General features: G+C 46.3%; 46 protein-coding genes, 3 tRNA genes and 2 pseudogenes (2 of these 51 running past the window's edge). 34 read left to right on the top strand and 17 right to left on the bottom strand.

Features of this window, described 5'->3' with window-relative positions:
* Positions 1 to 6, bottom strand: partial view of a GGDEF domain-containing protein gene (locus L5L77_RS04075; RefSeq protein WP_263184527.1) — the 5' portion only. Its footprint begins 1,752 nt before the window's first position; the window shows 6 of its 1,758 coding nt (coding positions 1-6); the start codon lies at positions 4 to 6; its stop codon lies off the left edge, out of view.
* Between the two features lie 165 nt (positions 7 to 171).
* Positions 172 to 480, bottom strand: a complete 309-nt coding sequence (locus L5L77_RS04080) for a prephenate dehydrogenase (protein ID WP_263184525.1) — start codon at positions 478 to 480, stop codon at positions 172 to 174.
* A gap of 48 nt (positions 481 to 528) precedes the next feature.
* Between L5L77_RS04080 and L5L77_RS04085 the strand changes: the two genes are divergently transcribed.
* Positions 529 to 1,431, top strand: coding sequence for a TraB/GumN family protein (locus L5L77_RS04085; protein WP_263184523.1), 903 nt, complete (start codon positions 529 to 531; stop codon positions 1,429 to 1,431).
* A gap of 33 nt (positions 1,432 to 1,464) precedes the next feature.
* Here L5L77_RS04085 and L5L77_RS04090 read toward each other — a convergent pair whose 3' ends face one another.
* Positions 1,465 to 2,238 (bottom strand): methyltransferase domain-containing protein, encoded by a 774-nt coding sequence (locus L5L77_RS04090; protein WP_105250303.1) that lies wholly within the window; start codon positions 2,236 to 2,238, stop codon positions 1,465 to 1,467.
* Positions 2,239 to 2,965: 727 nt separating this feature from the next.
* Between L5L77_RS04090 and L5L77_RS04095 the strand changes: the two genes are divergently transcribed.
* Positions 2,966 to 3,796, top strand: coding sequence for a MaoC/PaaZ C-terminal domain-containing protein (locus L5L77_RS04095; RefSeq protein ID WP_106651707.1), 831 nt, complete (start codon positions 2,966 to 2,968; stop codon positions 3,794 to 3,796).
* 346 nt (positions 3,797 to 4,142) lie between these two features.
* On the top strand, positions 4,143 to 5,855 hold the full coding sequence (locus tag L5L77_RS04100) for a formate--tetrahydrofolate ligase (RefSeq protein WP_263163658.1): 1,713 nt from the start codon (positions 4,143 to 4,145) through the stop codon (positions 5,853 to 5,855).
* 85 nt (positions 5,856 to 5,940) lie between these two features.
* Here the strand turns inward: L5L77_RS04100 and L5L77_RS04105 are convergent.
* Positions 5,941 to 7,599: pseudogene (locus L5L77_RS04105) on the bottom strand (mechanosensitive ion channel family protein).
* A gap of 233 nt (positions 7,600 to 7,832) precedes the next feature.
* On the opposite strand from L5L77_RS04105, the gene L5L77_RS04110 reads away from it, so the two are divergent.
* Entirely contained in the window at positions 7,833 to 8,162 is a 330-nt protein-coding gene (locus L5L77_RS04110; RefSeq protein WP_105250300.1) for a hypothetical protein, read from the top strand.
* A 146-nt stretch (positions 8,163 to 8,308) separates the two neighbouring features.
* On the opposite strand, the gene L5L77_RS04115 is transcribed toward L5L77_RS04110, so the two are convergent.
* On the bottom strand, positions 8,309 to 8,434 hold the full coding sequence (locus tag L5L77_RS04115) for a hypothetical protein (RefSeq protein ID WP_105250299.1): 126 nt from the start codon (positions 8,432 to 8,434) through the stop codon (positions 8,309 to 8,311).
* Positions 8,435 to 8,722: 288 nt separating this feature from the next.
* On the opposite strand from L5L77_RS04115, the gene L5L77_RS04120 reads away from it, so the two are divergent.
* The 6 genes from L5L77_RS04120 to rraB all read left to right on the top strand — a co-directional run bounded on the left by L5L77_RS04120 (position 8,723) and on the right by rraB (position 13,596).
* Positions 8,723 to 9,013: an ABC-type zinc uptake system zinc chaperone gene (locus L5L77_RS04120; RefSeq protein ID WP_263163656.1), complete on the top strand. Its 291-nt coding sequence runs from the start codon at positions 8,723 to 8,725 to the stop codon at positions 9,011 to 9,013.
* A gap of 81 nt (positions 9,014 to 9,094) precedes the next feature.
* Positions 9,095 to 10,279, top strand: a complete 1,185-nt coding sequence (locus L5L77_RS04125) for a hypothetical protein (protein WP_263163654.1) — start codon at positions 9,095 to 9,097, stop codon at positions 10,277 to 10,279.
* Positions 10,263 to 11,171, top strand: a complete 909-nt coding sequence (locus L5L77_RS04130; protein WP_173913152.1) for a metal ABC transporter solute-binding protein, Zn/Mn family — start codon at positions 10,263 to 10,265, stop codon at positions 11,169 to 11,171. Before L5L77_RS04125 ends, L5L77_RS04130 begins: the two co-directional genes overlap by 17 nt.
* 4 nt (positions 11,172 to 11,175) lie before the next feature.
* On the top strand, positions 11,176 to 11,976 hold the full coding sequence (locus L5L77_RS04135; RefSeq protein ID WP_263222126.1) for a metal ABC transporter permease: 801 nt from the start codon (positions 11,176 to 11,178) through the stop codon (positions 11,974 to 11,976).
* 162 nt (positions 11,977 to 12,138) lie between these two features.
* Positions 12,139 to 12,882: a 1-acylglycerol-3-phosphate O-acyltransferase gene (locus tag L5L77_RS04140; RefSeq protein WP_105250295.1), complete on the top strand. Its 744-nt coding sequence runs from the start codon at positions 12,139 to 12,141 to the stop codon at positions 12,880 to 12,882.
* 306 nt (positions 12,883 to 13,188) lie between these two features.
* Positions 13,189 to 13,596, top strand: a complete 408-nt coding sequence (gene rraB, locus L5L77_RS04145; protein WP_113939164.1) for a ribonuclease E inhibitor RraB — start codon at positions 13,189 to 13,191, stop codon at positions 13,594 to 13,596.
* Between the two features lie 82 nt (positions 13,597 to 13,678).
* Here rraB and L5L77_RS04150 read toward each other — a convergent pair whose 3' ends face one another.
* The gene (locus tag L5L77_RS04150) at positions 13,679 to 14,653 is read right to left on the bottom strand and encodes a sensor domain-containing diguanylate cyclase (RefSeq protein WP_113939163.1); all 975 of its coding nucleotides are present in this window, start codon (positions 14,651 to 14,653) and stop codon (positions 13,679 to 13,681) included.
* Positions 14,654 to 14,671: 18 nt separating this feature from the next.
* The gene (locus L5L77_RS04155; RefSeq protein ID WP_028759518.1) at positions 14,672 to 15,667 is read right to left on the bottom strand and encodes a response regulator; all 996 of its coding nucleotides are present in this window, start codon (positions 15,665 to 15,667) and stop codon (positions 14,672 to 14,674) included.
* 562 nt (positions 15,668 to 16,229) lie between these two features.
* Between L5L77_RS04155 and L5L77_RS04160 the strand changes: the two genes are divergently transcribed.
* Entirely contained in the window at positions 16,230 to 17,036 is an 807-nt protein-coding gene (locus tag L5L77_RS04160) for a crotonase/enoyl-CoA hydratase family protein (protein ID WP_131523955.1), read from the top strand.
* Between the two features lie 35 nt (positions 17,037 to 17,071).
* Here the strand turns inward: L5L77_RS04160 and L5L77_RS04165 are convergent, their stop codons facing one another.
* Both L5L77_RS04165 and rapA read right to left on the bottom strand, forming a co-directional pair.
* Entirely contained in the window at positions 17,072 to 17,974 is a 903-nt protein-coding gene (locus L5L77_RS04165) for an alpha/beta hydrolase family protein (protein ID WP_263182562.1), read from the bottom strand.
* A 223-nt stretch (positions 17,975 to 18,197) separates the two neighbouring features.
* Positions 18,198 to 21,104 carry an RNA polymerase-associated protein RapA gene (gene rapA, locus L5L77_RS04170; RefSeq protein ID WP_263182560.1) on the bottom strand — a complete coding sequence of 969 codons (2,907 nt, stop codon included), beginning with the start codon at positions 21,102 to 21,104 and terminating at the stop codon, positions 18,198 to 18,200.
* 406 nt (positions 21,105 to 21,510) lie between these two features.
* On the opposite strand from rapA, the gene L5L77_RS04175 reads away from it, so the two are divergent.
* The 3 genes from L5L77_RS04175 (at position 21,511) to L5L77_RS04185 (ending at position 29,384) form a co-directional block, all read left to right on the top strand.
* On the top strand, positions 21,511 to 22,905 hold the full coding sequence (locus tag L5L77_RS04175; RefSeq protein WP_105250289.1) for a PhoH family protein: 1,395 nt from the start codon (positions 21,511 to 21,513) through the stop codon (positions 22,903 to 22,905).
* Between the two features lie 215 nt (positions 22,906 to 23,120).
* The gene (locus tag L5L77_RS04180; protein ID WP_263222128.1) at positions 23,121 to 26,837 is read left to right on the top strand and encodes a response regulator; all 3,717 of its coding nucleotides are present in this window, start codon (positions 23,121 to 23,123) and stop codon (positions 26,835 to 26,837) included.
* Positions 26,838 to 26,975: 138 nt separating this feature from the next.
* Positions 26,976 to 29,384 (top strand): zinc-dependent metalloprotease, encoded by a 2,409-nt coding sequence (locus L5L77_RS04185; protein ID WP_263222130.1) that lies wholly within the window; start codon positions 26,976 to 26,978, stop codon positions 29,382 to 29,384.
* 20 nt (positions 29,385 to 29,404) lie between these two features.
* Here L5L77_RS04185 and L5L77_RS04190 read toward each other — a convergent pair whose 3' ends face one another.
* Entirely contained in the window at positions 29,405 to 31,213 is a 1,809-nt protein-coding gene (locus tag L5L77_RS04190) for a protein kinase domain-containing protein (protein WP_263222132.1), read from the bottom strand.
* Between the two features lie 249 nt (positions 31,214 to 31,462).
* On the opposite strand from L5L77_RS04190, the gene L5L77_RS04195 reads away from it, so the two are divergent.
* Complete coding sequence (locus tag L5L77_RS04195) at positions 31,463 to 31,804, top strand: hypothetical protein (RefSeq protein WP_105250285.1); 342 nt, start codon at positions 31,463 to 31,465, stop codon at positions 31,802 to 31,804.
* A gap of 102 nt (positions 31,805 to 31,906) precedes the next feature.
* Positions 31,907 to 32,563 carry a thiopurine S-methyltransferase gene (locus tag L5L77_RS04200; RefSeq protein WP_131523962.1) on the top strand — a complete coding sequence of 219 codons (657 nt, stop codon included), beginning with the start codon at positions 31,907 to 31,909 and terminating at the stop codon, positions 32,561 to 32,563.
* Positions 32,564 to 32,817: 254 nt separating this feature from the next.
* Here L5L77_RS04200 and L5L77_RS04205 read toward each other — a convergent pair whose 3' ends face one another.
* Positions 32,818 to 33,009, bottom strand: a complete 192-nt coding sequence (locus L5L77_RS04205; protein WP_076498521.1) for a bacterioferritin-associated ferredoxin — start codon at positions 33,007 to 33,009, stop codon at positions 32,818 to 32,820.
* 262 nt (positions 33,010 to 33,271) lie between these two features.
* Here L5L77_RS04205 and L5L77_RS22710 point away from each other — a divergent pair.
* A pseudogene (locus L5L77_RS22710) lies at positions 33,272 to 34,845 on the top strand (PAS domain-containing methyl-accepting chemotaxis protein).
* Positions 34,846 to 34,930: 85 nt separating this feature from the next.
* Here L5L77_RS22710 and L5L77_RS04220 read toward each other — a convergent pair.
* A complete protein-coding gene (locus tag L5L77_RS04220) occupies positions 34,931 to 35,866 on the bottom strand; it encodes a D-2-hydroxyacid dehydrogenase (protein WP_263222137.1) in 936 nt (311 codons plus the stop codon).
* 92 nt (positions 35,867 to 35,958) lie between these two features.
* Between L5L77_RS04220 and L5L77_RS04225 the strand changes: the two genes are divergently transcribed.
* Entirely contained in the window at positions 35,959 to 36,294 is a 336-nt protein-coding gene (locus L5L77_RS04225; RefSeq protein WP_113939153.1) for a DUF3392 domain-containing protein, read from the top strand.
* A 20-nt stretch (positions 36,295 to 36,314) separates the two neighbouring features.
* Here the strand turns inward: L5L77_RS04225 and L5L77_RS04230 are convergent, their stop codons facing one another.
* The 5 genes from L5L77_RS04230 to rsgA all read right to left on the bottom strand — a co-directional run bounded on the left by L5L77_RS04230 (position 36,315) and on the right by rsgA (position 43,217).
* Entirely contained in the window at positions 36,315 to 37,037 is a 723-nt protein-coding gene (locus L5L77_RS04230) for a glycerophosphodiester phosphodiesterase (protein ID WP_263222139.1), read from the bottom strand.
* Positions 37,038 to 37,051: 14 nt separating this feature from the next.
* On the bottom strand, positions 37,052 to 40,255 hold the full coding sequence (locus L5L77_RS04235; RefSeq protein WP_263222169.1) for a mechanosensitive ion channel domain-containing protein: 3,204 nt from the start codon (positions 40,253 to 40,255) through the stop codon (positions 37,052 to 37,054).
* 68 nt (positions 40,256 to 40,323) lie between these two features.
* Positions 40,324 to 41,205 (bottom strand): DMT family transporter, encoded by an 882-nt coding sequence (locus L5L77_RS04240; RefSeq protein WP_263163636.1) that lies wholly within the window; start codon positions 41,203 to 41,205, stop codon positions 40,324 to 40,326.
* A 6-nt stretch (positions 41,206 to 41,211) separates the two neighbouring features.
* Complete coding sequence (asd, locus tag L5L77_RS04245; RefSeq protein ID WP_263163634.1) at positions 41,212 to 42,090, bottom strand: archaetidylserine decarboxylase; 879 nt, start codon at positions 42,088 to 42,090, stop codon at positions 41,212 to 41,214.
* Positions 42,091 to 42,152: 62 nt separating this feature from the next.
* Positions 42,153 to 43,217 carry a small ribosomal subunit biogenesis GTPase RsgA gene (gene rsgA, locus L5L77_RS04250; protein ID WP_263184511.1) on the bottom strand — a complete coding sequence of 355 codons (1,065 nt, stop codon included), beginning with the start codon at positions 43,215 to 43,217 and terminating at the stop codon, positions 42,153 to 42,155.
* A gap of 112 nt (positions 43,218 to 43,329) precedes the next feature.
* On the opposite strand from rsgA, the gene orn reads away from it, so the two are divergent.
* From orn to L5L77_RS04330, 16 genes are all read left to right on the top strand, one after another.
* A complete protein-coding gene (gene orn, locus L5L77_RS04255; RefSeq protein ID WP_131523968.1) occupies positions 43,330 to 43,875 on the top strand; it encodes an oligoribonuclease in 546 nt (181 codons plus the stop codon).
* A gap of 269 nt (positions 43,876 to 44,144) precedes the next feature.
* Positions 44,145 to 44,220, top strand: a tRNA-Gly gene (locus L5L77_RS04260).
* Positions 44,221 to 44,262: 42 nt separating this feature from the next.
* A tRNA-Gly gene (locus tag L5L77_RS04265) sits at positions 44,263 to 44,338 on the top strand.
* A gap of 42 nt (positions 44,339 to 44,380) precedes the next feature.
* A tRNA-Gly gene (locus tag L5L77_RS04270) sits at positions 44,381 to 44,456 on the top strand.
* A gap of 653 nt (positions 44,457 to 45,109) precedes the next feature.
* Positions 45,110 to 45,565 carry a hypothetical protein gene (locus tag L5L77_RS04275; RefSeq protein ID WP_028761762.1) on the top strand — a complete coding sequence of 152 codons (456 nt, stop codon included), beginning with the start codon at positions 45,110 to 45,112 and terminating at the stop codon, positions 45,563 to 45,565.
* Between the two features lie 268 nt (positions 45,566 to 45,833).
* The gene (locus tag L5L77_RS04280) at positions 45,834 to 47,318 is read left to right on the top strand and encodes an NAD(P)H-hydrate dehydratase (RefSeq protein ID WP_263222141.1); all 1,485 of its coding nucleotides are present in this window, start codon (positions 45,834 to 45,836) and stop codon (positions 47,316 to 47,318) included.
* Between the two features lie 102 nt (positions 47,319 to 47,420).
* Positions 47,421 to 47,879 carry a tRNA (adenosine(37)-N6)-threonylcarbamoyltransferase complex ATPase subunit type 1 TsaE gene (tsaE, locus tag L5L77_RS04285; protein ID WP_263222143.1) on the top strand — a complete coding sequence of 153 codons (459 nt, stop codon included), beginning with the start codon at positions 47,421 to 47,423 and terminating at the stop codon, positions 47,877 to 47,879.
* A gap of 8 nt (positions 47,880 to 47,887) precedes the next feature.
* The gene (locus L5L77_RS04290; protein ID WP_263222145.1) at positions 47,888 to 49,345 is read left to right on the top strand and encodes an N-acetylmuramoyl-L-alanine amidase; all 1,458 of its coding nucleotides are present in this window, start codon (positions 47,888 to 47,890) and stop codon (positions 49,343 to 49,345) included.
* A gap of 13 nt (positions 49,346 to 49,358) precedes the next feature.
* The gene (gene mutL / locus L5L77_RS04295) at positions 49,359 to 51,272 is read left to right on the top strand and encodes a DNA mismatch repair endonuclease MutL (RefSeq protein WP_411569228.1); all 1,914 of its coding nucleotides are present in this window, start codon (positions 49,359 to 49,361) and stop codon (positions 51,270 to 51,272) included.
* On the top strand, positions 51,265 to 52,191 hold the full coding sequence (gene miaA / locus L5L77_RS04300) for a tRNA (adenosine(37)-N6)-dimethylallyltransferase MiaA (protein ID WP_263222149.1): 927 nt from the start codon (positions 51,265 to 51,267) through the stop codon (positions 52,189 to 52,191). The genes mutL and miaA overlap by 8 nt, the downstream gene beginning before the upstream one ends.
* Positions 52,192 to 52,283: 92 nt before the next feature.
* Positions 52,284 to 52,556, top strand: coding sequence for an RNA chaperone Hfq (hfq, locus tag L5L77_RS04305; protein WP_006084207.1), 273 nt, complete (start codon positions 52,284 to 52,286; stop codon positions 52,554 to 52,556).
* A gap of 23 nt (positions 52,557 to 52,579) precedes the next feature.
* Positions 52,580 to 53,887 carry a ribosome rescue GTPase HflX gene (hflX, locus tag L5L77_RS04310; RefSeq protein WP_028761769.1) on the top strand — a complete coding sequence of 436 codons (1,308 nt, stop codon included), beginning with the start codon at positions 52,580 to 52,582 and terminating at the stop codon, positions 53,885 to 53,887.
* Positions 53,888 to 53,923: 36 nt separating this feature from the next.
* Entirely contained in the window at positions 53,924 to 55,063 is a 1,140-nt protein-coding gene (gene hflK / locus L5L77_RS04315) for an FtsH protease activity modulator HflK (protein ID WP_028761770.1), read from the top strand.
* Positions 55,064 to 55,066: 3 nt separating this feature from the next.
* Complete coding sequence (gene hflC / locus L5L77_RS04320) at positions 55,067 to 55,960, top strand: protease modulator HflC (RefSeq protein WP_113939145.1); 894 nt, start codon at positions 55,067 to 55,069, stop codon at positions 55,958 to 55,960.
* Positions 55,961 to 56,330: 370 nt separating this feature from the next.
* Complete coding sequence (gene petA, locus L5L77_RS04325; RefSeq protein WP_006080059.1) at positions 56,331 to 56,921, top strand: ubiquinol-cytochrome c reductase iron-sulfur subunit; 591 nt, start codon at positions 56,331 to 56,333, stop codon at positions 56,919 to 56,921.
* Positions 56,921 to 57,671 carry the 5' portion of a cytochrome b gene (locus tag L5L77_RS04330; RefSeq protein ID WP_105250274.1) on the top strand. The gene runs 464 nt beyond the window's last position, so the window shows 751 of its 1,215 coding nt (coding positions 1-751); the start codon lies at positions 56,921 to 56,923; its stop codon lies beyond the right edge, outside the window. The genes petA and L5L77_RS04330 overlap by 1 nt, the downstream gene beginning before the upstream one ends.

Below are 57,671 nucleotides of genomic sequence, written 5' to 3' on the forward strand. Positions count from 1 at the left end.
TGTCATTACGTCAGCCTCTTCGTCTATGTGAGCGGAGTCTATGACTTAGAAATGACAAAATGATGACAGTTTTGGGGAAGCTTAGTGCTATCTATCTGTGTTGGTGGGCTTGATTGGATATGCCATGGAAAGAGCTGAAATCTAAGGTGAGTTCCAGCTCCTAATCTCGGTTTAGCTTTGCTTCTTAAAGGCCTGCAATGTTTGCAGTAATGCGCCTAACTGACGCACATAGGTTTCGAGTTCTTTAGGATCGAGCGTTTGATGTCCTTCCATGCGAGTTAAGTCATCGACCAACTCTTGCACATAGGGCAGAAAGCGATTACTCGAAGCGATAAAACCTTGTTCTGCCGTGAATATGCTGGTGAAGTTTCCATGGCCAGCTTTCTTTAGCTCATCTAACTTAGCGTCGGCGTCTATGGCTTGGCGATAGGCGATTTGAAGATTTTCTTTCAGTTGCTCTACAACCTTGGTATGTGGCATAACAGCGTCTCATTGCAAAATTTGCAGGAATTATAAGGGGCAAAGGATATGGCAACAAGCCAATGGCGACTAATTGCATCAATCTGTTTTATGGCGTTAGCGGGTTTGAGCGCAAAAGTGGTGGGCGCAGAAACCGATAAACCACCATTTTATCAAGTGCAATGGCAAGGCAAGAGCGCGTATTTGCTGGGTTCGATTCATATTGGACGTGCCGACTTTTATCCTTTACCCACCCAAATTGAAACTGCGTTGGGTAAAGCTAAGGGCTTAGTCGTAGAAGTCGATATCAATAAAGTCGATAGCACAGCCTTACTGCAGCAATACGGCCGCGCCGATAAAACTAAGGGTTTAGATTGGCAGAGCCGAGATAAGCAAACGGTCGAGAGCATGACGCCCTATTGCGCGGCCACGGCAAATGTTTGCCAGTCGATTCAATCTTTCGCACCTTGGCTGCAGGCTACTCAAGTTAACTTATTGCGTTATAACGACTTAGGTTACAGCACGGATTATGGCGTTGATATGCAGTTGATGGCTCGATATGCGACTTTGCCTGTGTATCCGTTGGAAACCGCCGAGTCACAATTTCAATTGTTAGCGTCTTTTAATAGTCAAGAGCAGTGGTCTATGGTGCGTGAGGCGATTAGCGCATCGGATGCGGAGCTTTTATCGTTAATAACGGCTTGGCGTTCAGGTAATGAAACTGAGCTTGATTCCATAATGCAGGAGCAAATGGGCGGCGAGGGCGACACTAAAATGCTAGAGAAAATCCTCTGGCAGCGAAACCATGCGATGGCCGATGGCATTATAAAATTAATGGGCTCGATTGACGTGGCTTCACCTTTGTTTGTGGTGGTTGGTGCTGGCCATGTGGTGGGGGATAAAAGCGTGGTGCAATTGCTAGAACAAGCAGGCGCCAAAGTGAGCGCCTGCTGGAAACAGACTTGTCAGTAATCGTTTAGGCAGCGCGTTTGTAATGACGCGCGCTCACACTGCAGAGCTTTGCCCTAAAAAGTGCACATATCGGCCCAGCGAAATATAGGGTTCGCGTTGCGAGTACTCCAGCTCCATTTGTAGCAGCTTGTGATAGTCGAAATCCGCGGGCTGACTCTTTTTCAAATAGTCGTGGATTACACGCACGCCAGACTGGCTGATGAGCGACATTCGCCACTCGCTAAACCAATCTTTAACTTCTTGAATATAAAGCGGATGAGTGGGAGTTAGTCGCACTTTCTTCTTCACTTTTAAATCAGCGGCGACGTAATCGAAATTGCCCGACACTAAAGCATGAAAGCGCATGGCTTCTTTGTTGTAAAACATCAAAGAGAATAATCCGCCGGGTTTTAGCATAGTAAGTAAACCCGCTACAGTGGGCTTAGCATCCGTTAACCATTCAACGACCGCATGACACAGTATAATATCGAAATAGCCATGGTTATCGACCGATAATGCTTGGATAGGCGCATGGATAAGCTGGATAGCTAATGGTTCAGGTGAGGCATCAATTTGTTCTTTGGCTTGAGCCAGCATCTCAGCAGAGATGTCGCAGAGTACAACTTCGTGGCCGAGGCGCGCTAATCTTTGGCTAAAGTAACCAAAACCACCGCCCGCATCTAATACTCTGAGTTTTTTATCCCCCAGTTTTGCCAGCGCGGGGACGAGGTCGCGCCATAGCACAGCGGCACGAATTTCGCCCTTGGGCGTACCATAGATGTTTTTCGCAAATTTTTGCGCGAGCTTATCAAAATTCTTATCTTGCACGTGATAACTAGGTTAAAGAGAGTGGAACGATAGTGTGGCACAGTCGTAAATTTTTCGCACTCTGGAGATGTTATTGCCGAGTTGAGATGGATAAATTTGCATCGTTAATTTTTAATCTATTGATTTTATTAGTAGTAATTATTCCTACTAAACTTAGGGATACACAGAACTCTGTGCTCTGGGTTATAATCACGCCGTTTTCGCCAAACCTGACTCTATATACCCAAGCGACCTGAAGATACGAGTTTCAGAGCGCCTAGGATGCTTCAATTCAAGGCGCATCAATGACAGAATGTCGGCCACCTTTTGAATTGATGCAACACGGAAGTGAAGCATCCTAGGCGCTCCGTCCCGGCGGGTTTTAACGCACTTTATGCTGTGTTGGTTATTTTGAACTTAGCCCGCTAGGTCCGCAAATAACCGCAATCGCCATGGATGGCGTTAATGCCATTTATGCAGGAGCAATAAAGGGCCTTGCCTAAAGTGCGTTAAATTCCCGCTGAATCCTGCATTTTCAGGTTGTTTGGGTATAGTTGTCCATTCGGAGAGTCAGCATCAGCCCTTATTAAGACGCAGCACTGCCTGTTTTACACTCGTTATCAACTTGATTGAGCAGACGTTACTCGTCTGTGCGGGGTAATTTATGGCAATGCATTTATGTGCCAAGGGATAGTTAATTAAAAGGTACTCAGACTTGAATAATGCATATTGTGTTGAATTGAACGCGATGCCGTCGCTGTTTTCTCTTTATCGCAAGATCTTCTTTGGCCGTAAGCCGGGTTGGGATCAGCAACCGCTGCCCTATATAAAGGTGACTGCGCCGCATGTGACTGTGTCTGAAACTAAAGTAAGCCAATATGCGCAGGTGTGTGGTTTTCAATTTGACGGTAAAGTGCTGCCGCCAACCTATTTGTACGTGATGGCATTTCGCCTGCATGCGGTGATTTTTACCCACGATGGCATCACTTTCCCACTGCTTGGGATGATCCACCTAAAGAACCGCATTCAAGTGTATCGCCCTGTAACGGTTGACGAGACTTTCTCCCTCGAGTGTGCCTTGACCACAAGCCGTGAGACGGATTCTGGCTTAGAGTTTGAATTTGTGTCTAAGGCGTTTGTGGGTGAAGAACTCGTTTGGGAATCGCTTTCCACCTATTTATATCGTATCGATGTTGCTGGACGTCGGGTTCGTCCACCTAAAGCCATTGATATGGCGTGGGAAACGCCACAAAGCTGGAGTTTGAGTGAAGATTTAGGTCGTCGTTATGCTAAGGCATCTGGTGACTATAACTTGATCCACTTGCATCCTGTGCTCTCAAAGCGTTTTGGTTTTGATCGCGTGCTCGCCCATGGTATGTGGTCTAAGGCCCGTTGTTTGGCGGAGTTGATGCCAAGCATTGGCGATCGTCCATTTACTGTGGATGTGACCTTTAAACTGCCACTGTTGATGCCTGCCGATGTTGGATTTGGCTATGAGCAGAATGCTAATAATATGGTATTTGAATTACGTGACAGCAAAGGCCGTCGACCTCATTTAAGTGGCGATGTGCAGTTTTAAGCCGCACTCAATAATACATACAACCACGGCGCCTTCTGGCGCCGTTGTTGTTTATGGTTGTTGCTTTTGAGAAACAAAAATCAAGGTACGCTGTGACCCATAGATGCCTACCAGATACTGAACCATTGCTAATGACTGAGCTCGATCTCATTGGCGGCGACGGCGCTCTTGAGCCGCTCGAACGCAGGACAGATTATTTGATGCAGATTAAGGAATCGCTCATTAACCCTTTCGATGGCTATATATCTTAAAGCCAATCACCTAATATCCGCCCTATTCAATGAGTGTTGTGCTTAGCAACCCCTCATACTAAACCAAAGCGTATTTGAAAGGGAGAAATCGACGCATGCTGACAGATATGGATATTTCGAATCGCGCTAGCCTAAAAGACATTAATGAACTGGGCGCCGACTTAGGTCTATTACCCGAAGAGATGATGCAATTTGGTCACACTAAAACCAAGGTCGAGCTCAGTGTGTTGCAGCGTTTAGCTGGGCAACGCAAAGGAAAATTGATTATCGTCACCGCAGTCACGCCTACGCCTCACGGTGAAGGTAAAACAGTGACGAGCATTGGCTTAACGCAAGCGTTAAATGCCATAGGTAAAAAGGCCTGTGCCTGTATTCGCCAGCCCAGCATGGGGCCTGTATTTGGGGTGAAAGGTGGTGCTGCGGGTGGCGGTTATGCGCAAGTGGTACCCATGCAGGAGATGAATTTGCATCTCACGGGTGATATTCATGCCGTGAGCAGTGCCCACAATTTAGGGGCTGCAGCGATTGCGGCGCGGCTATTTCATGAAGCGCGCTTAGGTAAGGCGGAATTTGAGGCGCAATCTGGGCAAGCGTTTTTGGATATAGATCCCAGTGAGATCCGTTGGCACCGAGTGGTCGATCACAACGATCGTTGTCTTAGGCAAATCCAGGTGGGCTTAGGCGATAATAATGGCCCAGAGTACGCCTCCAGTTTTGATATCACCGCCGCCTCTGAGTTAATGGCGATTTTAGCCTTAAGTCATAATTTGGCGGATATGCGGGCGCGAATAGGTCGTCTAGTGCTGGCATTAAATACTCAAGGGCAAGTGATCACAGCCGAAGACTTAGGTGTCGCTGGTGCGATGACGGCCATCATGGCGGATGCGATAAAGCCGACGTTAATGCAGACTTTAAATGGTTCACCTTGCCTGATCCATGCGGGACCCTTTGCCAATATTGCCCACGGTAATTCATCCATTATTGCTGATGATATCGCCCTCAGACTGGCGGATTTTGTGGTGACTGAAGCTGGTTTTGGATCAGATATGGGCTTTGAAAAGTTCTGTAATATCAAAGTGCGTCAATCGGGTCAGGTGCCCGCTGCCGCTGTGCTGGTCACTACTTTAAAAGCGCTGAAGGCCAATAGTGGTTTGGTGTCTGCGTCAGATATCAATCTACCAGATCAGGCTCGACTCGAAGCGGGCTTTGAAAATTTAAACTGGCATATCAACAATGTGGCTCGATATGGTATTCCTGTGGTGGTTGCCATTAACCGTTTCGCCATTGATACTGATGCCGAGTTGCAATGGCTAACTGCGGCTGTTAACGCGAGCAGCGCCTTTGGCTGTGAGGTCAGCGATGCTTTTAGCCAAGGGGAGGCGGGCGCTGTCGCCTTAGCGCAGACTGTGGTTCGCGCCGCTGAAACCGAGAGTCAGTTCAAGCTGTTATATTCAGATGAAGCCTCATTGGAGGCTAAGTTATCCACCTTAGCCGAAGTGGGGTATGGCGCAGCGGGCGTTAGCCTTTCTATCGAGGCCAAACAACAGGCGCAGCAGCTGGCCGTATTAGGTTATGGACATTTGCCCCTGTGTATGGCCAAAACGCCGTTATCAATTAGTCACGATCCTAGCTTAAAGGGCGTTCCTCAGGACTTTGAGATCCCAGTGCGTGGTTTAGTCTTGCATGCTGGTGCGGGGTTTATTACCGCCTTGGTGGGGAATGTGATGACTATGCCAGGACTTGGGCTGAAACCGGGTTACTTAAAAATTGATATTGATGCGCAAGGTGAGATAGTCGGCTTAGGCTAACACTTGATGCAGAGATTTATAGGCCAGAGATAAAAAATAAGGGCGAGCTCATTGCAACGCCCTTCTTCTCTCATTTAACGCTGGTTTAAAGCGGTGATTTCGTAGTTTGATAGATATGCACATCACGCTGTGGGAAGGGAATACTGATCCCTTCGGCGTCAAAGCGCATTTTCACTTCGCGGGTAATGTCCCAATACACTTCCCAGTAATCTTCCGGTTTTGCCCAAGGGCGAACGATAAAGTCGACCGAAGATTCGCTCAATAGATGTAGTTTAATCGTCGGTTCTGGCAATGGTTGTACCTTAGGATGCGCTTCGACGATGGACTTGAGAATCGCTTCAGCCTGTTCGATGCTGTCGCTATAACTGATCCCAAAGGTCATATCGACTCGACGTTGATGCTCAGCTGTGATGTTGTTAATTGTGTCACCCCAAATCTTATTATTAGGAATAATAAGACGTTGGTTATCCATGGTTTTAATCGTGGTGGAGACAAGGCTCATGTGACTGACGCGTCCGGTGACGCCAGCGGCGTTGATCAAATCGCCCACATCATAGGGACGGTAAATTAAGATCATCATGCCTGAGGCGAAATTCGACAGGGTATCTTGCAGGGCAAAACCAATAATAACACCCGCGATACCAAAGCCTGCGAGCAAGGGACCAAGTTCGATCCCAAGCTGTGAAAGGGCGATTAACAGCCCGATAGTAAAGACGGCTTTACCTGATAGCGAGGTGAAGAAGTCTTGTAATAACTTACTTAAATTCAACTTAGAATTGCTAACGGTATTTTTCACTATCTGTTTGGCTAACTTGCCGGCGAGACCCGCAATAAACAAGATCAAACAGAAAACAAATAACTTAAACACGACGGTTGGGCCGTGATTAATCGCTTGTTCTTGTGCCGTATTTAGCCACTGCTCAACGAGACTTGATGCCACATCAAAGTTCAACACATCTTGAGTTATATCACCTGAAACACTAAAGAGTGTCTTTTTCAGCGCGGCGGTATCATGGCCTAAGGCGTCGAGTAGGCTGATGTCGATATTTAAGCTCTGACTATTTTGTGCTAAGCGTTCCTTTAGCATCATTACGTGGCTGGTTTGTGCCGAAGTGACATCTTTACCTGCATTAGTTGCGGTATCGATTGCTGTTTGTAGTTGTTGCTGGGTATAAGTCACTAAACTTTCTAGCGTATCGGCACGAGCAACTAAAATTTGCATCAGTGATTTTTGTGCTTCGCTAATATCTTGGCCAACTTGTTCGAGCCAACTGAGCGTCTCGAGTTGTTGCTTGTAATAGGTGTCTTTTTCTAATTCGCGCTTTGATATTTCCAGCAGAGTCGCATCATCTGTGCTCGAACCTAATTGCTGTTCCAATTTACTAATGTTGTCATCGATATAAGCATCAATTTGTTGGATGTAGTTAAGTTGTCCTTGGATTAATGGCTGCAGAAAAGCCTTGTCGATTGGCGTTGCTTCGAGCAGATCTTTAATCTTATTACGTAACTGTAAGGTTTTGTTTTAAATTCGATATTCAACAATTGTCTTCAATTCGCCTTTGGCATTTTTTAGTTTACGTATATCCGTATCGATAGCCTGTTGCAGCATTGCCAGTTCTGCCTTGAGCGTTACAGGAGTGCTTAATGGGCTTTCGATTGCAGCGACAGGTTCAGTTTGCGCTTGGGATGAAAGGCTCAGTAGTGGTATTAGCAGGGCAAACACGAGAGCGAGGTAGCGGTGCATAGGAGTGATCTTAAGTAGAAATATGTCTGAGTATGATAGATGTTGCCGGATTTACTGTAAAATATCTGCGAGTGAAATAGCCCTTGGAATTAAACTTTTTGGGAAGGGTTGATTTGAGCTTAACCTTGAGTGCGGTGCTTTATCTGCTTTTTCCGACATTTTGGGTATTTACAGGCCGAACTCTAGTCGGTATCTGGTAAACTTGCGCATCGTTATTTAGGAATCGTGTTTTCATGTTGTGTTCCCATTGTAATCAGTACATCAAGGTCAGTGACATTAGCCAGCAAAGAGGCAAAGGTTTCGACGCTCAAGTGCGTTGCCCCCATTGTTCGGCTTGGTTAGGCCGCAGTCCAACATTGGCTAAACTCAAGTTATTAGGATTTTATTTGAGTGTATTTACGGCGGGATACAGTTACTTTGATGCCTCTGTGCGGTATTTTGCGATCCCTGTAATGATTTTTTCGTTGATGTTGTTGTTTGTGAGCCATTTTATGGATCAAGTCATCACCATTGAAGCGCCAGAGCAGGTCGATGATAGCGATCAAAGACAGAAGTATCGTTAGGCTAATAAGTGGATTCGTCATGGATAGGAAAATCGGCGATACAATTTTCCAGAGACGAACATCATTTGAGCGCCTTTAGCAGGCGCTCAAAATGCAACGAAGAGGGTTTAAGGGGTGAACTGCAGCCGCGGTTAATGAGTCTTTGTTTACTGCACGACTTGTTCTTGACTCGTTAAAGAGTGCTCAACGTAATAAATACCACCAAATATCACCGCGCTGAAGATGACTATCCCTAAGATAAGCCCTAAGTTTTCACGAAAAAATGCTAGCATAATAGTTGCCTTTAGGTGGATAAAACGGAGCCATATCGAGCTTGATTTCGTCATTGTGCTCGCAGACATAAAAACTAAATACACTATAGTTACACTCACTTAAGCTAATCTTAAATGCGTTTTTTTACCTGTGTCCTGGCAAGATCCTACCGCTATTGAAACAAGAAGTTATTGGTAAGACTGGGTACCTCAAATATCTTGTAACCTTTTGCAAAGCGATTACCTTATTGCAACTTGCTATGGCACTGACATAGACTTATGCAACTTTTTAACTATGGGGACGACTGAGTGAGACTTAAAAGTCACATTAGACGCACAATTTCGATATGGCTTGCTGCCGTACTGATATTGCTGTCTCTTGCTGCCTCAGCCCATAGTGTGACCCATCTTGATGATGGCGCTAAGACTCACTGTACTCTGTGCTTCCATCAGCACCAACTCAACAAGATTTTATTGACCCATCCGCTGACGCTGAATTTAGCTATACAGCATTTAGATGTGGTCGAATTTATTTTACCTTCCTCTATTTTTGAACACGTCAGTGTTTATCGCAGTCGTGCGCCTCCCTTCGCTCTCTAAATCAACTTAAAATTTTAACTTATTGTATTTCTTGATGACTTTATATCGGTCGTCGAGTGCTAGTTGTATTTTGGAGATATCATGAATGTTTTAAATACCCGAATTTCTTTGGTGGCTTTGGCGTGTGCGCTCGTTTCGCCTAGCTTATTTGCAGAAGACTCGAGCTTGACCAACCCTAATATCAGTGGTGTGCTAAATGGATATTATCAGACGGGAGAGCGCCCATTAGCCGAGAGTCCAGATGGCTTTGGTTTAGGTGAAACTGAACTGGCGATGAGTGCCAATATCGATGATATGTTTTACGGTAAAATCACCGCAGTAGTTGAAATGCATGACGGTGAGACTGAACTGAATCTGGAAGAAGCCTTTATTCAAACCATGGCAATGCCAGCGGGGTTTTCTATCCGTGGTGGCCGTTTCTTATCGGACATTGGTTACCTCAATAACCAACATTTACATACTGATTCCTTCACCGACCGTCCTGTGGTTTACCGTGCATTCTTAGGGGGACATTATTTTGATGACGGTATACGTTTTAACTACGTAGCGCCGACGGACTTGTATTGGACCATGGGCGTTGAAGCCTTTAAAGGCGATAGTTTACGTGCTGCCGATGAGCATGGTGAGCGTGAGTTTAAGAAGGTCGGCGTTTATACCTTGTACTCAAAAATTGGTGGCGACATAGGCGATAACAGCTCATGGCAAGCGGGGTTGAGTTACTTGCGCAACGAAAATGGCCAAGTGACTGCCCATGAAGAAGGGGAACATGAAGATGAGCATGCCCATGGTGATGAGCACGAAGGTCATAGCCATGCCGCATCTTACACAGGTAAAAATACCTATGGTGCTGATTTTGTTTATAAGTGGGCGCCTAACGGTAACTACAAATATCAAAATCTCACTGTGAGCGGTGAGTACTATCGCGTGAGCGATTTTACACCTATCGATTTACATCCTGAGGATGCACCGAGCCAAGATTACCACCAAGGTTGGTATCTGAGCAGTGTGTACCAATTCACGCCGAGCTGGTCAGCGGGGGTGCGTTATGGTGAAGCTGATACCCAAGAGCTCCATGGCGATCATTTTCATGGGCAAAAGTTGAAGGAATCTGAGGTGAGTTTGGCTTGGCATTCTAGCCACTTCTCGACGGTTCGTTTCCAGTATACCAATCAAAAGGGTACTAACTTCGATGGAATAGAAGACGATAACATCTTCACTATTCAATACATTATGTCTCTGGGGGCTCACGGTGCGCATCAATTCTAATTTAGCTAAATTGGCCGCAGTGGCCTTATCTGTCACTTATACTGGTTTGGCCCATGCCGAGCTGAATGTGTTTGCCTGTGAACCTGAATACGCGGCATTGACCAAGGAGCTTGCTCCAACGGCTAGCATCTATTCGGCAACGACGGCATTACAAGACCCTCACCAAGTGCAGGCGCGTCCGAGTTTGATCGCTAAAATGCGTCAGGCGGATCTTGTGGTGTGCGCAGGTGCCGATCTTGAAGTGGGTTGGTTGCCTATGCTGCAGATGAAGTCGGCAAACGCAAAAGTGCGCTCGACCGAGCAAGGCTTATTTTTCGCTGCCGATCAAATCGAAACTTTAGATAAACTGGCCAGTGTCGATCGCAGCATGGGGGATGTGCATGCTCAAGGCAATCCACATATTCATTTTGACCCGACGCGACTGTTAAAAGTCGCCACGGCACTGAGTGCTAAGCTGACTCAGCTAGATCCTGCTGGTGCGGCAGATTATCAACAGTCACTGGCAGATTTTACCACTCGCTGGCAAGCCGCAGTCCCGCGTTGGGAAGCGCAAGCTAAGGGATTACAAGGTAAAAAAGTGATCGCTTACCACTCAAGCTTTAGATACTTATTCAACTGGATTGGTATCGAGCAAGTGGCAGATTTAGAGCCAAAACCGGGTTTAGCTCCCACTAGCGGTCACTTAGCGAGTCTGCTGACGCGCGCCGAGCAGGGGGATATTCTGGCCGTAGTTGTGGCATCTTATCAGGATGAACGCGGTGCAAAATGGCTGGGTGAAAAAGCGAACTTGCCCGTGGTAATGCTGCCTATGTCTGTGGGGGGGAATGATAAGAGCCAAGATTTATTTAGCCTGTATGACAGCGTGATTTCCCTCTTAAATGGAGTGAAATAAACCTATGTTTGATCTTGAGCTGATGTCGATTCTGTTACCTGCATTGGCAGCGGGGATCTTAGTGTTGTCGACGCATATTGTACTTGGGAGACAAGTGCTTAAGCGTGGCATCATCTTTATCGATTTAGCGATAGCGCAAGTTGCAGCCTTAGGTGCCATCGTCGCTCACATGGATCACAGATTAGAAGATATCCCTTTTTCTAATGTGTGGATGCCCGCTGTATTTGCCCTTGCTGGTGCAGGTTTTATCGCTTGGTTAGCTAAGCGGATGGCGGGTGAGTTAGAGGCTATGATTGGCTGCTTTTACGTCTTGTCTGCGGTAGCCGCAATGCTGTTGCTGGCAAACGACCCACATGGCGCCGAGTTGTTAAAGCAATTGATGTCAGGTCAGATCCTGTGGGTGAGTTGGTCACAACTGATTTTGCCGGCTGTAGTGTATTCACTGGTGTTATTAGCGATATTCCTGCGCCCCCAGATGTTGGACGGGGCAGGATTTTATCTGCTATTTGCGCTAGTGATTACCTTATCGGTTGAATTAGTAGGCGTTTATCTGGTGTTCAGTACCTTGATATTGCCAGCTTTAGCGTTGAACAAGTACCGTGGTAAAGGTCGGCTATTTTACGCTTACCTCGTCGGTTTACTGGGCTATGTTTTGGGCTTAGTTCTGTCGGCGACCTTAGATCTCCCTAGTGGTGCGGCAATTGTCGCAACTTTGGCCGTGAGTGCCTTAGTTATCCGCTTTGTGTTAAGTAAAGTCTCACCTCAGGCAACTGAGCCTGAAATCTTACCCAAGCACCACGCTTAGTTCGATATTAATCTTAAAGCCCATCGATACACTGGAGGTTCAGTATATCGATGGGCTTTTTTTGCTTGCTTGTTAGCAAGTCAGCTTACAGATGTAAACAATATATTGAGTCCCAAAGCCATGGTGGCTATACTGTCGCCACTTTTACAGTCGGAGTAAATCGTGCTTTTAATCGTCAGATCAATGTTGTTGGCGGTATCCTTGTTGCTTGCCTTTATTTTTGGTGGCTTAGTGTGTTTATTAAGGCCTCGCCATCGCGACAATGTACATATGTTCGCCAAGATCTTCTCATCGGTTGCGCCAATCCTTGGGATTAAAGTGATTGTTCGCCGGCACGAAGATGTGCAGGATGGCCCGTATATTTTCTTAGCAAATCATCAGAATAACTTTGATCTCTTTACTCATACGACAGCAGTTCCTAAAGGTACAGTGAGTTTAGGCAAGAAGAGTTTGGCGTGGATGCCGCTATTCGGTCAAATCTATTGGTTGTCAGGTAATATTCTTATCGACCGTAAAAACCGTCACAGTGCCTTTGATACTATGGCTAAAACGGTTGAAAAAATTAAGCAGAAGAATCTATCCGTATGGATTTTTCCTGAAGGTACACGTTCGCGTGGGCGTGGTCTGTTACCTTTTAAAGCGGGAGCTTTCCATACTGCAATCGCGGCGGGAGTACCAGTGGTGCCAGTGGTTGCTTCGTGTCAGAGCCATATTAAGTTAAATCGCTGGAATAACGGTGTCGTCATCATCGATATGATGGCACCTGTGCCGACCGCAGGTTTAGATAAAGCCGATGTGAAAAACTTCTCTGCGCAAATTCATGCCAGTATGTCGGCGAGATTTGCTGAGATAAATCAAGAAGCGGCAGCACTTATGGGTAAAACTCTCGCGAGTGATGACGTATAATATACCCAAGCTACCTGAAGATACGAGTTTCAGAGCGCCTAGGGTGTTTCAATTCAAGGCGCATCAATGAAAGAATGTCGGTCACCTTTTGAATTGATGCAACACGGAAATGGAGTGCCCTAGGCGCTCCGTCCCGGCGGGTTTTAAAGCACTTTATGCTGAGTTGGTTATTTTTAACTTAGCCCGCTAGGTCTGCAAATAACCGCCTTACCTAAAGTGCGTTAAATTCCCGCTGAATCCTGCATCTTCAGGTTGTTTGGGTATAATGCCAATTTGAGCCAGATTTACCTTAACGGAGACAAATCCATGTCTATTGAAAGTCAGTTAAAAGCCCAACTTGCAGAGAATCGTGACATAGTGCAAGCCCTGCTTGACGATGGCTCAGAGCCTGATGCGGAATATGTTATTGAGCATCACTTTTCATCGACCAATTTTGACCGTCTTGAAAAAGCGGCTGTGGACGCCTTCAAATTAGGTTTTGAGGTGAATGATGCCGAAGAAATGGAACTGGAGGATGGTTCAATTATCTTCTGTTTCGATGCTGTCGCACACCACAAACTGGATGTTGAATTACTGGACAAAGCGGCCGAGCAATTGCTGCAATTAGCGGTAAAGCAGAAAGTGGAATATGACGGTTGGGGTACCTATTTCGTCGGCGATGAAATGGATGACGAAGAAGATGAAGACGAAGAAGATGATGGTTTTCCTCATTAATTCGTTGGCGGATCTCGAGTTTAATCTTCACTCGTTTTAAATAAAAATGCCCATCATTGATGGGCATTTTTATTGGGTATACTTAGGATTTACTTGTTTTACTCGTATGTAAAACACTGCAGTTACGGCCTTTTTGTTTCGCTTCGTACAGGGCTTTATCGGAGCAGGAGATCCAGCTAGAACTGCTGGTAATATGGGAGCCAATTTCACATACGCCTAAACTTACCGTCACAGTAATCTTAAGGCTTTCATACACTATGACGGATGCGGCGATTTTCTCCCTGAGTCGCTCGGTAAAGTTCATCGCATCTGCGCCGCTGGTTTTAGGCAATACAACCGCAAATTCTTCGCCGCCATAACGCCCTGCACAGTCGGTATCACGTAAGGATTGGCTGAGTAAGTGCGCAATATGCTGAATGACTTTATCACCCGCCACATGACCATAGCTGTCGTTGATATGTTTAAAGTTATCGATATCTATCATGACTAAACTTGCCATACCTGAGTAGCGGGCATACAAGTCGTACTCGTGGTCTAAACACTCTTGCCAATGACGACGATTATGCAACTGAGTTAGACCATCGGTTTGGCTAAGGCGTTCGAGTTGCTCGTTGGCAGCTTTAAGTTGCAATTTGTTGATGGCGATATCTGTCACGTCATAAATAATCACACTGATATGGGTCACTTGTCCCGTGAGCGATGCCAGCGGCAGCAGGGTCACGTTCTGGTACATATAGTCTGCACGGCCTGTAATCGGGCGATAGTTTTTAAATTGGAAAACGTACGGACGTTGTTCCCAGCTAATAAAAGCACGGTTTTTAAGCATGAAAACCGATTCCATTTTCTGCTTTAACCAAGTGGCAGGCAGATCGGGGAAGCGGGTAAATAGGTTTTGACCTTTGATCGAATTAGGGGAAACACCGCTGTGATTCTCCATAAAACCGTTCCACAGCTGGATATTGTAATGGCGATCTAATACCACTAATCCCACCTCTATGGTTTGTACCATATCGATGAGCCAGTGTAGTTCGTTCATTGCGCTTTGGTCATTTGACATAGGATAAAATCCAACTGGTTAATCGAGTAAATAGCCGAGTTTATAGCTAAGTGTGGGGATAGAATCCTCGGTGAAGAGCAGTAGCAAATCGCATTGAATATTATGATCTTCAATCCGATAGTTGATCTCCATTGCCAAAGTTCGGTGCCATTTCTCTGAATTATCATGGATCAGATCGTTAACCGTGCAGTGCCGTCCCAGCACGACAGGGTGAGCCTGACTAAATTTCATGTCGAGCTGTTCAGAAATGCCGTTAAGGAAAGCGCCTATCAGTACGTTTCCAGTATCAATTAGGACTTCTATCTCAGTATTTTTGTCCTCTGGATTAGCTAATCCCATCAGCTTGGCCATGTCTTTAAAGCTGGAATCATGGAACAAAAGTAGGGCCTCTCCCGCAATACCCGCTCCGATAAAACCTTGGCAGAGCGCGGATACGGTTGAGCTTTCTTCCGTGGCTTTGAGCGCCATGGTTAACTCACTGACTTCAAGCACGTTCACATTAGGGATAGGTAGTAACACGAATACATCGAGTAACTTAGCTAACAGATCGGCGGCGCGTCCCATGGCAACGTTGGCTATTTCTTGGCAAGCGTCGCGCATGTCGACTTTGATCATCGGGACTTCGTCGGTGAGATCTTTCTGCGTCAGCGTTAAGATGCCGTAATCTTGCAAAATGTTGCTGATGGCATCGGCGCTCACCGGTTTTTGAATAAAATCTAACGCACCCAAGGCTTTAACCCGCTCGTGAGCTTTGATTTGAATATCGCCAGATACCACAATAATCAGCGCGGGTAAGTCCTGTTGCTGCACGGTTTGCAGTACTTCATAACCGTCCATTACAGGCATGTTGAGATCGAGAAACACCACTTCGCCTTTTCCAGCGCGGATAGCATCAAGGCCTTCGGCACCATTGGTCGCATAAGTTATTTCCACATCCCACTCTTTGGGTAGTGTGCGGGCCATTTGCTTACGTGCCATGGCGGAATCGTCACAGATGAGTACAGATATTGACATGCTGACTAGTGATCCTTATTTGCCCATTTATTGAAGATAACACTTATTTTTTAGGTCTGACTGACGAATTGCGTTCTTCGGGCAAGTCTGATTAATATCTTTTATATGTAACTTATAGATATCATTGATAAATTTATATTTTCTGATGTCATTAAAATTTGAATCATTGTTGAATCAAATCATGCAGAATCTTAAATCGAACTAGCTAATGTTGAGTAAATAACAAGGATATAGTGACTAAAAAAGGACTATAGAATCCATATATTGCTGCCCAATCATCCTTCGTTGCAGGTAGCATTGCGATACTGGTGTCGATTATTAGCAGTTAAATAGCTAGCGGTTAAATACGTTTAATTATTGAGCTTGCTAAGTCTATCTAATCGAAAAATACATTAGGATTACTGCACGTAGTGATGACAGCCTAACATAAGTTGCCTTCAATCCATGATGGAATTGGCAATATTTTGACTTAAGTCAAAAAACAGACTCATGTTATATCTTTTAGTGAATTATGCCAAACGTGTTAACATTTATTCTGGACTGACCAGTAACGGAATATTTCATGAGTGGCCAAAGTGTGCAAGTTAAAATCGATGATGGCATCGCCTACGTGTTGCTTAATCGTCCTGAAAAAATGAATGCTATTAACTATTTAATGTTTAGTGAGCTTGACTGCGCGATTAAAAGTATTAAATCCAATCGTGCGGTGCGAGCCGTGATCCTCTCGGGAGCGGGTGGGCATTTTAGCTCTGGGCTCGATGTCAAAAGCGTCATGTCGGCACCGATGCAGGCAGTTAAGTTACTGTTTAAGGGTTTACCGGGGAATGCGAATTTGGCACAGCGGGTGTCACTAGGTTGGCAAACCTTGCCTGTGCCAGTGATTGCCGTGCTTGAGGGCTGTTGCTATGGCGGCGGTATGCAGATCGCTTTAGGCGCAGATGTGCGTATTGCTAGCCACGACAGTAAGTTATCTATCATGGAAGCGAAATGGGGACTCGTGCCAGATATGGCGGGTTTAGTCGCATTAAGGCAAATTATGCCTAAGGATCAAGCCATGTTACTTAGCCTGACGGCAAAAGTGCTTGAGAGTCATGAAGCGCTGGCCTTAGGACTCGTGACACAAGTGAGTGAGACGCCCATGGAAGCCGCTGAGCAATTGGCGCGGCAACTGATGCAAACCTCACCGGATGCAGCTGCGGCCATCAAACTTAGCATTAATCGCAGTTGGACTGCTTCTATCCGTAGCCTGCTGTGCCGCGAGTCTATTAGTCAGATTCGGTTATTGTTAGGCAAAAATAGCAAGATAGCGGCGACGCGTCAGCTGAAAGATCCGCAGAAACCCTATCGGGATCGTCAATCGGGTTGGTAATGCTATTTTGTCTGAATTAGCTTGAATCGCCGTTTTTACTGCGCGCCGCTCATTCGGGCAGAAAAGCCTTTGATCGCATTTAAGCAATTCTGCCATGCGCTCTCGTTATCTAAATTGAGCGCTAGGGTAGTTTGGCGATAGTTAGGGCTTTCTAAGGTCACCGCGAGTTTTTTGCGATTGTCGGCTGTTTCTAATGAGGCTGGGTGACCGTCTGGTGATTGAATATCTAAAATGGGCAGCGTAAGTTTTGCCAGTTGCTCCGCGAGTGCTTGATTACGCTGTTCGTCTTCTCGATAGGGATTGATGACAATCAGCACATCGGGATCGGCAATCTTCTTCTGGCTTAATAGGCTAATCAATAATCCTGCACTTTGGTCGGCGGTGATCAAAATACGTTTTCCCGCATAATCTGCACCGACGGCATCTAACTGCGACATGCTTTTGACGAGAAAATCTTCCTGCTCTTGCTGGTGCTTGCTGTTATCTTCGGGCTTGATTTTAGGGCTTGGTTTGTTGGACGGTGAGCTTAATTGCGCGGCGCCAGGCGAGGTCACTTCAGTGGCGGCGGTAGCAAAGTTAGCTGCGGGCATTTCAGTTGGCGGAGTTAAACTTAAGCTGGCCCAACCGGCAGGATTGATATTGCGGCGTACAAACGCCATCAATCCAGGCGCGTCTGCGGTACCATTGGTGGCGGGCAGGATTATCGCCGCACCAAGTTTCTTTTTACCTTCCCATGGTCGCACTAACAAATCGTAGGGCTTATTATCAATCGTGATTTGTTTAATTTCATTTGTGGGTAGATAGCTGTGATTCGACTTTTTGGCACTGATTTCGGCTGGCGCAGATGTTGGCGGAGTTGTTGTCGTGTCTGCCGCGTAGGTAGCGATGGTTGTGATGCCGAGAATGAGGCAAAAGAGGAGTGAAAGAATGCGCGGCATAGAATTGATAACCACCTGTGTAGTCTCATAAATTCATCAGTGTTTGAGTATAACCTGAACAATTACCAAAAAGTGAATTTTCCTCGCCAAAGAATTGCACCTGTCATTTAGTATAAAAAGCCACTTGTAATAAGAGGCCACTTGGAATCGAAAGCCACAGGGCACAAAAAAGCCCAACGCTGAGGCTGGGCTAATTGATGGAAACCTGCTGTTCCGCTTGGATCTATACGTGGCTGACGAGCACCATACGGATCGCATCGAGTTGTAACTGGCTGGCATCTAGATAAGTGTTTAACTCTTGCATCTGATTACGCAGGTATTCCAATTCTTCCTCACGGATATTGGGGTTCACCGCCTTGAGTGACTCTAAACGATCAAGCTCTGCGCTCAGTTGCTGAGTCATTTTCTCTCTGGCTTGGGCGACCATCTCATCGACAACCACTTGAGCATATTCTTCACCCTTAGCAAATAACGGATGCAAAATAGGCTGAGATGCCGTGACTAACTTGCCGCCAATGTGACGATTCACCGCGCTCAATTGCTTATCGAAACTGGCGTAATCCACTTTAGCCGACAGATCGTTACCATTTTTATCCAGCAACACGCGAATGGGTGTTGGTGGTAAATAACGATACAACTGGCTCGACTTAGGTGCAGAAGCATCGGCCATGTAGATGAGTTCTAAGAATAAGGTACCTGCTGGCAGGGCTTTATTCTTCAGAATTGCGACGCTGGTGGTGCCGGTTTCTGAACCTGTGATCAGATCTAGCCCCGTTTGCACCAGTGGATGCTCTTGGGTGATCAGCGCAATATCATCGCGAGATAACGCTGTGTCACGGTCGAAGGTTACCGTCACGCCATCTTCTGGCAAGCCAGGGTAGGTTGGGAACATCATGTGCTCACTCGGGCGCAGAATGATCGAGTTTTCACCCTTATCTTCTTGATCAACACCGATAATATCCCACAGACGGATCACTGAACCGATCAAATGGGTATCACCATCATTCTGGGCGAGGCGCTGGACGATAGCCATTGCCTTCTCGCCGCCGTGTGAGTTGATTTCCAGCAGCTTGTCGCGGCCTTGCTCCATGGCGTGCTTGAGTTCTTTATAACGGCTCTGGGTGTGATTGAGCAGGTTTGTCAGCTCGTCGCTGTCATCAACCACAAGCACGTTTAACAGATCTTCGGCAAATTCACTGTAAAGCACATGGCCACTCGGACAAGTCAGTTCGAAGGCATTCAGCCCTTGGTGATACCACTGCATCAAACGTTCTTGGGCGGTGTCTTCAAGGTACGGTAAGTGAATTTGGATATCATTTTTCTGGCCGATACGGTCTAAACGACCGATGCGCTGTTCCAATAGATCTGGGTTTAGCGGCAGATCGAACAGGACTAAGTGACTGGCAAACTGGAAGTTACGGCCTTCAGAACCAATTTCAGAACAGATCAACGCCTGTGCGCCGCCTTCCTCTTGAGCAAAGTAAGCGCCAGCTTTATCGCGCTCGATAATTGACATGCCTTCGTGGAATACCGTCGCTTGAATCCCTTCGCGGGTGCGCAGGGCTTCTTCTAAGCTCAGGGCGGTTTCCGCTTGGCTGGCGATGATCAGCACTTTTTTGCTGCGGTGTGATTTTAAGAACTCAATTAACCAATCCACACGGGGATCGAACTTCCACCAACTGGCGCTGTTATCTTCAAATTCTTGATACAGTTTTTCAGGACTCAGGGCTTGCGCCGCTTTCGCCTCTAATGACTTGTGTCCGCCCATCATGCCGCTGACGCGTGCGGCTGTTTGATATTGATCTGGCATGGCGTGGGGATAAGCGTTAAAGAAACGCTTTGGAAAGCCTTTTACCGAGGCGCGGCTGTTTCGGTATAACACGCGGCCAGTACCGTGACGGTCAAGTAATTCTTGCAGTAATTCGCTACGGGCGGCCTGTTGTATTCCTGCATCAATACCGTCGGCTTGGATTAAACGAATACTTGGGCTGATGTCTTTCTCGCCCAGTAATTCGGTCAAGCTGTTGATGGCGGCATCGGGTAATTTAGCGTTACCAGCCAAGGCTTCGGCGGCAATGGCGACGTCTTTATAGCTGTCTTCTTCGGCTAGGAAGGCATCGTAATCGTAGAAACGATCCGGATCGAGCAGACGCAAACGGGCGAAGTGACTCTCATGGCCGAGTTGATCCGGCGTTGCGGTTAACAGTAAAACGCCTGGGATGACTTCGCTTAATGCTTCAACCACTTGATAGGCGCGGCTTGGCGCTTCTTCGGTCCATTCTAAGTGGTGCGCTTCGTCAACCACTAACAGATCCCAATCGGCATCTAGGGCTTGATCAAGACGTTTTTTCTTACGCAGTAATTCGAGTGAACAAATCACTAACTGTTCTGTGTAGAAAGGATTGTCGTGATCGGCATAGGCTTCTACACAACGGTCTTCATCGAATACCGAAAAGCGCAGATTAAAGCGGCGCAGCATTTCCACTAACCACTGATGGCGCAGAGTATCGGGCACGATAATCAGAATGCGTTCGGCGCGGCCGGTCAGCAGTTGTTGGTGAATAATCAGACCTGCTTCAATGGTTTTACCTAAACCCACTTCATCGGCCAGTAATACCCGCGGCGCATAGCGACGGCCGACTTCATGGGCAATCCACATTTGATGCGGAATAAGTCCAACACGTGGACCTTGCAGACCCAGCAAATCCGATGAGGCCAGTTTGTGGCGCAACATTTGGCATTGATAACGCACACCAAAACGGTCGAGGCGATCGATTTGGCCAGCAAATAAACGGTCTTGGGGTTTGTTGAAACGAATATTGTGGTTCAGCAGGGTTTCACGCAGTGTAGCTTGCTCGCCTGTCTCACTGTGAATGCCGTGATAGATCACTATCCCGTCTTTCTCGGTCAATTCACTGACCGCAAGGCTCCAGCCTTCATGGCTTTCAACCGAATCGCCGGGATTGTATATAACGCGTGTCAGAGGGGCTTCTGCTCGGGAGAACATGCGGTTCTCACCCGTGGCAGGGAATAATACAGTGACCATACGGCCTTCTACTTGAACCACAGTTCCTAAACCAAGCTCTGACTCGGTATCACTTATCCAACGTTGACCTAAGGCGAACGGCATCTTAAATTCTCATTTCTAGGCGGACTCTAACAAAGGGCGCGTATGTTATACCAATACTCGTGATATTTAAATCGCCCTCTCACCCGTTAGAGCCTAATTCCCAGAGTGCTAGATTACAAATTGTACAAGCGACAAAATTGTCGTGGCAGTACATGAAACTGTCACGCTAATGTCACATCCGCGGTTATACACTGCTTCGAGTCTGTAAGGTAAACAATGGTTGCTGTATTGTTATCTTGTGAGTTTGGTGCCAATATCAACTTAAGGTTTAAGTGCGAGTAAAGTGCTATCAACTTGAACCTTATGATCATTCTTTGCCATATGCTTAGCCAGTAATAGGAGCCGTGTAACTTTTATTGAGACTCAAAAGTGTGTTTAAACTTTAATGAAGCACTCTGGAGGCGCCATGGAACAAGACGACAGAAAGTTGTTTGTACTGGATACCAATGTGTTACTACATGAACCTTTGGCGATCTATTCGTTTAAAGAGCACGATGTGGTCATTCCGATGACAGTGCTAGAAGAGTTGGACCAGATTAAAGATCGAAAGAGTGATGTGAGTCGTGATGCTAGGGTTGCTATCAGGGCATTGGAAGATACCCTAGGCGGTGAAACTACCCCTGAGCAGATTATCAATGGCGTTCCTTTACCCAGCCGAGAGGGTCATGCCGATGCCGTCGGTTCGCTCTCAATTTTCCCTGATCACCTTGTCGATTTTACCTTAGGCGCACTGCCTGGAGATGGAAACGACAATCGCATTATCAATACCGCGCTACATCTACAAAACCTACATCATCCCCGTACCGTTGTCTTAGTCACCAAAGATATCAATATGCGCCTTAAAGCCAAAGGTGCGGGTATTCAATTGGTTGAGGATTATCGAACTGACCAGTTGATCGATGATATCCGCTTCCTCAGTAAAGGCTTTTACCAGTTCGAAGGTAATTTTTGGGAGCACTTGAACAAGGTCTCCACCGAGCGCCACGGTAGACATACAGTGCATGAAGTACCGCTCAAAGACCTCGAAAATGATAATTTTTATATCAACCAATATCTTATCGATACAGAGTCTGATTTTTGCGGTCGTGTTATCGAGCGCACAGACACCCATTTACATATTTTAGATTTAGGCCGTGAGCGGGTGAAAAACCTCGAGGCATGGGGTGTTAAACCTAAAAACGTCTATCAAGGCATGGCATTGCAGGCGCTGCTCGATCCCGATATCGATCTGGTGATCTTAACTGGCCCTGCGGGTTGCGGTAAAACCTTGCTGGCCATGGCGGCGGCGTTGGAACTGGTGGTCGAGCGTAATCGCTACGACAAAGTGATTGTCACCCGTAACACCCCTGAAATCGCCGAATCTATCGGCTTCTTGCCCGGCACGGAAGAGGAGAAGATGATGCCGTGGCTGGCCGCGATTACCGATACGCTCGAAGTGCTGCATAAGAATGATGTGAATCCCACGGGCAGCATGAACTACATCATGGAGAAGGCTAACATTCAGTTTAAGTCGATAAACTTTATGCGCGGGCGGTCGATCCAAAACTCCATAGTGTTATTAGATGAATGCCAAAACCTCACTGCCTCGCAGATCAAAACCATGATCACCCGTATGGGCGAAGGCACAAAATTGATTTGTTGCGGTAACTTAGCGCAAATTGACTCTAACTACTTAACTGCTGTTACCTCAGGTTTAACCTATATTGTCGAACGTTTTAAGGACTTTGAAGGCAGTGCCAACGTGTATCTGAATGGCGTGGTGCGTTCACGCTTAGCGGAATACGCTGAAGAGCATCTGTAAAGCAGGTCAGTTTAATTTAGGGTAATGACTAAGGCCTCAGATATGGAGGCCTTAATTTTGTGGAGTAGTAGATTTTTAATCGACTTATCAGTGGTATGAGTAGGCTTTATCTGACAATTATTTTATGTGATTGGCAGTTCCTTCCTGCTACTATATGGAGCTCATAGTTTTTGCCGCCGTAGGCTGAAATTAAGCGCTGCAATCAAGGGTAGTGGATGAAATCGAGTGAGCCGGATCTCCAACTAAAATCGCCGATCCAGAAGAACTACAACCGTGCCGTTTTTTATACGTACATCGGCGTTATCGTCATGTCTTTGTTGACCGCATGGATGTTTTTCGACCGCCAAAAAGCACAGCAGATGGAACAGCGTGAAGAGCAGGTTCAGCGCCATGTATTGCAAATCGATTTGCTACTTGAGTCGAGCATTAGAGCGGTAAAAAGCTTACGCAACGTTGCTGTGGATCATTTACGTTTGGGCGAACTCGTACGTAAAGAACGCTTACCCCAATACGGTAAATTCAACGAAAGCGGCCAGTATTTTACCTTAGAACCTAGCTACGCCCAGAGCGGTGAGCCTTTTACCAACATGGGTAGGATTACTGGTGCGGGTTCCCTCGACGGCCGCGACGACAAGTTCTATCAAGAGCTTGAGATGTTGTTTGAGCTGTCATTGTCATTCCCCGTCGCCAAAGAAGCCGCCCCGAAAGCCTCGGCGATTTATTACCTGTCGAAACGTAGGATCATGTCCTATTTCCCTTGGTCGAATGACGATCAACGTTTTAGGGACGAATTACTCAACAAGAAACAGTTCCAATACGCCACCCCAGCAATGAATCCGCAGCGCAGTGTATTTTGGAGTGAAGCCTATGTTGACTCCACGGGCAAAGGCTTATTGACCACTTTAGGTGTGCCCATTTATTTGGATGATGAGTTCATTGGCTCAATCAACTTAGACATGACGCTTGCCTCGTTAGCGCGGCAAATTCGGGTTTACTTTAAGATGCCGGGCACAGTGATTTTGCTCGACCAACAGAACAATATTTTATCCCACAGCGATTTTGATAGCTCAGATATCAATCGGGTTTATCACATCAGCCAACGTATTCCCTCTGAGCTGCATTCTTTACCCGAGTCGGAATTGTTCGATGCCCACGACGGCATCATTCGTAACGGCTATTACATCCACTCGGTTGCCCTGCATAACGCGCCTTGGCGTTTACTGTATTTGCAGGATGAAGACGACCTATTCCAAGACTCGTGGGAAAAACTGCAGCTGACGTTTATTTTAGTGGTTATCGCCCTGTCGGTGTTGGTGACCATAGTGCATTGGCAGACGCGTCGATCTTTTGTGAGTCCAGCCTCGCGACTACTGTCGCACCTTGAAGGTTGCTCCCAAGAGCCGCGTAAGCCACCGGAGAAAATCACCCGCGGCTGGGAACCTTGGTTCTTGTTGGTCAGTCGGATCTTTGAGGAAAACAAACAATATACCCACCATCTGGCTGAGCAGAATAAGCGGCTCGATAAGCTAGTGGCGCGGCGTACTGAACGCTTAAAAGACACTACAGAGCGGCGTGAGCGCGAATATGCGCTACTGCGATCCCTGCTTGACTCAATTCCTGAAGCGATTGTCTTTAAAGATAAAGAAGGCAACTATTTAGGTTGTAACAAGGCGGCTGAACGCATGCTGGGTTACACAGAGAGCGAGATGATAGGTTTATCATCTGAGGATCTGACCTCGCCTGAAATGGGCATACGTATCCGCGCCGAAGACGAACAAGTCTTAAAAGATCGCACGCCGCTGCGCTACCAAGAAAAGGTCGAGCTTGCGGGTAAACCTGTGCTGCTCGATACCCTCAAACTGCCTTTTTACAATCGCCGCGGCGAACTGCAGGGATTGATTGCCGTGTGGCGTGATGTGACGCGGGAATACGAATCCGCCGAACAATTACGCCTGTCCGAAGAGCGTTATCACTTAGCTATGGATGCGGTGGAAGATGGCCTGTGGGACTGGTATTTAGACTCTGAACAGATCATTTGTAACCCAGCCTATTATTCTATGTTGGGTTATAAAACCAATGAATTCCCAGCTTTAGTATCGACGATTGATGAATTATCCCACCCCGACGATCGGATTCGCGTCGAGGAATACCGTGCTCAGTATCTTGCTGATCCCGTCGGTGCTTTCGAAATTGAATTCCGTATGTTAGGTAAAAATGGCGGCTATCACTGGGTGTTATCCCGTGGTCGTGTGGTGGAGTTCACCGCCGAAGGTCAGCCCAAACGTATGCTTGGTACCCATAAGGATATTACCCGCCATAAGAGTAACGAAGTGGCGTTGCTTGAAGCCAAGCAAGACGCCGAACTCGCTAACCTCTACAAGAGTGAATTCTTGGCCAACATGAGCCATGAGATCCGCACGCCGATGAACGCCATTATCGGTATGTTGCAGTTGGCGCAGCGCACTTCGTTAACGGCGCAGCAGAAAGATTACCTCGAAAAAGCTGGTTTCTCGGCACAATCGCTGCTGAGGATCATCAATGATATTCTCGACTTCTCTAAAATTGAGGCGGGTAAGTTGGAGCTTGAGCGGGTGCCGTTCCCGCTGGATAAAGTGCTCGATCACGCTCTGGATCTCAATGCGCTTAAGGCACAAGAACAAGGCGTCGAATTACTCTTATATGCCCCAGTGACGGCGGGACTCATTCTTAAGGGCGATCCGCTACGTTTAGGCCAAGTGCTGATTAACCTGTTATCGAATGCGGTGAAATTTACTCAATCTGGCGAGATTGAGCTGGGTTGTGAAGATGTCGGCGAGCGGGATCATCGGATTACCTTGAAGTTCTGGGTGCGCGATACGGGTATCGGCATAGGTAAAGATCAACAGGATAAGCTGTTTGATGCCTTCGCCCAAGCCGACGGTTCGACCACTCGTAAATACGGTGGCACTGGCTTAGGTTTGTCGATCAGTAAGCATCTGGTGTCTATGATGGGCGGCAAGATGCAAGTGCAGAGTGAGCTTGGGGTCGGTAGTACTTTTAGCTTTACCATCAGTTTTGAAATTGCCGAAGCCGCTAAGATTGAGCCTTTGGTCGTGCCGGAAAAACTCAATAGTCTACGCACCTTAGTCGTTGACGATAACCCGACGGCACTGCAAATTTATTCGACCTTGATGCGAGATTTCCACTTCGAAGTTGATACCGCCGCCAGTGGTGCCGAAGCGCTTTACAAACTGTCGCGGGCACCAATCGATCTGTTATTGCTCGACTGGATGATGCCAGAAATGGACGGTAGCGATGTGGTCAGTGCCATAGATACTATGGTCGCCGAAGGCCGCTTAGCGAAACGGCCTGTGATTATCATGATGACGGCCTATGCGGCAGAGCCCTTACAGCATGAAGTCGATAGTGCCAATGTGTTTGCTGTACTGCAAAAACCGTTTAAGGCATCGAGTCTGTTCGATGAGATCATTGCCGCCTTTGCCGATGAACCGAGATTGAATGTGGTTCAGCCTATGGTTGAAGTTCAAGTTGAGGAAGGGGAGCACACAGGTTTAGTGCTGCTGGTGGAGGATAACTTTATCAACCAGCAAGTGGCCACCGAACTCCTTAAGAGCGCTGGCTACGAAGTGGTGCTGGCCGACAACGGTCAAGTAGCGCTGGATACTATCGACTCGCGGCCGTTTGATGCTGTGTTGATGGATATTCAAATGCCAGTGATGGACGGGTTAACGGCCGCAAGGGCATTGCGTGAGCGTTTTAGTGCCGATGAACTGCCTATCATTGCCATGACAGCCCATGCAATGTCGGGCGACAGGGAAAAGAGTTTAGCGGCGGGGATGAATGCCCACATCACTAAACCCATAGTGCTCAACGAATTATTTGAAACATTAAATCACTGGATCAAACACAAGAACCAGCATCAGAATCGTTAATTTATTTGCTCGGGGCCAGTGATGGCCTCGCATTATTTACTTTAAATCAATCGCTTGAGATAAGCAGTCATCAAAGATGCTTATGACATAAATGACTTAATAAGGTAAATAACGCAGCCAGCCGAATCAGGAGGAAAGATGAAACCCCAAAGTGTAGCCTTAGCCTTATTTATAGCGCTGTTAGGATTTCCCACCGTTACGGTCGCGGCAGCCGCGCCTAGCGCCAAGATCATTAAGCAGGGCCAAGAGGCGAAAGGGTTTCTTAATCTCTATTACGAGGAGTCTGAGGGAGAGTTATATCTTGAGGTCAATCGTTTAAATCAACCTTTTATCTTAGTTACTAGCCTGCCACAGGGCGTAGGCTCAAACGACATTGGCCTCGATCGCGGCCAACTGGGTCAGACCCGTATGGTGCGGTTTGAGCGCCAAGGTCCCTATGTTTTACTTAAGCAACTTAATACTCAATATCGTGCGAATACCTCTGATGCCGCCGAGCAAAGAGCGGTTGAAGAAGCCTTTGCCGATTCTGTGTTATGGCAAGGCAAAGTGATTGAGGGCAAGCCAGATTTGGTAGCGATCAACGATCTGGTGCTCAATGATTTACACGGGGTGTCTTCCGTATTGCAACAAACAGAGCAGGGCAATTATCAGCTCGATTTGAGCCGTTCTGTCATCTTACCCAAAGGGATTAAATCCTTTGAGAAAAACGCCGATGTGGATGTGCAACTGACGTTCAAAGGCGATGTTGCTGGCGCGCAGGTCGCACAGGTAACACCCGATGGCACCTTAATGTCGGTGCGGATGCGTTATTCCTTTGTTGAGCTTCCCGATGCGGATTACCAGCCGCGGGCTTATCATCCTATGAGCGGTTATTTGTCCGATGAGTATCGCGATTATGCCACGCCCTTTAACCAACCTTTAGTGCAGCGTTTTATCCTGCGCCACCGTTTACAGAAAGTGCATCCAGGCCCAGCGCCAAGCGAAGTCGTTAAACCTATTACTTATTATCTTGATCCCGGTGTGCCAGAGCCGATACGGTCGGCGTTGCTCGATGGCGCGCGCTGGTGGGAGACGGCTTTTACTCGCGCCGGATTTATCAACGGCTTTAAAGTTGAGTTATTGCCTGTAGATGCCGATCCGCAGGATATTCGCTACAACATGATCCAATGGGTGCACAGGGCGACGCGGGGTTGGTCCTATGGCGCCGCACTGACCGATCCTCGCACCGGAGAAATCATCAAGGGTCAAGTCACGCTCGGCAGTTTGCGTGTGCGTCAGGATTACTTGATTGCTAAAGGCTTAACCGCAGGCTGGCAGGATAGAGTGGCGGCCGAGAAAGCGGCGACAGCCTTGTCGCTCGCGCGTATTCGCCAACTGGCCGCCCATGAAGTCGGCCATACCTTAGGGTTAGATCATAACTTTGCCGCTTCGACTAATCAGGATTCCTCTGTGATGGATTATCCCCATCCGAAAATCCAGCTAAAGGGCAATGATATTGATATTTCAGCACCTTACACTACAGGTGTTGGCCCTTGGGATGATTTTACTATCGCCTATGGTTATAGCGATCAAGGTGATGCCCGTACCCAACAAGCACTGCAAGTCGACTTGCTGGCCGATGTGGCGAAACGTGGCTTACGCTATATTGGTGAGGCCGATTCTCGCCAAAAGGATGGGAGTCAGGCCTATGCCAGTTTGTGGGATAGTGGTGACGATCCGATCGATCAGCTGGGTAAGTTAAATAAAATTCGCACTAAGGCGATTGCGGATTTCTCCAGTGCGGCCTTGTTACCCAATGAGCCATTGGGCGAGCTAGCCGATGCCTTTGCGCCAATTTATTTACTGACGCGTTATCAAATCGATGCGGTCGCGAAGTTTATTGGTGGCACTGACTATAACTATCAATCTATCGGTGAAGGCAGCCGCTGGAGCTATATTGCGCCGCAGTTGCAGTTAACGGGCTTAGACGCGCTACTTAACACGCTCGATGCGGCGAGTTTAACTGTGCCGCAATCCTTGCTCGACAGTTTAGTGCCAAAGGCGGGGAATTATCATGCTACGCGGGAATCCTTCGACTCAGGTCTAGGTGCAATTAACGATCCTCTCGGTATGGCTGAAGTGTTTAGCCGTCATACTGTTAGCTTGTTATTGATGCCTAAACGCTTGAATCGTATCAGCCAAGCATCCATGGCAGATAGTGAGCAGTTATCGGTGACGACATTACTGGATAAGTTATTTGCGGCGACCTTGTATCAAGAGGATAAGCTCGCGCTGGTCGAAGGCGTATGGATGCGAGTGAACGCTGTGGTGATTGATGAAGTGCTGGCAACGCTGCACGATCCTCAAACCTCACCAGAAGTGAGGGCAGCGATCAACGATCGCGCTCAGTTTGTGATTAAGCAATTGAAAGCGAAGTCGAATCGAGCGAATGTGAGTCTTGCGGCGCACTATACTTGGTTGCAACAGGGTCTTGCTGCAGGTTTGACCGATGCTAAGGTTAAGCTTATTCCTAAGCCGTTAACCTTACCGCCGGGATCACCGATTTAACCCGATGAACATAGGTGCCATTAGGCGCCTATTTCTTTTGGATTTTTCGGATAAAAGTGATCAGCTTTACGCTCTAGATGAGTAAAGCGGCGGGTGTTTTTGTAGGGCAGTTTCATAAAGCCCGATACGCCGTGACCTTGGATTTTTCCGACATGATGCAAGATGCGATCGAGGCTCGCGCGAAATGCCGCCTGCTTACGTGGATTGAGCAGCTTCAAGTAACTGTGGATTTTCAAGTGATTCGGCAGCGCCTCAAAAATGATGCAGCCTGTGTGGTGAATTTGGTTGATGCGGGCTAATTCTTCCATGATTTCATGGGGTAATTCGAGGTTCTCATCGGGATCTTTACCGTCTTCAAAGTAAGAGTGCAATCGTGACTTATCTTCTAAGGTGGGTACGTCACCGACTTCGAAGGGCAACTGCAGATCGGCGCTGGCGACAAATGGCTCGCTGATATCTGTTCGCTCGATATGCAGCGTGTCTTTGGCGTTAAAGAAACAGGCCTTAAATACCCCAATACGTTTAATTCCCCGCGCGAGATCCACCATATTGTTGACCGCTATGATCAAGGCACTTTTTTGTTTTGCATCGTAAATAGCAAGATTGGAGTCGATAAACACGCCGGTTTCCTGCCAATGAATAGCCAGACCACCCACGATCGGATATTGCGCTAAACGACCCACTGCGGCGATAAAGCCTTTTTCGGTATCGCCCATGCCAGCGAGGAAGTTGCGGTAATATTTTTCGAGCTGAATATCATCCATCTTAGCGATGGGATCTTGGGCGTTGTGTTCCTTTAAAAAGGATTTACGCGAACTGTAGCTGACGGTTTCAACATCTTTGTCGCGGGATTGTACCCAAACAGGAATTTCACCCTGTAAATCAGCTTTGGGCAGTTCAGGTAAATGTAATCTGTGGCTGTGGCGCATACTTTTTAAAAAGTAATCGCCGGCAATGTTGCGCTGCTGCGGATCAGTGCTGAGCATGCCCTCTAAGGTACGGGCTAATTCTACCGGTAAGCCAATACTGGTGGGCGAGATCACCTGTGCACCGAAGCGGCTTGCTTGCCCAGAGGCTAGGGCATACAGAGTCGCGGCAACTCCTTGCTCGTCAAAGCGCGGGCTGGAGAGTGCTCCATTGAGTTGCTCTTCGCCGATAAAGTACACATCACCCATGCGGGCGTTGGTATGTTGTTGATCGCTCGACATTAACGCCATCACATTGTCTTCGACGGGTTTGTTATGTTCATCCCGCTGCGCAAATACCGCTGAGCCCCAATCGATTAACGATAAGTGTTGTTGTTCAATATCGTAAACCAGATTCGAAGGTTTGATATCGCCGTGCACTAAAGGCTTGCCTGTGCGCAGGTAATACAAGATATCGGCGAGTTGGCGGGCGATGCTCATGACCATAGCGGTCGGTAGGGCGCCCATGCGGCGGCAAAGTTGGTCGAGATCTTCCCCTTTTGCCCGTTCCATCACGAGTATTCCCTGCTTACCTACTCGCTCAAATTTGATCGCCCCTGGCACATTAGGGTGCTTGAGTAAGGAGAGCATAAAGGCTTCTTCTTCGAGCCGATCTTGAATGTGTTGTGGCAGATTAATCCGTGAAAACTTAAACACATGGGCATCGCCCGCTTGATTGATACCCGCAAACACGAAACCGTAGGCGCCTTTACCGACCAATTCGATATCGGTATAACCTAATTTACTCAGCTGTTGTTTACAGAGGCGGATCCACGCCTTGTGTTTACGGGCATCATTGGCTTTGAGCAAGTAAATGGATTGCTCTTCAGAAATATAAAAATGCTGCAGCTGCGGTGTTTGCAAATTGTGCTCCTTGTTTTGTTCATTTAACCAGTAAGCGGGGGAGATAATCAAATAGCGGGTGGCTTTATTTTAGTATTTTGAATGGCATTGATGATCAGCGTCAGGCGCGGCTTACCTATACGATCATTTCGTCACTGACTTTGACTTACATCAAATTAAATCCTCGCGACTATAGGTAATCTTTGGGGCATTAGATGGAATCAATTTTTGTTAATTAACCCACAGACAAAGTGCAGCTAAGGAGGGCGTATGCCCACCCAATATAAAGCCTTGTTGATTGAACTTTTGGAATATCCGCGTAAGCGTATTTTACAGTCAATGGAAGTGACCCATTGCCCGCATGCGGTATTTTTTAATGATAGAGACGAGCAATGTTTAACGTGTCATCAGGGCATGGAATGTATCTGGATGAACCAGAATGACGAGCTGGTGGCCGTGAACGAAAAATCGATTGCCGAGTTAAAACAGCAGTTGTTGATCGCCGTGGACTTTATCGACTCATCTTTAAGCCCACATCATTTATCACGCCGTCAATGCCAATGCGATAACTGTGTTTGGCTGCGTAAAGTGCAAGCCACTTTAGATCAGTAAGTTAGTCTTTACATTGCTGAGTTTGCCGAATGGCAGGAGGTTTTGCATCCACTTTAAAATGTCATTAGAGTAAGGACAACATTAGCGAATAGAGATAAACCCATGGAACCCGGTTTTTGGCATGAAAAGTGGCAGCAGCAACAGATAGGTTTTCATCAGCAAGATATCAATCCTTTCCTCGTTAAGTATTGGCAGCAGCTTGCATTACCTGCAGACACCAAGGTTTTTGTGCCCTTATGTGGTAAGTCGCTAGACATGTGTTTCCTTGCAGAACAGGGGCATCAGGTCATAGGTTGTGAGTTAAATGAATTGGCCGTACAGCAATTTTTTAGCGATAACCAACTCGAGATGACGCAAATGGCCGTGGGTGAACACCAGCATTATCAAACTGAACAGATCAGCTTGTATCAGGGGGATATTTTTACCCTCCCTAAGGCTATCACTCAAGAAGTGACGGCATTTTATGATCGCGCGGCGTTGATCGCATGGCCAGAGAGCATGCGTGCACAATATGCCAAGCAGTTAGCGAGCTTATTACCTAGCGGTAGTGTCGGTTTATTAGTGACTTTAGATTATCCGCAAGAATCCCTTATCGGCCCACCTTTTGCTGTATCCCCTACTTGGGTAGAGCAGCATCTGAGTGAGGATTTTGATATTGAAGTATTAGCGTCGCAAGATGTGTTGGCCGACAATCCACGTTTTATTAAGAAAGCCGTGCCTTGGCTTAATGAAGCGGCCTATTTGTTGAAACGTAAGTAGGCTTGACTCGGAAGTTGGATCTGTAACCCCATTGAATTATTCGCGGCTTTCGAGCTTGGAGTTCAGTGGGGCTTGTCATTAAAACATCATATCTAAAGATTAGGCTGGCAAGATTATTTAAGACGAAATGACAGATAGAAGACTTTGTTGCCGCTGGATTTTGGGATTAAGTTTGCTTGAGTCAGCGTGTATTTAGCTTGTCGGAAGTTTGTTGGTGAGTGACTTACCCTTTACCACGCTATTCGCGATGAACTCTATGCGACTTCGTAATAATTAGGCTCAAGCTCTAGTTGATTTTGAATGATCTGCACTGCCATTCTGGCGCATTTACCACATTGATCGGCAACACCTAAGCGCTTTTTTACGTCAGCAAGCGAGCTATCGCCCTGGCTTACTGCGTTTTTAATTTGCGTATCAGTGATCGCATGGCAAAGACAAACGTACATATATTAGTCTCCAATCGAATTGCGCTAATTCTAAATGAAAACGCTTATCAAATGCAATCATGTTTTTTTGGGTGATTTTCATACTTTAACGCTTTTGTTACATGGCGCACGTTTTATCGTCTATGCTAGGTGTGTTTTAGCACTAAAAAGCTAGGCAGTTTTAGAAGTAGGTTTAGGAATACAGAGTCAGGGTGATGATGCCTCACGGATGGATAACTCATGGATGAATAACGAAGAATTAATCAAAGATCCATAAGGTTTCATGAGAACTAATCTACCAGTTACACAGCGAGAATATGATTATCCAGCGGATTGGATTTTATTGTCGACTACGGATACTCAAAGTCATATCACTTACGCCAATCAATCTTTCTGTACCGTTGCCGGTTACGACCTCGATGCCATGCTAGGCAAGCCTCACAACATGGTGCGTCATCCAGATATGCCTCCGCAAGCGTTTGAAGATCTGTGGCGATGTATCAAAAAAGGCGAGCCTTGGAAAGGGATAGTGAAAAACCGCTGCGCCAATGGCGATCACTATTGGGTCGATGCCTATGTCTCACCGATTTCAGTTAATGGCAAAGTCGTCGAGTTTCAATCTGTACGCACTAAACCCACACGCGATCAGGTTAAGCGTGCAGAAATAGCCTATGCAGAGTTGAACAAAAAGGCAGCGTCAGTGCGTTAAAACGTACCTTGGATATGCCAGTTAAATTGCTGTTACTCGCATTGGTTGCCATGCTACCTATGTTTTACCTTGCTCTGCAAATTGGCTTAATGGGCTTTATTGCCCTAGCGATAAGTCTCCTAGTATTGCTGGTGGGCGGCAATCTGGTGCTGAGTCGCTATTACGCGATAGTGGCTAAGGCGAAGCATATCTACGATAACCCCTTGATGGCGCATATTTATAGTGGAAGCAGTGATGATCTTGGCGCGATTGATTTAGCACTGCAAATGCAGAATTCAGAGCTTAAGTCGATTCTTGGGCGTGCATCGGATTCCTGTTATAACGTGTCAGAACAGGCCAAAATATCTGCCGCCAAGGGCAAACAAATCCAGAGTACCAGTCAGGCTCAACTATCTGAAATAGAACAAGTTGCTACAGCGACGCAGGAAATGACCGCCACATTAGGCGATATGTCCTCCAATTGTGCCGATGCGGCGAGTGCCACACAAATGGCATCCGCTGAAACTATCAATGGTGATAAAACGGTGTCGAGTACTATTCGCTCGATTCAAGCTATGGCGGAGCAACTGCAACAAACGTCAAAAGTGATTACTGAGTTAGAAGCCCATAGTAAAGATATTGGCACTGTGCTCGATGTGATTCAGAGTATTGCGGGGCAGACGAATTTACTGGCATTGAATGCAGCAATTGAAGCGGCTAGAGCGGGTGAGCAAGGTCGTGGCTTCGCTGTCGTTGCTGACGAAGTACGGGCGCTGGCACAACGTACTCACGATGCCACAAAAGAAATCCACAGTATGATTAATCTGTTGCAGCAGGGGACGAATAAAGCTGTTATCAGTATGCAGCAAGGAGTGGTTGCCGCTTCCGAATGTATTTCAACGGCGGATTTAGCGGGTATGGCATTACGTACGATTCGTGAGGCCATTTCGACCATTACCGATATGACGCACCATATTGCCAGCGCGGTTGAAGAGCAATCGAGTGTGGCAAATGAGATGAATCGCAGCGTGGTGAATGTGTCGCAATTTACCCATTCTAGCCATCAACTCGGCAGTGAAATGGTCGGCTTGAATGACGAAGTGACCCGCGAGATGGATTCTCACTCGGTATTAGTCGATCAATTCTTAAAGCGCAGTTTTAGGGTTTAACTGCCTAAAATTTAAGATAAAAAGGCAATAGTCTGACTATTGCCTTTTCTTTTACTGATTTCTAACTCAATTTCTTATCTTTGATCTAATAACCTTTACTAAAGTCGACTCTATTCTGCAGTGGTTCACCCATGATGTAGCGGCGATAGTTTTGGCTAAAGATATCGACGATTTGTGCAGGATGGCTTGGCGCCGAAATATGCGGCGTGATCACGGCATTTTCCTGTTCCCAAATAGGGTGGCTATTGGGCAAAGGTTCCTGAGCAAATACATCGAGGATCGCTTGCTGACTAGGATTAGCGATCAGCTGGGTATTTAGTGCATCGAGATCGAGTGCATCACCGCGGCCAACATTAAACAGCACTGCATCAGCTTTTAACATAGCTAACATGTCAGTATTGAGAAGATTGTACGTTGCAGGAGTGCTTGGCAGTAGATTTGCAACCACATCGGCCTGTGTTAACACTTGGCCTAAATTGGACATAGCTTCTATGATATCAAAACCTTCTACGGCATTACCGCTGCTATTGATACCAGTAACATGCATGCCAAAGTGTTTTGCCGTTTTCGCTAAATGCTGGGCAATTGAGCCTGTGCCAAGCAAGAGCAATCGCATGCCCTGTAAACTTGAGTGGCGGTGCTGGGGTTGAATCAGCCACTGTTTTTGTCCTTGTTGCTGGCGATAAAAACGATGGCCGCGGATATGCGCGAGTAAATAACCGAATAGATACTCGCTCATCAGCGGGCCGAAAATGCCTTTAATATTGGTGAGTTGATAGTCTTTTCTGCCCCTTGGACTCATCAGGGCATCTATGCCAGCAAAGCTTGATTGTAACCATTGCAGATTTTTAGCATGGGGTAATAGGGGCGCGGCGAGTTTAGGTTCGGCTAACCAAATATCTGCATCAATTATGCTCGCAGGATTATCGTCGAGTAACGTTAAATCTGGGAGACTCTGCGCCTCAATTAAGTCGCGGTACTGTTGATTTGCCTTTGTTAGCAAGAGTAACTTGTGCCCCATGGCGTCTCCCTTTATGCTTGGTTATTGTTATTTTTCAATACGCTGTCGCGGCCACTCAGATGGATTGCGCTGCATCTTTTTAGGTTAAGTCTATGTTTGATCAATTAGTCGCCATTATTGCCCAGTTAGGTAATATGCTTCGCCCTTGGGCCTTCGATATTGCTACTGCTATGGTGGTGTGTCTTATTTTGGTTTTTTCAGCGGATGTAAATCGTATCTTAAGGCGTCATTTGTTGGGGCATTCTTTTGTGCTGCGAACATTTGTTTTTATTATTGTGAATGCCTTTGGCTATGGCCTATTGATCGTGAAAGCCACGCCTTGGGTGGCAAGACACATAGTGGCTATGCCATCCCATTGGATGTTTCTGTTAATTGTGGCCATGTTTATTTTTATCGGTTATTGGGCTCAGCGAAATAGCCAAGCTTAATATCGTTATTATTTTTGCCGTTACTCAAAGTAGCCAGAGTAATCGGCCATTGCCTTTTGAGTTAAGGCTTGCATGGCGCGATCGGGGTAATTGCTGAACACGCCATCGACGCCTATCTGCTTAAGTGCATGAATATCATCAATATGATCGACAGTATAAACATAAACCTTGGCACCTCGGTTATGGGCGTCGTCTACTAGCGCTTGGCTGATAAAACTCACATCTAAATGCAATGAATAGGCATTCAGTTCGCTTACCACGGCAGCCCCATCGAGTGGAATACTGGCAAGCAGTGGTGCGACTAACGCATCCGGCAACGCCTGTTTAAGTTCATGTAGATAGGGGTGATTAAAGGAAGAGATCAGTAACTGCTCCTTCGTAAATCCAAGCTGACTCATAGCCTTTGGGTATAAGTCGATTAACGGCGTGACGGTATTAATGCCTTTTAACTCTATATTGACTATGCAGCGCCTCGCAATCAGCTCAAGTACTTGCCATAGCGTCGGAATGGATTCACCTTTCACATTGATGCTTGCTAGATAGTCCTTGCTCACTAAGTGAATGACGCCCGTGCCCGAGCTTTTATTATCGAGTCGTCTGTCGTGAAATACGACTAACTCACCTTCGACATTATGTACATCGAGTTCGACGGCTTGCGCACCCAATTCTAACGCTTTAGCCATGGCGGCTAAGGTATTTTCGGCCTGATAACCGCTGGCGCCGCGGTGAGCAAAAATAAGCATGGTCTACGATCCTATTAGCTTCTAATAATGCCTTGTTGCTCGCGATTTTGACCATTCTTAATATGGATTTCCATCTGCGGGTAGGCGAGTTCGAGATTGTTTTCTTTGAGTTTTTTAGTCACTCGTTTATGTAAATCATGGCGCAGTGGCCAGCGTGCCGACATATCTTTCGCATAGGCGCGCACTTCATAATCTTGGGTATGTTTACCAAAGCCGGCAAACCAGACTTCAGGTTCTGGGCTGGCAAGTGCATCTTCACACTCTTGCACCGCTTGATACAGGGTCGCTTCAACTTTGGCCGGGTCTGAATCCCGCGCCACCGACACATAAACAATGACCCGAGTAATAGGATCTGACAAGGACCAGTTGATCAGCTGCTCTGTGATAAAGGCCTTGTTCGGAATGATAATTTCCTTTCTATCCCAGTCAATAATGGTGGTCGCCCGAATTTGGATTTTACTGACTGTCCCTGTTAAATCACGAATTGTCACTGTGTCGCCAATCCGCACGGGTTTCTCAAACAAAATGATCAAACCTGAGATAAAGTTGGCGAAAATTTCTTGCAGACCAAAGCCTAAACCGAGAGACAGTGCGGCAATCAGCCATTGCAACTTAGACCATTCCATCCCGAGATTAGAGAAGCCGATTAATAGTCCGAGGAAAACCACCAGATAACGACTGACGGTTGTGATCGCAAAACCTGTCCCGGGCGAGAGATCAAGCCTTTGTAGGATCATTAGCTCAAGTAGGCCGGGTAAATTGGTGGCAATCATTAACGAGAAACCTACTACTATCAGCCCAAACATCAGTGATTTCATGGTAATGGGCAATTGTTGTTCTAAGCCATTCACACTGGTATTGGTCGTCCACAGCGTAATGCCATCGAGGAAGGAAAACAGCGCCGTATGGGTTTGAGTCCACAGACCAATCAAACTGGCTAAAAAGGCCAATAACAAGAGTGAACGCACTAGGCCAAGGGATTGGCTCGAAATGGTTTCGAGATCGACTACGGGTTCTTCGTAGGTATCGAGTCCATCGACGGAAGGGTGATGCGTTTCGCCTTTTTCCCTTTGTGCTAAGCGCTCTGCACGTTTTGCTTTCGCGCGATCGAAGGCGATACGGCGGCGTTCGATTAACATCCACCGTTTGATCAATTGGTATAAGAGCAAGAAACCCAGACCAAGCACGATCGATAATTGCAGTTGTAACAGCATTTGGAAAGCGGTGAAGTAGTAACCCCTAAAGGCTAACACTGCGCTTAAAAGCGGCACAGAAATCAGCAAGGTCCAGAGCATTTTCTGAATGAGTTTTTTGTTTTTACCGTCTTTTTTGGCATCTGAGTTTTTACGGCTCAGGATTAAAATATCTTTGTATAACAAGAATAAAACGATACAGAAAATAATGAATGCGCCGCGGCCTATGCTATTACGCACCAGTGATGTGTCGAGTACTTCGGTAAAGCCCATCAGACCCAATAATGGGCTAGCAATCAGCACAAAGTGTCTGAGCCGTGATTGTCCCGCTTGGATGAGTTTTGAGGGGCGTTTGAAATGGCCGACGAGTACGCCTTTGTCGAGCGTCAGAATAAAGATGAAGCGATATAAGAGATACACTAAACCAATCGCCAGTATGCCCATACCCACTGCTTGCACAAAATTGCGATCGGAATGATAGAAAATCAATCCCGCCATGATCACTGGGAAAGGTTTTATCAACGCATAGCTGATACTGCAGGCGAGCGCTTTGAGAGTATAAATGAATTTATCTTGGGTCACATTGCCCACATAAGTGGTGTAATGATTTAGCAAGCGATTGAATTTAGGAGTGATCAAGTCTTGTACGACTAAACACAGTACCAGCAATATGATCCACCAAGACCAATAATCGTTTTGTTCATCCCAGGCTTTTCCCAGTTCATCCCACTGTGCATGTTGCACAAGCCAAACCGTGCTGCGCTCAAGATCCGTAAGCCATAACTTACTGATACTTGCAGCGTTAGGCACCCAGAATAAATGTTCGTTAAGGGTATTTTTGAGGGTGAGATTCTGTTGGCTCAGTTGTTGGTAATTGACCTTCAGCTTGCCTAATTCACTTAAGTATTGGTCATAGCTTTGCATCAACTGCGAGATCAAACTCTGTTGCGAGTGTAAGAGCTTAATCTGCTGCTCATTGTATAAGCCGGGTTGTTCTAATTCTTGCTCATTGAGGGCTTGTTGCTGCTCTAAATGGTATCTGTCTAAGCGCGCATCGGCGATCAGCGTTTGCAGTTTTTCGTGATTCGGTGGTTTAGGCAGTGATTGCAACATCTGTAAAAAGCGCTCACCAAAGGCGGAGTTCATTTTGACCCAAGTGATCTGCTCTTGGATGTTTGCCAGTTGTTTGGCTTGGGATTGATATTGGGTTTCTGCCTGTTCCTGCTGTTCGACCACATTATTGATCTGCAGAGTTAACGTTTGCAGCTTTTGGCCGTAAATCTGGTTAGTGTCGGCAATATTACGGGTGATAGGATCGATAACTTTTTCGGTATTAACTAAGTTTTTGGCTAGGGTGGCATCCGTTTGTTGCTGACGTTGTTTATTGATTGCCTTGTTGATGGTTTCGATCAAGGCTTCTTGCTGCACCAGTTGTTGGCGGACTAGCTGTAATTGCAATTGCGTCAGTTCAATGCGTTTTTGGCTGCTGGCAAGTTCTGCTTCATCGGTGGCAAGGCTTTGTTCAAAGAAGAGTCGTTGAGTTTGCTGTAACTCTCCCGTAGGGGTATCTAGCGGGGCGAGTTCTGCTTTTTTGTTTTGGGCGACAGTTTGCCTCGCGCTGGCGATAACGGTAGGTAAGTCATTGTGACGTAGTAATAAATCGTTAACTTGTCGGCCAAGGGTGGATTCGCTTTCTTTAAGTTCAGACAAGCGAATATAGGCCATGGAAGCCTGCTGGCTGAGGTCAGTACCTTTTTCCAGTGATAAAGGCTTGTAGGCGTCTTTCAGCGCTTGGTTAGTGCGCTTCTTATGTTGCTCAAAATCAATCTGCGCTTGTTGGAAACTGGCTGCGTTGGCAGCGAGTTTTTCTATGTTAATTTTGAGTTCGTTAATTTGTTCGTCAATGCTGAGATTTTGTTGCTGATCTTGCTTGTTAATGCCAAGACGTTTGTCCAACTGCAAAGGCGAATTGGCAAGTGCGGAAAATGTGAAAAAAGCAATAATGAACAATAAAATACGTGGCATATAGGCTAAAGACATTTAGGGGCGAAAGACGCTCCATATTAGCCAAATTGCGTTGAGATTGGTATGTTTCAGGCGTTCTTTTTTCGCCGCTGTGATTGGTGCGATTGATGGGTTTCGAAGATGGCGGTAGCGACTATGATAGTGCCACCAATTAGAGTGTTGAGATTGAGCTCTTCACCTAAAATGATCAGCGCTAACATGGCGCCATAAAAGGGTTGTAAGCAAGAGACTAGCCCAACCGTTTTGGCGCTGAGTTGCCTCAGCGCAGAAGTAAATAGCGCATGTGGCGCAGCGGTAAAGACAACGCCGAGTAAAATAATTAATCCCCACACTTCTAATGAGATACTGTCCAGTTCCGTTTGGTGCCAAGGCATCAGGAACACCACAGCGACCAAAGTTTGATAGAACATGGCATGGGGGCCGCTGTACTGGGAAAAGTAGCGTTTGTGCAATAAGTTACGGGCGGTGAACAAGATGGCGGACACTATGCCGATGGCAATGCCCAGCGTAGTGTCGTTACCTAAATTGGCCTCAGGGATCAGTAATATCACCCCAATCAGCACTAATACACCGCTGATCATATCGTGTAATTTTATCTTATTACCTGTCAGCAACGGCTCGGCAATCACTGTCATCACCGGATAGGTGAAAAATGCAATCATGCCAATGGCGACCGACGATAATTGCATGGCCGCAAAATAAGTCACCCAATGCAGGCTGACGATAACCCCAAGCCCGATGGCGACCAGATAATCTTGTTTGCTGGCCAGCGTTAGCCGTTTACGGCTGAATTTGACCAGCAAACCTAACACAGTGGCGGCGACGATACAGCGTAGGAAGGTGATGTCGAGGGCGCTGAGCGGGATTAATTTAGAAAACAAAGCTGTGCCGCCAAATAGCAGCACAGCCAGATGCAATTCAATTAATCCCGAAGGTTTAGCAGAACTCAAGAAAACTTAATCCGCTTGCTTAACGTCTTTCAGGTTAGCGAAGGCTTGTCCCATACGTGTTACTGCTTCGGCTTCAACACCTTCAGCAAAGGTCGCGATAGCGTCTTTGGCAAACAACATCACCACAGTACTGCCTAACTTGAAGCGACCCATTTCTTCGCCTTTGTCTAAGGTGATGGCATCTGGGCCTTGGGTTGGATATTCCCAAGTGAAGACTTGCTTACCTGTCGGCGGCGTGACTGTGCCAGCCCATACGGTTTCAATACTGGCAACAATCGTTGCGCCAACCAATACCATAGCCAGTGGACCTAATTCGGTTTCAAAAATCGCCACAACGCGTTCGTTACGGGCAAACAGACCGGGTACGTGTCTCGCCGTTAACGGATTCACCGAAAACAGTTCGCCAGGTACATAGGTCATTTTTGATAATGTGCCTTTAATCGGCATGTGGATACGGTGATAGTCTTTAGGCGCCAGATAGATAGTCGCAAAATCACCGCCTTCGAAGCGTTTAGCATCTTCGGCTTGATCGCCAAGCAAAGTTAACGATGAATAGTGGTGACCCTTAGCTTGGAAGATGCGACCGTTTTTGATGGGGCCTAACTGACTTACCGCACCATCGACGGGATGCACCATGATATCGGCGTCCATATCTAACGGACGAATACCGGGTTTAAGGGTGCGGGTAAAAAAAGCATTAAAGCTTTTATAAGCTTCTGGTTCGCTCTGCGCCGCTTCGCTCATGTCGATTTTATATTGTTTGATAAACCATTTGATGGCGGCAGTGGTCAAGGCGCCAGCTTCGGCTGCAGCGAGTTTACCCACTAAACGAGATAATAAGTGTTTCGGCAGCATGTACTGCAGCGCTATTTTGACTTTATCCAATTTCAATTCCTTTTCTTACTGCTCAATCTTTGCTGAGACTGTTGTTATTTATCAATAAGTCGTTATTCGTCAGTGGCCGCGCGGAAATGGCGGGCATGACGTTGTTCATCTAAGCTGGCGATAATTTTATGGTAATTATTAAAGCGATCTGCGCTGATCTTACCTTGGCTCAGGGCTTCTTGAAGTGCACAGCCGGGATCGTCACCGTGTTTACAATCGCGGAATTTACATGCGCCAAGATATTCGCGAAACTCGATAAAGCACCAGCCGACACGTTGTGCAGGAAGATGCCATAGGGCGAATTCGCGCACGCCCGGGGAGTCGATTAAATCGCCGCCACTAGGCAAGTGCAACAGTTTAGCTGTGGTAGTAGTGTGTTGACCTAAACCTGAGTTATCGGAAACATCGCCGATAATAAGCTCTGCATCGGGTAGTAATGCATTGATGATTGATGATTTACCCACACCAGATTGGCCGGCAAACACGCTGACTTTATCTTTGAGTATACCTTTGATGGTATCGATACCATCGCCGAGCTTGCTGCTGACCTTATAAACCGGATAGCCAATGTCTTTGTAGCGCTGTAGCGCTTCATCGATTGCCTGCGCTTCAGCGGGATTGAGCAAGTCAATTTTATTCAAAATGATGATAGGCGGAATATCGGTATCTTCGGCAGCCACTAAATAACGGTCGATGATCTGGGTGGTAAAGCTGGGTAATACCGAGGAGACAATCAAAATTTGGTCGATATTCGAGGCGATAATTTTCACGCCATCGTATAAATCTGGGCGTGTAAGTGATGAGCGACGTGGATGAACGGCTTCAACAATACCTGCGATGCCGCTATTGGCTTGGCTCTCAATGGCTAAGCGTACGATCACTTTATCGCCAGTCACTAAACTGGTGACGGCACGGCGAATATTACAGCGCACAATTTGGCCGCTTTCAGTTTCTATGTCGGCATGTTGGCCAAAACGTGAAATCACAGTACCGGGCTGTTCTTGCCCCAATGAACTATCCTGTAACTCTGGCGTATTTTTATCGCCACTATCACGATTGAGTCGCTTCTCGTGATTAGCGCGCATACGGCGTAATTGACCTTGGCTTAGGGGTTTCTTTTTACTCACTGATTCGTCTTCGTCAATTAGGTGATTTTTTGTGTTGGAAAAAAGCAGTATGATACACATTCTTGAATAAAAAAGCCTGAATTTAGGCTAACTGACACGATAAGGCTGATTTATGACGGCAGATGTAAATAATCTCATTTGGATCGATTTGGAAATGACAGGGTTAGAGCCCGACGTCGACAGGATCATTGAAATTGCCACTTTAGTGACAGATCAAGAACTCAATATTATCGGTCAAGGTCCGGTTATCGCGATTCATCAGTCAGATGATGTGCTGGCCGCTATGGATGATTGGAATCAAAAGCACCATGGTGAGTCAGGGTTGATTGATCGCGTTCGTGCTAGCCAAGAAACCGAAGCGCAAGCCGTGGCTAAGACGATTGCCTTCTTAGAACAGTATGTTCCTAAGGGCGCCTCTCCAATGTGTGGTAACAGCATTGGGCAAGATAGACGCTTCTTAAATCGTTATATGCGCGAGTTGGAAGATTATTTCCACTACCGCAACGTGGATGTCAGTACGATTAAGGAGCTAGTGAAGCGTTGGAGTCCAGAAACGATGGATGGTTTTAAGAAGCAAAATACCCACCAAGCCCTGCAGGATATCCAAGAGTCGATCGCTGAATTACAGTATTATCGCAGCAAAGTATTTAAAATTTGACCGATCAGTAGATAAATATGCAAGAAGGGGTTGCAGCCGCATGAATTTTTCATATAATGCGGCCTCAACTTTTTGATGCGAACAGAGATGTACGGTCATTTAGATTGAATGCGACATTAGCTCAGTTGATAAAGGTTAAAGGCGATACCTTTGTTAATGTTGAAGGCAAATGTAGCAGCGATGCAAAAAGCGACATTAGCTCAGTTGATAAAAGTTGATAGACGATACCTTTATTAATGTTGAAGGCAAATGTAGCAGCGATGCAAAAAGCGACATTAGCTCAGTTGGTAGAGCGATACCTTGCCAAGGTATAGGTCATCGGTTCGAACCCGATATGTCGCTCCAAATTAAAATTTAGTGATTTGCCAAATCATTAATACAGATTATGCGACATTAGCTCAGTTGGTAGAGCGATACCTTGCCAAGGTATAGGTCATCGGTTCGAACCCGATATGTCGCTCCAAATTAAAACTTAGTGATTTACCAAATCATTAGTACAGATTATGCGACATTAGCTCAGTTGGTAGAGCGATACCTTGCCAAGGTATAGGTCATCGGTTCGAACCCGATATGTCGCTCCAATTTCCTAAATATTCCACTATCAGATTACTCAATTGACATTAGATCAGTTGCGGACTTGATATGGCGATACCTTCTTTTTTTGCCAAGGTATAGGTCATCGGTTCGAACCGCTCTTGATCAAAATCATGTCGCTCCAATTTCGATAAATCCCTCCAAAATTATTTTATCCAACATCATTTCAATCGTGTAGCTCATATTGCTATTACTTACAATGCTTAGCCGTTGACTAAGGCATAGATCATTGCTCGAACCTCTCCCTATCAAAATCATTTCGCTGTACTTCCGTTAAACTCCCCAACAGCTACTTTTTCACATCATTCCCTCAATTAGTTCGTCTATATTTTGTCTTGATTCACTGCCATCTACCTCAAGCACTCTATCTCAGATTCACCATGCACAACCAAAGACTTACGAATACCCTTTGGGAAAAGTGCGTTGAGATCTCTTTTGGCTTTTCTCTTTTATATAAAACAGTGTGATAGGATTTAGATGCGTGATCTATAGCGTGTTTCTTCAAGTTTTCCTAAATTAGATAGCTGCGTGAAAGTTAAATTATGACCTTGTTCAAATATTCTTAACGCTTTTACTCACATAATGGAATTAGACAAAATTAATAGCGCCAAGTAGTTGGCCTGACAATGGAGTGCATTATATGCGTATTCAACAATTACGTGATCTACTCGAGTATGTGGCAAATTGCCGCTTAGATATGGCGCAACTCTATGGCCGACTCAACAATCAAGCTGACTCGGCTCGTGTGAAAATGATGTTGGAGTATTTTGAATCACACCAAAAAACCATGGCAGAAAAACTGCGTGATTATATGGATGAAGCACCACATCGTATTCTTGATACTTGGTATAAAGACTTCACTTTTGAAGACTTTACTAAGCGTTGCCAAGATACTATGTTGCCCGCAAACATGAATGAAGATGATGTGCTCAACTTACATTTAGACCTAGAGAATCGTCTGATTGGTTTGTTAGAAAAAACAGTTAACTCAACCACGGCGGAAGATGCGCGCAATGCGTTAGCCAATTTGATCCGAGTAGAGAAAACTCAGCAGCAACGTCTAGTCCATAGTACGATTCGGATGGACGATATCTAAACCGTCATTTCTTCTTGATTCTCAAAGCCAGCCCAGTGCTGGCTTTGGTTTTTATGTCGACTTTGTATCGGCCACTTTTACTCTACTTTGCTCCATTTGGGCGGGTTTCTGCGCCTGAACTGATTTACGTCATAATTTCTCGCTGCTTTTTTTGCTACTTTCTTGATCTATTGGCTGATTTTTATTGGCCTTGCTCAATTCTGCCAAGACTTCTATGGTGAGATTACTCATTATGAAATGGAGTCATTGGTGTCTAAGGAGATCCTTCATGGCACAAGATCTATCGCAATTTCCCAAAGCTCTATACACCCAAACACAAGTTCGCGAAGCGGAACTGAGTGCAGTGTCTCAGGGAGTATCTAGTCTCTATGAATTGGTCGAGCGTGCTGGCGCGGCGGCTTTTGAGTGTTTAGCGAAACATAGCTCCGAAGTCTTACCTGTGTTAATTCTTGCTGGCAGCGGTAACAATGGTGCCGATGCCTTAGTGTGCGCTCGTCTAGCCCGTGCCAGTGGTATGGACGTTTCTGTGATGATGACGTCAGCGTCAGGCACGCCTGAGTGTCAGCAAGCATTGACCCATTATCTTGCTGAAGGTGGAAAATTACTGCCGTTAGAGGTTGAACCTATTCTCGCAGCGAAAATCATAGTCGATGGTCTGTTAGGTACGGGTGTACGTGATGCTGTGCGCGACGATATGGCTAAATATATCCGTGCCATCAATGACAATTCGGCTTGGGTATTGAGCCTTGATTTACCCTCTGGAGTCATTGCTGATACAGGCGCCGTAGTAGGTGTTGCTGTGATGGCGGATATTACCTTATGTTTTGGTGGTGTAAAGCAAGGTGTGTTAACAGGTAAGGCGCGGCATTACAGTGGCGAGCTTGAATTTGCAGATTTAGGATTAACGCCTTTCTTTGCTGAAGCGAGCGCACAAAGAGTTGGAAGAGAGACTCTTAAGGACTATTTTGCCGCCCGAGCACGGGATAGCCATAAAGGCCAATCGGGCAAAGTCACTGTCATCGGCGGTGATATAGGCATGGCTGGGGCTGTGAGACTGGCAAGTGAGGCTTGCCTACGTGCAGGCGCGGGATTAGTCACGGTGATCAGTCGACCTGAGCATCAACTGACGGTGAATGTCTCCCGTCCTGAACTGATGTTTTGGGGTTGTGATTTAGTCGATATGGAAGTGTATCTGCGCCTTGGTTGGGCGCAGGTTATCGTGCTTGGCCCTGGTTTAGGTAAGCATGACTGGGGGTATAATTTGTTTAAAGCCGTGGGCTTGAGCGATAAGCCTTGTGTTTTAGATGCCGATGCGTTGAATCTGCTCAGTAATGAACCAAGGCGCCAAGCGAATTGGGTACTAACACCACATCCGGGCGAGGCCGCGCGTTTACTTGGTTGTACCGTGGTCGATATTGAACTGGATAGATTTGCCGCTGTTCGCGCTATACAGCAAAAGTACGGCGGCGTTGTATTGCTAAAGGGCGCAGGAACGGTCATTTTTGATGGTCAGCAAATGGTAGTGGCACCAGTCGGCAACCCTGGGCTTGCCAGTGGTGGGTGTGGCGATGTGTTATCTGGTATTATAGGCGCGCTCATGGCTCAGGGAATGGATAATATGCAGGCAACTGTGCTTGGCGTAGTCGTACATGGTTGCGCCGCTGATCTTGCGGCAATACAGGGAGAACGGGGTATGTTAGCGAGCGATTTAATGCCTTTTATTCGCCAATTAGTGAATAGTGATTTACTCTAGGCGGAATGTGAGACTCAAGCGGGGCTGGACTTTGTTATGTGCCCTGTGCCTTTTTAGGATTGAGTCGCTTCTCCATCAATAACAGCAGTGATATAAGCGGATATGACAGAGTTAACTTTTTTCTTAGACAACGAAGACGACACTATTGCGGTTGGGCAAAAATTAGCCCGCCATGTTCAAGCGCCTTTGACTCTGCATCTTACGGGTGATTTAGGCGCCGGTAAAACGACGCTGAGTCGCGGCTTAATTCAAGGTTTGGGCCATAAAGGGGCAGTTAAAAGCCCGACTTACACTTTAGTTGAACCATATGAGCTAGAGGGTGTCGAAGTTTATCATTTTGATTTGTATCGTTTAAACGATCCAGAAGAACTCGAGTTTATGGGGATCCGTGATTACTTCACGGATAAGAGTCTGTGCATTGTTGAATGGCCAGATAAGGGAGAGGGTTTACTGCCCGCTGCCGATGTCCATATGCATTTAAGTTATCAAAATAATGGGCGTGAAATACGCATAGAGGCCTTGTCAGAGCCAGGTGAAAAGTTATTAAAAGCGATAAAATAAAAACTAAAATGATAAAAAATAACCCTTATTTTCAAATTATTATTCTTTCTTTATGTTCTTTTTTATCTGTGGCGGCCTATGCGGCTAATCAGTTAGAAAGCGTACGCATTTGGGCTGCGCCTGAGTCGACTCGAATCGTGTTTGACTTAAGTGAAGCGCCTGATTACACCTATTTCTCTTTAGATGGCCCTAATCGCTTAGTGGTGGATTTAAAAAAGACCACTGCTAAAGTTGTGCTTAAAAATCTTGAAAACAACAGTAAGTTGGTTAAGGGCGTGCGGGTCAGTAAGTCACCGACTAAAGGTGATTTGCGTTTAGTGATCGATCTCGTAAAACCATTGAATGCAAGCTTGTTTTCTTTGCCTGTTACTGCGCCCTATGGCAATCGTCTAGTGGTTGATTTAGAAGATAAAACGTTAACTACTGCAACGGCTATCGTGTCATCTACACCCGTTAAAACTGTCACCCAAGCGGCGCAATCATCCCGCGATATTGTCATTGCTATTGATGCGGGTCATGGTGGCGACGATCCTGGCTCCATTGGTCCTTCTGGTGTTTATGAAAAAAAGGTCGCCCTAGAAATCGCCAGACGTGTTTCCAGCAAGATCAATGACACGCCAGGCATGCGTGCTGTGATGATCCGTACTGGTGATTATTTTGTGAATTTAAATAAACGCTCTGAACTGGCGCGCAACAGTAAGGCGGATCTGCTGATTTCTATCCATGCGGATGCCTTTACCTCGCCCAATCCACGTGGCGCCTCCGTATGGGTGCTATCAATGCGTCGTGCTAATAGTGAAATTGGTCGTTGGTTAGAGCAAAAAGAGAAACACTCTGAGCTGCTGGGCGGCGCGGGTGAGATTATCCAAAACACTGATAATGAACAGTATTTGGCCATGACGCTGCTCGATATGTCAATGAACAGTTCGATGGCAATTGGCCATTCTGTAGCGGGGGATATTTTAAAAGATTTAGGTGGCGTGACTCAATTGCATAAAAGTCGCCCTGAGTCCGCGAGTTTAGCCGTGCTGAAGTCACCGGATATTCCTTCAATCTTGGTTGAAACGGGCTTTATTTCAAACCCTAAAGAAGAGCGTTTACTGTCGAGTAGTCGCCATCAAGAGAGCATTGCCAATGCTATTTATAAGGGGGTGAGCCGTTACTATCATAACAATCCGCCAGCGGATACTTTGCTTGCCCAAAGAAGGGGAGGAAGCTCTAGCAGTGCTAAGCCAGCCAAAACCACAGCAAAAGCATCAGCAGAAAGAACGTCAACTGAAAGAACGCCTACAGCCTATGTTGGTGATGCGGTATCGACAAAGGTTAAACATAAGGTCCGTCGCGGAGAATCTTTATCTGCAATCGCGCAACGTTATAGTGTGCCTATGTCCAGCATCAAACAAGCGAATGGAATGAAGTCCGATGTGGTGCAGTTAGGGCAAACGTTAGTTATACCCCAGAGTTAAATAGGAAAGCATGATGGGCATTCAGATCCTGCCTCCGCAATTAGCCAACCAAATTGCGGCGGGGGAAGTGGTTGAGAGACCCGCTTCCGTAGTCAAAGAATTGGTCGAGAATAGCCTCGACGCAGGAGCGAGCCGAGTCGATATTGAAATCGACAAAGGCGGCAGCAAGCTGATTAAAATTCGCGATAACGGCTCTGGCATACCTAAAGATGAACTCGCGCTAGCCTTATCGCGTCACGCGACCTCAAAGCTGCACACTTTAGATGATCTTGAAGCGATCCTTAGTTTTGGTTTCCGTGGTGAAGCGCTAGCCAGTATCAGCTCAGTCTCACGTTTAACTTTAACGTCACGCACGGCTGAGCAAACCGAAGCATGGCAAGCCCATGCTGAAGGTGCCGACATGGCAGTTAAAGTGATGCCCGCCGCGCATCCAGTTGGTTCGACGATTGAAGTGGTGGATTTATTCTTTAATACACCGGCTCGTAGACGCTTTTTAAAGAGTGACAAAACCGAATTTACCCATATCGATGAATGGTTAAAGCGCATTGCATTAGTGCGCGGCGATATCCATTTCACGCTGACGCATAACGGCAAGACAGTACGTAATTATCGTCCCGCCATGAATGAAGCCCAGTATTTGCAACGTTTGACGCAAGTGTGTGGCCGTCCATTTGCCGAGCAAGCGCTTAAGATTGAATGCCAACACGATGATTTGCGCCTCAGTGGCTATTTGCAGTCACCTTGGTCACCGGTTATCAGCGATACCCATTACTTTTATGTCAATGGACGCCTTATCCGTGACCGCTTAGTTAACCATGCGGTGCGTCAAGCCTTTGCTCAAAAAGCAGAACTTGAACAACCCGGCTACGTGCTGATGTTGGATATCGATCCCCATCAAGTGGATGTTAACGTGCATCCTGCTAAGCATGAGGTGCGATTCCATCAGAGTCGCTATGTGCATGATTATATTCTGCAAGCATTGCAATCGGCGCTGGAAGAAGCAGGAGAGCTCAACTTTGTTCACTCTAGCTCTTTGGATGAGGTTGAAGATGTGTTTGTGGATGCCCCGATAAGCGCCACTGAAATCTCAGCCCCTTTTATACTTGGCGCTGATTCAGCTCAAGTTAATGCGCAAACTGATACACTTGAGTCTGCTCAAGATACAGTTGCCCCTGCCGTTCAAATAAAGTCTCTAGTCGCAGGACGAGAAGGCGCCAGTTTTGGCACTCAAACGAATGCTTTTGGCAGCATGACAACGCCAAGGGACAGCAGCCGTGGCAGTTATTCTGCAGGTGAATCTCGACAACGTACTGAATTACCGTCAAAGGCGGCAATAGCAAGTTATGGTGCTTTACTGCAAACCCCTTCTTACAGTGTAAAAGATCAAGATTATCAGTCTGTGTTACCTATGCCATCGATATTAGATGGGCAATATTGGGTGATGACGTCGGAAGATAAACTCAGTCTATTATCAATAAAATCAGTAGCATTGGCGACGCGATGCCAAGAGATTGAAGCTAAGCTAGCGACGGGGTTAATTGGTCAGCCTTTATTGATGCCAGTGTCTGTCGCGGCTGATGCTGATTGGCAGGCTGTGCTCACTGAACACGACACGCTGATCCGCCAATTAGGTTTAGAACTAACAATTCGTTACCAGCAGTTGATTATTAAAAAAGTGCCCCCATATATCAGAGAGAGCCAGTTAGCCAAAGTGATCCCTGAATGGCTACAATCGCTGCGTTTTGAAACACCTGCGCCGAGCGCATTGGCATTTTGGTTGGCAAAACACAGTTTAACGGGATTCGTTTCGGCACCAGAAATCTGGGCAGCATTTTCGCAGTTAGCTGAAGAGAAAAAACAGCTTATTGCCAACAAAGCGATATTCTTACCTTGGCAATCGTGGCTAGAAGAGCAAGCAAGTGAATAAAGAATTACAGCCTAAAGTGTTATTTTTGATGGGGCCAACGGCCTCAGGTAAGACAGCTTTAGCATTAGAATTGGCCGAAAAGCATAACTGTGAAATTATTTCGGTCGATTCGGCATTAATTTATCGTGGTATGGACATTGGCAGTGCCAAACCTTCAACAGACGAACTGGCTCGCGGGCCGCACAGATTAATTGATATTCGTGATCCCAGTGAAAGCTATTCGGCAGCCGACTTTAGAGCCGATGCCATAGCCCAGATAGAAGAGATTGTCAGCATGGGGAAAACGCCAGTATTAGTTGGCGGAACCATGATGTATTTCAAAGCGTTACTCGAAGGTTTGTCACCTTTGCCGAGTGCGGACGACGCCATTAGGGCCGAGATCCAAGCGGAGGCGGATGAAAAGGGATGGGAAGTGCTGCATGACCAATTAAGGGAGATAGATCCCGTGTCTGCAGAAAGAATTCATCCTAATGATCCACAAAGACTTTCAAGAGCGCTGGAAGTCTATAGAATAAGCGGCAAGAGCATGACTGAGTTGACTCAGACCAAGTCAGCTCCCTTGCCTTATGACGTAGTGCAGTTTGCTATTGCACCGCGCGAGCGCAAAGTGTTACATGACTTAATAGCGCAACGTTTTGCGATTATGCTCAAACAGGGCTTTATTGAGGAAGTCACAGAGCTAAAAGCCCGTGGAGACTTGCATTTAGACTTGCCTTCAATGCGTTGTGTCGGTTATCGACAGTGCTGGCAATACCTAGATGGTGAGTTTGACTATGATACTATGGTCGAAAAAGCGGTTGCTGCTACTAGGCAATTGGCTAAGCGTCAATTAACATGGTTGCGGAGTTGGCCAGAGTTGAATTGGCTTGAAAGTGGTGCTGAGGGGAATTTAGTTATACTTATGCGTCAATGCCGCTAGCTTATTAGCCCTTGCTGTATAATACTAAAACTAAACAAAAAACTATCACTGATATCGATTTATTTTATATAAATTAAAAAGGAAATAATAAAATGGCTAAGGGGCAATCTTTACAAGACCCATTTTTGAACGCATTGCGTCGCGAGCGCGTTCCTGTATCAATTTACTTGGTTAACGGCATTAAACTCCAAGGACAGGTAGAGTCGTTTGATCAATTTGTCATTCTGTTGAAAAATACAGTGAGCCAAATGGTTTATAAACACGCTATTTCTACTGTCGTGCCAGCACGCCCATTCAACGTTACTGGTCACCAAAATGCCCAAGGCGGATATGGTGCTCAAGATGATGCGCCTAGTGGCGAATAATTATTATCTGAGGAGTTTGCTTCTTGTTTGATCGTTATGAGGCGGGAGAAACTGCGGTTCTTGTCCATATCGACTTTTCCGATGAGGAACGCCGAGAAGATTTAGTCGAGCTGCAGCTATTAGTAGAATCAGCTGGGGCAAGATCAGTCGGGGTGATTACTGGAAGTCGACGTTCACCGGATCGCAAATTTTTTGTGGGTTCTGGTAAAGCCGAAGAGTTAGCTGCATTAGTGGCGGCGACTGAAGCCAATGTGGTGATTTTTAATCATGCATTGAGTCCAGCCCAAGAGCGTAATCTTGAGCAAGTGTGTCAGTGTCGTGTGCTCGACCGTACGACACTTATTCTCGATATTTTTGCCCAAAGAGCGCGAACTCACGAAGGTAAGTTACAGGTGGAGCTAGCGCAATTGCGCCATATGTCGACTCGCCTGATCCGTGGTTGGACGCATCTTGAAAGGCAAAAGGGCGGTATTGGTTTACGTGGTCCAGGGGAAACCCAGCTCGAAACCGATAGACGTTTGCTCAGAGGACGAATTAAAAATATCAACAAACGCTTAGAGCGAGTTGATAAGCAACGTGAACAGAGTCGACGTGCACGTAAGCGTAGTGATTTGTCGACAGTTTCATTAGTCGGCTACACAAACGCGGGTAAATCAACGCTGTTTAATGCTCTAACATCATCTGATGTTTATGCTGCAGATCAGCTATTTGCCACACTCGATCCTACGCTAAGAAAGTTAGATTTACCTGATGGTGCCGTGATATTAGCGGATACTGTAGGGTTTATTCGTCATTTGCCCCATGATCTCGTTGCTGCATTTAAGGCAACCTTACAAGAGACAAGGCAAGCTGAGTTATTACTACACATAGTTGATTGTGCAGATGAAAACATGGCGGATAATTTTGATCAGGTTCAATCTGTACTGAAAGACATCCAAGCCGATGAAGTCATGCAACTCGTGGTCTGTAACAAAATCGATTTACTCGAAGATGTGACGCCAAGAATTGAATATAACGACATAGGCAAACCCGTTCGAGTTTGGGTTTCAGCACAGAAGCGTTTAGGATTTGATTTGCTATTGAAAGCCATCACTGAGCTTATTGGTGAGGTGATTAAAGAGCTAACACTTAGAATTCCGGCAACTGCTGGACATTATCTTGGCCAGTTTTATCGACTGGATGCGATACAGCAGAAAGAGTACGACGATCTGGGGAACTGTATTTTGTCTGTTCGTTTATCGGACGCCGATTGGCGCCGATTAACAAAACAGAGTCAGGGTGAGTTAGAAACCTTCATCTTCGAAGATTCGATAGATGAAGCTGTTTGTTAATAATCTAATTTATTTCATCCACTTATGGAGTGCTAAATGGCTTGGAACGAGCCCGGTAACAAGGGTAATGATCCTTGGGGAAATAAAGGTGGTAACGACAAAGGACCACCGGACCTTGACGAGGTTTTTCGTAATCTTTCAAAGCGCTTTGGCGGCAAAGGAAATGGCTCAGGCCAGTCTTTTAGTTCGTTTAGCCTAATCATCATTCTTGCTGTTGCTGTAGTTGTTTGGGGACTTTCGGGTTTTTATACAATTAAAGAAGCTGAGCGTGGTGTGGCACTGCGATTTGGTAAACACGCTGGCGAAATTGGCCCTGGACTTCATTGGAAAGCCACATTTATCGACCAAATTTATCCCGTCGACATTCAATCGGTTCGCTCTATTCCTGCGTCTGGTAGCATGCTGACATCCGATGAAAACGTCGTGAAAGTTGAGCTTGATGTTCAGTATCGTATTTTAGATGCTTACTCATATCTATTTAGTGCCGTCGATGCGAACGCCAGTTTGCGTGAAGCGACTGACAGTGCACTGCGTTATGTCATTGGACATAACAAGATGGATGATATTCTGACTACGGGCCGTGATGCTATTCGTCGCGATACTTGGAAAGAGTTAGAGCGCATTCTTGAACCGTACAAATTGGGTCTTGCTGTTGTTGACGTTAACTTCTTACCGGCCCGTCCGCCAGAAGAAGTGAAAGACGCCTTCGATGATGCGATTTCTGCCCAAGAAGATGAACAACGTTTTATTCGTGAAGCTGAAGCTTATGCCCGTGAAATTGAACCAAAAGCTCGTGGTGAAGTTGAACGTATGGCGCAACAAGCGAATGCTTACAAAGAGCGTGAAGTCTTAGAAGCTCGCGGTAAAGTGGCTCGTTTTGAGTTGTTATTACCAGAGTATCAAGCTGCGCCTGAAGTGACTCGTAAGCGTTTGTATCTTGATACAATGCAGCAAGTGATGACAGATACGAATAAAGTGCTGATTGATGCTAAGAACAACGGCAACTTAATGTACCTACCGCTAGATAAGTTAATTCAGCAGAAGCCTGCGACAAATGAGCTGGAAGCTAAGCCACAGCAAAATGTTAATTCTTCATCTGTATCAACGACTCGCGCGAATGAGCCTTTGAGTGGACGTCCATCCCGCGATGATCGTACTCGCCAAGGGAGGGAGTAATCCATGGGTAGATTAAGCGTTATTCTTATCGCCGTGCTCTTAGGTATTGGTTTGTCATCTTTAATGGTGGTGAATGAAGGCGAGCGCGCTATTGTGGCGCGTTTCGGTGAAATTTTAAAAGACGACGTTGACGGTAAGCAAGTCACCCGCGTCTACGGCCCAGGCCTGCACATGAAAGTGCCTGTGATCGATAAAGTAAAATTACTCGATGCTCGTATTCAAACACTTGATGGTGCAGCTGATCGTTTTGTAACTTCAGAGAAGAAAGACCTTATGGTCGATTCCTATGTGAAGTGGCGCATTATGGATTTCGAAAAATATTACCTGTCTACAAACGGTGGTATTAAGTCGAATGCAGAATCGCTATTACAACGTAAGATCAACAACGATTTACGCACAGAGTTTGGTCGTCGCACTATTAGAGAGATTGTTTCTGGTAAGCGTGATGAACTGCAAAATGATGCGTTATCCAATGCCTCAGAAAGTGCAAAAGACTTAGGTATTGAAGTTGTTGATGTGCGTGTAAAGCAAATCAATCTACCGGCTAACGTCAGTAACAGTATTTACCAGCGTATGCGTGCAGAGCGTCAAGCTGTGGCAAAAGAGCATAGAGCGCAAGGTAAAGAACAGTCTGAAATTATTCGTGCAACAATAGATGCTAATGTGACGGTGAAGATTGCCGAAGCTGAACGTAAAGCCTTAACCATTCGAGGTGAAGGGGATGCGTTAGCAGCGAAGATATATTCTGATGCTTACAACAAAGATGCTGAGTTCTTCGGTTTTGTTCGTAGCTTAGAGGCTTATCGAGCCAGCTTCTCAGGCAAGTCCGATATTATGGTGTTAGAGCCTGATAGCGAGTTCTTCAAGTATATGAAGAGCACTGCACCTAAGAAGTAATGCATTAAAAGTATTGATTGAATAGGTCCTGTTACTCAGGGCCTATTTTTTTATCTGGCGATTGTTAACTTAGTTTGAAAAGTCTGGGCTAATTTATATTAGCGATGCATGCTTTATGCCGATGTCACAGACAAGAAGCTTAAAATATGATCCAAATGAATTAAAATGGGTTAATAGTTGGGTCTTTTTTAGGCTTTTTTTAAAAAACACGCAATCTCCCTAACTTACTTGCGTGTTTTCACTATGATCTGCTTCTAATTTTTAGCTATAATGAGCCCCGCTTCAAACTTCGATTTTTGACCCTAGTGATGACTAAGGGCTGAAAGTCTTTGAAATATAAAAATTCCAACACCCTCTGGGAGATAAGTGGATGAGCAATGCGCCAGTCGATACCGGACGTCGCAGATTCCTGACAGCCGCAACCGCCGTAGTAGGTGGTGCTGGTGCCGTCGCTGTAGCGGTTCCTTTCATCAAGTCATGGAATCCGAGTGCCAAAGCGAAAGCTGCAGGTGCACCGGTCGAAGTAAATATCAGTAAAGTAGAGCCAGGTCAGCTGATCCGTGTTGAGTGGCGTGGAAAACCTGTATGGGTTGTCCGTCGCACAGATGCTGTGATCAATGAACTGCCAACACATGATGATAAGTTAAGAGATCCTGCTTCTGCTGAGATGCAGCAGCCTGATTATGCAACAAATCCTTTGCGCTCAATCAAGCCAGAGTATTTTATTGCTGTCGGTATTTGTACCCACCTCGGATGTTCACCTACTTATTTGCCAGATTCATTTGGTGAGCAAGTTGAAGGTGTCACTTCTGGTTTCTTCTGTCCATGTCATGGCTCTAAGTTCGATATGGCTGGTCGCGTTTTCCAAGGCGTACCTGCTCCATTGAACCTAGTTATCCCTCCACATCAATATGTTGATGATGGCACCGTGATTATCGGTGTAGATAAAGGAGTGGCGTAATGGTTAAGAATTTAATTAATTGGATTGATGCGCGTATCCCAATGACGGCGACTTATAACCGTCACGTGGGCCAGTACGCTACGCCAACTAACTTTAACTTTTGGTATTTTTTCGGTTCGCTAGCGATGTTGGTATTGGTTAACCAATTACTGACAGGTATCTGGTTGACGATGAACTATGTACCAACAGCAGAAGGCGCATTTGCCTCTGTTGAATACATAATGCGTGATGTTGAATACGGTTGGTTACTGCGTTATATGCACTCAACGGGTGCATCAGCCTTCTTCGTTGTGATCTATCTGCACATGTTCCGTGGTTTAATTTACGGTTCATATCAGAAGCCTAGAGAACTACTGTGGCTGTTCGGTATGTTAATTTTCCTCGTGCTGATGGCCGAAGCCTTTATGGGTTATTTGCTGCCATGGGGTCAAATGTCATATTGGGGCGCGCAGGTAATTATCTCTCTGTTCGGTGCGATTCCAGTTATTGGTGACGACTTAACCCTGTGGATCCGTGGTGACTACGTGATCTCTGGCGCAACGCTGAACCGTTTCTTTGCGCTGCACGTTATTGCTCTGCCGCTAGTATTAGTCGTACTCGTGTTTTTACACTTAATTGCGCTGCATGAAGTGGGTTCTAACAACCCTGACGGTATCGAAATCAAGAAGAACAAAGACGAAAATGGCTGGCCAGTTGACGGTATTCCATTCCACCCATATTACACTGTAAAAGACATCATGGGCGTCGCGG

Source organism: Shewanella sp. SM29 (genome assembly GCF_025654245.1).
GTDB lineage: Bacteria > Pseudomonadota > Gammaproteobacteria > Enterobacterales > Shewanellaceae > Shewanella > Shewanella oncorhynchi.

Coding starts and splice junctions, on each gene's coding strand:
- orn (WP_131523968.1), top strand. CDS start 43,330: ATGACGGCAGATGTAAATAATCTCATTTGGATCGATTTGGAAATGACA.
- hfq (WP_006084207.1), top strand. CDS start 52,284: ATGGCTAAGGGGCAATCTTTACAAGACCCATTTTTGAACGCATTGCGT.
- L5L77_RS04100 (WP_263163658.1), top strand. CDS start 4,143: ATGCTGACAGATATGGATATTTCGAATCGCGCTAGCCTAAAAGACATT.
- hflC (WP_113939145.1), top strand. CDS start 55,067: ATGGGTAGATTAAGCGTTATTCTTATCGCCGTGCTCTTAGGTATTGGT.
- L5L77_RS04225 (WP_113939153.1), top strand. CDS start 35,959: ATGTTTGATCAATTAGTCGCCATTATTGCCCAGTTAGGTAATATGCTT.
- L5L77_RS04135 (WP_263222126.1), top strand. CDS start 11,176: ATGTTTGATCTTGAGCTGATGTCGATTCTGTTACCTGCATTGGCAGCG.
- mutL (WP_411569228.1), top strand. CDS start 49,359: ATGGGCATTCAGATCCTGCCTCCGCAATTAGCCAACCAAATTGCGGCG.
- L5L77_RS04165 (WP_263182562.1), bottom strand. CDS start 17,974: ATGCCGCGCATTCTTTCACTCCTCTTTTGCCTCATTCTCGGCATCACA.
- L5L77_RS04110 (WP_105250300.1), top strand. CDS start 7,833: ATGTTGTGTTCCCATTGTAATCAGTACATCAAGGTCAGTGACATTAGC.
- L5L77_RS04195 (WP_105250285.1), top strand. CDS start 31,463: ATGCCCACCCAATATAAAGCCTTGTTGATTGAACTTTTGGAATATCCG.
- L5L77_RS04175 (WP_105250289.1), top strand. CDS start 21,511: ATGGAACAAGACGACAGAAAGTTGTTTGTACTGGATACCAATGTGTTA.
- L5L77_RS04235 (WP_263222169.1), bottom strand. CDS start 40,255: ATGCCACGTATTTTATTGTTCATTATTGCTTTTTTCACATTTTCCGCA.
- L5L77_RS04275 (WP_028761762.1), top strand. CDS start 45,110: ATGCGTATTCAACAATTACGTGATCTACTCGAGTATGTGGCAAATTGC.
- L5L77_RS04280 (WP_263222141.1), top strand. CDS start 45,834: ATGGCACAAGATCTATCGCAATTTCCCAAAGCTCTATACACCCAAACA.
- L5L77_RS04180 (WP_263222128.1), top strand. CDS start 23,121: ATGAAATCGAGTGAGCCGGATCTCCAACTAAAATCGCCGATCCAGAAG.
- L5L77_RS04115 (WP_105250299.1), bottom strand. CDS start 8,434: ATGCTAGCATTTTTTCGTGAAAACTTAGGGCTTATCTTAGGGATAGTC.
- L5L77_RS04205 (WP_076498521.1), bottom strand. CDS start 33,009: ATGTACGTTTGTCTTTGCCATGCGATCACTGATACGCAAATTAAAAAC.
- petA (WP_006080059.1), top strand. CDS start 56,331: ATGAGCAATGCGCCAGTCGATACCGGACGTCGCAGATTCCTGACAGCC.
- L5L77_RS04230 (WP_263222139.1), bottom strand. CDS start 37,037: ATGCTTATTTTTGCTCACCGCGGCGCCAGCGGTTATCAGGCCGAAAAT.
- L5L77_RS04290 (WP_263222145.1), top strand. CDS start 47,888: ATGATAAAAAATAACCCTTATTTTCAAATTATTATTCTTTCTTTATGT.
- L5L77_RS04160 (WP_131523955.1), top strand. CDS start 16,230: ATGAGTGGCCAAAGTGTGCAAGTTAAAATCGATGATGGCATCGCCTAC.
- rraB (WP_113939164.1), top strand. CDS start 13,189: ATGTCTATTGAAAGTCAGTTAAAAGCCCAACTTGCAGAGAATCGTGAC.
- hflK (WP_028761770.1), top strand. CDS start 53,924: ATGGCTTGGAACGAGCCCGGTAACAAGGGTAATGATCCTTGGGGAAAT.
- L5L77_RS04095 (WP_106651707.1), top strand. CDS start 2,966: ATGCCGTCGCTGTTTTCTCTTTATCGCAAGATCTTCTTTGGCCGTAAG.
- L5L77_RS04085 (WP_263184523.1), top strand. CDS start 529: ATGGCAACAAGCCAATGGCGACTAATTGCATCAATCTGTTTTATGGCG.
- L5L77_RS04150 (WP_113939163.1), bottom strand. CDS start 14,653: ATGTCAAATGACCAAAGCGCAATGAACGAACTACACTGGCTCATCGAT.
- L5L77_RS04125 (WP_263163654.1), top strand. CDS start 9,095: ATGAATGTTTTAAATACCCGAATTTCTTTGGTGGCTTTGGCGTGTGCG.
- L5L77_RS04220 (WP_263222137.1), bottom strand. CDS start 35,866: ATGGGGCACAAGTTACTCTTGCTAACAAAGGCAAATCAACAGTACCGC.
- L5L77_RS04185 (WP_263222130.1), top strand. CDS start 26,976: ATGAAACCCCAAAGTGTAGCCTTAGCCTTATTTATAGCGCTGTTAGGA.
- L5L77_RS04200 (WP_131523962.1), top strand. CDS start 31,907: ATGGAACCCGGTTTTTGGCATGAAAAGTGGCAGCAGCAACAGATAGGT.
- rapA (WP_263182560.1), bottom strand. CDS start 21,104: ATGCCGTTCGCCTTAGGTCAACGTTGGATAAGTGATACCGAGTCAGAG.
- L5L77_RS04155 (WP_028759518.1), bottom strand. CDS start 15,667: ATGTCAATATCTGTACTCATCTGTGACGATTCCGCCATGGCACGTAAG.
- L5L77_RS04080 (WP_263184525.1), bottom strand. CDS start 480: ATGCCACATACCAAGGTTGTAGAGCAACTGAAAGAAAATCTTCAAATC.
- tsaE (WP_263222143.1), top strand. CDS start 47,421: ATGACAGAGTTAACTTTTTTCTTAGACAACGAAGACGACACTATTGCG.